Origin of the sequence: Paenibacillus sp. FSL H3-0286, assembly GCF_045040705.1 — a bacterium.
Taxonomy (GTDB): Bacteria; Bacillota; Bacilli; order Paenibacillales; family Paenibacillaceae; genus Paenibacillus_AQ; species Paenibacillus_AQ odorifer.
Genome location: NZ_CP150285.1, coordinates 2768232 through 2825902, shown reverse-complemented (window position 1 = coordinate 2825902; position 57671 = coordinate 2768232). Strand labels below are relative to the sequence as shown.

General features: G+C 33.1%; 66 protein-coding genes (2 of these 66 cut by a window edge). 32 read left to right on the top strand and 34 right to left on the bottom strand.

The features are described from left to right. The 9 genes from MHB37_RS12275 to MHB37_RS12235 form a co-directional block, all read right to left on the bottom strand. On the bottom strand, positions 1–25 hold the start of the coding sequence (locus MHB37_RS12275) for a hypothetical protein (protein ID WP_405169352.1). 578 nt of this gene lie to the left of the window's left edge; only the first 25 of its 603 coding nucleotides appear in the window; it begins with the start codon at positions 23–25; the stop codon falls past the left edge of the window. A 27-nt stretch (positions 26–52) separates the two neighbouring features. After that, complete coding sequence (locus tag MHB37_RS12270) at positions 53–592, bottom strand: hypothetical protein (protein WP_405169351.1); 540 nt, start codon at positions 590–592, stop codon at positions 53–55. Positions 593–683: 91 nt separating this feature from the next. Continuing rightward, positions 684–905, bottom strand: a complete 222-nt coding sequence (locus MHB37_RS12265) for a hypothetical protein (protein ID WP_405169350.1) — start codon at positions 903–905, stop codon at positions 684–686. 123 nt (positions 906–1028) lie between these two features. Continuing rightward, positions 1029–1154: a hypothetical protein gene (locus MHB37_RS12260; protein WP_405169349.1), complete on the bottom strand. Its 126-nt coding sequence runs from the start codon at positions 1152–1154 to the stop codon at positions 1029–1031. Then, a complete protein-coding gene (locus tag MHB37_RS12255; protein WP_405169348.1) occupies positions 1147–1323 on the bottom strand; it encodes a hypothetical protein in 177 nt (58 codons plus the stop codon). The genes MHB37_RS12260 and MHB37_RS12255 overlap by 8 nt, the downstream gene beginning before the upstream one ends. Positions 1324–1382: 59 nt before the next feature. Next, positions 1383–1547, bottom strand: a complete 165-nt coding sequence (locus MHB37_RS12250; RefSeq protein ID WP_405169347.1) for a hypothetical protein — start codon at positions 1545–1547, stop codon at positions 1383–1385. 192 nt (positions 1548–1739) lie between these two features. Then, positions 1740–2111, bottom strand: a complete 372-nt coding sequence (locus tag MHB37_RS12245; protein WP_405169346.1) for a hypothetical protein — start codon at positions 2109–2111, stop codon at positions 1740–1742. 39 nt (positions 2112–2150) lie between these two features. Beyond that, entirely contained in the window at positions 2151–3095 is a 945-nt protein-coding gene (locus MHB37_RS12240) for a hypothetical protein (protein ID WP_405169345.1), read from the bottom strand. Between the two features lie 9 nt (positions 3096–3104). Then, positions 3105–4142, bottom strand: a complete 1038-nt coding sequence (locus MHB37_RS12235) for a tyrosine-type recombinase/integrase (protein WP_405169344.1) — start codon at positions 4140–4142, stop codon at positions 3105–3107. Positions 4143–4288: 146 nt separating this feature from the next. Between MHB37_RS12235 and MHB37_RS12230 the strand changes: the two genes are divergently transcribed. Further along, positions 4289–4798, top strand: a complete 510-nt coding sequence (locus tag MHB37_RS12230) for a hypothetical protein (protein ID WP_405169343.1) — start codon at positions 4289–4291, stop codon at positions 4796–4798. Between the two features lie 90 nt (positions 4799–4888). On the opposite strand, the gene MHB37_RS12225 is transcribed toward MHB37_RS12230, so the two are convergent. The 5 genes from MHB37_RS12225 to MHB37_RS12205 all read right to left on the bottom strand — a co-directional run bounded on the left by MHB37_RS12225 (position 4889) and on the right by MHB37_RS12205 (position 7050). Then, the gene (locus tag MHB37_RS12225; RefSeq protein ID WP_405169342.1) at positions 4889–5038 is read right to left on the bottom strand and encodes a hypothetical protein; all 150 of its coding nucleotides are present in this window, start codon (positions 5036–5038) and stop codon (positions 4889–4891) included. Between the two features lie 25 nt (positions 5039–5063). Beyond that, positions 5064–5303 (bottom strand): hypothetical protein, encoded by a 240-nt coding sequence (locus MHB37_RS12220; RefSeq protein WP_405169341.1) that lies wholly within the window; start codon positions 5301–5303, stop codon positions 5064–5066. A gap of 114 nt (positions 5304–5417) precedes the next feature. After that, a complete protein-coding gene (locus MHB37_RS12215) occupies positions 5418–5615 on the bottom strand; it encodes a hypothetical protein (RefSeq protein ID WP_405169340.1) in 198 nt (65 codons plus the stop codon). A 239-nt stretch (positions 5616–5854) separates the two neighbouring features. Next, positions 5855–6010, bottom strand: coding sequence for a hypothetical protein (locus MHB37_RS12210; protein WP_405169339.1), 156 nt, complete (start codon positions 6008–6010; stop codon positions 5855–5857). A 155-nt stretch (positions 6011–6165) separates the two neighbouring features. Then, positions 6166–7050, bottom strand: coding sequence for a hypothetical protein (locus MHB37_RS12205; RefSeq protein WP_405169338.1), 885 nt, complete (start codon positions 7048–7050; stop codon positions 6166–6168). A gap of 180 nt (positions 7051–7230) precedes the next feature. On the opposite strand from MHB37_RS12205, the gene MHB37_RS12200 reads away from it, so the two are divergent. Further along, positions 7231–8064 carry a hypothetical protein gene (locus MHB37_RS12200; RefSeq protein ID WP_405169337.1) on the top strand — a complete coding sequence of 278 codons (834 nt, stop codon included), beginning with the start codon at positions 7231–7233 and terminating at the stop codon, positions 8062–8064. 102 nt (positions 8065–8166) lie between these two features. Here the strand turns inward: MHB37_RS12200 and MHB37_RS12195 are convergent, their stop codons facing one another. From MHB37_RS12195 to MHB37_RS12100, 20 genes are all read right to left on the bottom strand, one after another. After that, entirely contained in the window at positions 8167–8349 is a 183-nt protein-coding gene (locus MHB37_RS12195; RefSeq protein ID WP_405169336.1) for a DNA-directed RNA polymerase subunit alpha C-terminal domain-containing protein, read from the bottom strand. A gap of 91 nt (positions 8350–8440) precedes the next feature. Next, the gene (locus tag MHB37_RS12190; RefSeq protein WP_405169335.1) at positions 8441–8707 is read right to left on the bottom strand and encodes a hypothetical protein; all 267 of its coding nucleotides are present in this window, start codon (positions 8705–8707) and stop codon (positions 8441–8443) included. 34 nt (positions 8708–8741) lie between these two features. Then, positions 8742–8999, bottom strand: a complete 258-nt coding sequence (locus MHB37_RS12185) for a hypothetical protein (RefSeq protein ID WP_405169334.1) — start codon at positions 8997–8999, stop codon at positions 8742–8744. Between the two features lie 54 nt (positions 9000–9053). Further along, a complete protein-coding gene (locus MHB37_RS12180; protein WP_405169333.1) occupies positions 9054–9299 on the bottom strand; it encodes a hypothetical protein in 246 nt (81 codons plus the stop codon). A gap of 48 nt (positions 9300–9347) precedes the next feature. Beyond that, a complete protein-coding gene (locus MHB37_RS12175) occupies positions 9348–9530 on the bottom strand; it encodes a hypothetical protein (protein WP_405169332.1) in 183 nt (60 codons plus the stop codon). A 25-nt stretch (positions 9531–9555) separates the two neighbouring features. After that, complete coding sequence (locus MHB37_RS12170) at positions 9556–9780, bottom strand: hypothetical protein (RefSeq protein ID WP_405169331.1); 225 nt, start codon at positions 9778–9780, stop codon at positions 9556–9558. 255 nt (positions 9781–10035) lie between these two features. Then, complete coding sequence (locus tag MHB37_RS12165; RefSeq protein WP_405169330.1) at positions 10036–10194, bottom strand: hypothetical protein; 159 nt, start codon at positions 10192–10194, stop codon at positions 10036–10038. A gap of 36 nt (positions 10195–10230) precedes the next feature. Next, on the bottom strand, positions 10231–10506 hold the full coding sequence (locus MHB37_RS12160; protein WP_405169329.1) for a hypothetical protein: 276 nt from the start codon (positions 10504–10506) through the stop codon (positions 10231–10233). A 634-nt stretch (positions 10507–11140) separates the two neighbouring features. Then, positions 11141–11389 (bottom strand): hypothetical protein, encoded by a 249-nt coding sequence (locus MHB37_RS12155; protein ID WP_405169328.1) that lies wholly within the window; start codon positions 11387–11389, stop codon positions 11141–11143. A 169-nt stretch (positions 11390–11558) separates the two neighbouring features. Then, entirely contained in the window at positions 11559–14600 is a 3042-nt protein-coding gene (locus tag MHB37_RS12150; RefSeq protein WP_405169327.1) for a helicase-related protein, read from the bottom strand. A gap of 69 nt (positions 14601–14669) precedes the next feature. Further along, a complete protein-coding gene (locus MHB37_RS12145; RefSeq protein ID WP_405169326.1) occupies positions 14670–17030 on the bottom strand; it encodes a hypothetical protein in 2361 nt (786 codons plus the stop codon). A gap of 133 nt (positions 17031–17163) precedes the next feature. Then, a complete protein-coding gene (locus MHB37_RS12140) occupies positions 17164–17454 on the bottom strand; it encodes a 3-isopropylmalate dehydratase (RefSeq protein WP_405169325.1) in 291 nt (96 codons plus the stop codon). Positions 17455–17511: 57 nt separating this feature from the next. Beyond that, entirely contained in the window at positions 17512–17718 is a 207-nt protein-coding gene (locus tag MHB37_RS12135; protein WP_405169324.1) for a hypothetical protein, read from the bottom strand. A gap of 109 nt (positions 17719–17827) precedes the next feature. Next, positions 17828–18271, bottom strand: a complete 444-nt coding sequence (locus tag MHB37_RS12130; protein WP_405169323.1) for a hypothetical protein — start codon at positions 18269–18271, stop codon at positions 17828–17830. Between the two features lie 26 nt (positions 18272–18297). Beyond that, a complete protein-coding gene (locus MHB37_RS12125) occupies positions 18298–18582 on the bottom strand; it encodes a hypothetical protein (protein WP_405169322.1) in 285 nt (94 codons plus the stop codon). A gap of 128 nt (positions 18583–18710) precedes the next feature. Next, a complete protein-coding gene (locus MHB37_RS12120) occupies positions 18711–18908 on the bottom strand; it encodes a helix-turn-helix domain-containing protein (protein ID WP_405169321.1) in 198 nt (65 codons plus the stop codon). Between the two features lie 1121 nt (positions 18909–20029). After that, on the bottom strand, positions 20030–20227 hold the full coding sequence (locus MHB37_RS12115) for a hypothetical protein (protein WP_405169320.1): 198 nt from the start codon (positions 20225–20227) through the stop codon (positions 20030–20032). Between the two features lie 1054 nt (positions 20228–21281). Further along, positions 21282–23099 (bottom strand): ATP-dependent helicase, encoded by a 1818-nt coding sequence (locus MHB37_RS12110; protein ID WP_405169319.1) that lies wholly within the window; start codon positions 23097–23099, stop codon positions 21282–21284. A gap of 709 nt (positions 23100–23808) precedes the next feature. Beyond that, complete coding sequence (locus MHB37_RS12105) at positions 23809–24450, bottom strand: helix-turn-helix domain-containing protein (RefSeq protein WP_405169318.1); 642 nt, start codon at positions 24448–24450, stop codon at positions 23809–23811. 158 nt (positions 24451–24608) lie between these two features. Then, positions 24609–25700: a tyrosine-type recombinase/integrase gene (locus MHB37_RS12100; RefSeq protein ID WP_405169317.1), complete on the bottom strand. Its 1092-nt coding sequence runs from the start codon at positions 25698–25700 to the stop codon at positions 24609–24611. A gap of 334 nt (positions 25701–26034) precedes the next feature. Here MHB37_RS12100 and MHB37_RS12095 point away from each other — a divergent pair, with 334 nt between their 5' ends. From MHB37_RS12095 to MHB37_RS11950, 30 genes are all read left to right on the top strand, one after another. Beyond that, positions 26035–26295 (top strand): hypothetical protein, encoded by a 261-nt coding sequence (locus tag MHB37_RS12095; RefSeq protein ID WP_405169316.1) that lies wholly within the window; start codon positions 26035–26037, stop codon positions 26293–26295. Between the two features lie 110 nt (positions 26296–26405). Further along, on the top strand, positions 26406–28967 hold the full coding sequence (locus MHB37_RS12090) for an RNA dependent RNA polymerase (protein WP_405169315.1): 2562 nt from the start codon (positions 26406–26408) through the stop codon (positions 28965–28967). Between the two features lie 212 nt (positions 28968–29179). Beyond that, positions 29180–29455, top strand: coding sequence for an HU family DNA-binding protein (locus tag MHB37_RS12085; protein WP_405169314.1), 276 nt, complete (start codon positions 29180–29182; stop codon positions 29453–29455). Positions 29456–29909: 454 nt separating this feature from the next. Beyond that, complete coding sequence (locus tag MHB37_RS12080; protein ID WP_405169313.1) at positions 29910–30104, top strand: YonK family protein; 195 nt, start codon at positions 29910–29912, stop codon at positions 30102–30104. An 11-nt stretch (positions 30105–30115) separates the two neighbouring features. Then, the gene (locus MHB37_RS12075) at positions 30116–31297 is read left to right on the top strand and encodes a hypothetical protein (protein ID WP_405169312.1); all 1182 of its coding nucleotides are present in this window, start codon (positions 30116–30118) and stop codon (positions 31295–31297) included. Positions 31298–31472: 175 nt separating this feature from the next. Then, the gene (locus MHB37_RS12070) at positions 31473–32396 is read left to right on the top strand and encodes a hypothetical protein (protein WP_405169311.1); all 924 of its coding nucleotides are present in this window, start codon (positions 31473–31475) and stop codon (positions 32394–32396) included. Next, positions 32393–33331, top strand: coding sequence for a terminase large subunit domain-containing protein (locus MHB37_RS12065; RefSeq protein WP_405169310.1), 939 nt, complete (start codon positions 32393–32395; stop codon positions 33329–33331). Before MHB37_RS12070 ends, MHB37_RS12065 begins: the two co-directional genes overlap by 4 nt. A gap of 96 nt (positions 33332–33427) precedes the next feature. Continuing rightward, positions 33428–34240 (top strand): NUMOD3 domain-containing DNA-binding protein, encoded by an 813-nt coding sequence (locus MHB37_RS12060; protein WP_405169309.1) that lies wholly within the window; start codon positions 33428–33430, stop codon positions 34238–34240. 151 nt (positions 34241–34391) lie between these two features. After that, entirely contained in the window at positions 34392–35279 is an 888-nt protein-coding gene (locus tag MHB37_RS12055; RefSeq protein ID WP_405169308.1) for a hypothetical protein, read from the top strand. Between the two features lie 13 nt (positions 35280–35292). Beyond that, positions 35293–36822, top strand: coding sequence for a hypothetical protein (locus tag MHB37_RS12050; RefSeq protein ID WP_405169307.1), 1530 nt, complete (start codon positions 35293–35295; stop codon positions 36820–36822). Between the two features lie 24 nt (positions 36823–36846). Then, the gene (locus MHB37_RS12045; RefSeq protein WP_405169306.1) at positions 36847–38046 is read left to right on the top strand and encodes a hypothetical protein; all 1200 of its coding nucleotides are present in this window, start codon (positions 36847–36849) and stop codon (positions 38044–38046) included. A gap of 29 nt (positions 38047–38075) precedes the next feature. Continuing rightward, positions 38076–38558: a hypothetical protein gene (locus tag MHB37_RS12040; protein WP_405169305.1), complete on the top strand. Its 483-nt coding sequence runs from the start codon at positions 38076–38078 to the stop codon at positions 38556–38558. A gap of 25 nt (positions 38559–38583) precedes the next feature. Then, complete coding sequence (locus MHB37_RS12035) at positions 38584–39702, top strand: hypothetical protein (RefSeq protein ID WP_405169304.1); 1119 nt, start codon at positions 38584–38586, stop codon at positions 39700–39702. 68 nt (positions 39703–39770) lie between these two features. Then, positions 39771–40262 carry a hypothetical protein gene (locus tag MHB37_RS12030; RefSeq protein WP_405169303.1) on the top strand — a complete coding sequence of 164 codons (492 nt, stop codon included), beginning with the start codon at positions 39771–39773 and terminating at the stop codon, positions 40260–40262. 10 nt (positions 40263–40272) lie between these two features. Next, positions 40273–40668 (top strand): hypothetical protein, encoded by a 396-nt coding sequence (locus MHB37_RS12025; protein WP_405169302.1) that lies wholly within the window; start codon positions 40273–40275, stop codon positions 40666–40668. Positions 40669–40677: 9 nt separating this feature from the next. Further along, complete coding sequence (locus MHB37_RS12020; protein ID WP_405169301.1) at positions 40678–41880, top strand: Ig domain-containing protein; 1203 nt, start codon at positions 40678–40680, stop codon at positions 41878–41880. 12 nt (positions 41881–41892) lie between these two features. Further along, a complete protein-coding gene (locus MHB37_RS12015; RefSeq protein ID WP_405169300.1) occupies positions 41893–42405 on the top strand; it encodes a hypothetical protein in 513 nt (170 codons plus the stop codon). Positions 42406–42416: 11 nt separating this feature from the next. Next, positions 42417–42890, top strand: coding sequence for a hypothetical protein (locus MHB37_RS12010; protein WP_405169299.1), 474 nt, complete (start codon positions 42417–42419; stop codon positions 42888–42890). Then, complete coding sequence (locus tag MHB37_RS12005) at positions 42890–43603, top strand: hypothetical protein (RefSeq protein ID WP_405169298.1); 714 nt, start codon at positions 42890–42892, stop codon at positions 43601–43603. Before MHB37_RS12010 ends, MHB37_RS12005 begins: the two co-directional genes overlap by 1 nt. Before the next feature lie 16 nt (positions 43604–43619). Next, the gene (locus MHB37_RS12000) at positions 43620–44414 is read left to right on the top strand and encodes a hypothetical protein (protein ID WP_405169297.1); all 795 of its coding nucleotides are present in this window, start codon (positions 43620–43622) and stop codon (positions 44412–44414) included. A gap of 74 nt (positions 44415–44488) precedes the next feature. Further along, a complete protein-coding gene (locus MHB37_RS11995) occupies positions 44489–45220 on the top strand; it encodes a glycosyltransferase (RefSeq protein ID WP_405169296.1) in 732 nt (243 codons plus the stop codon). A 14-nt stretch (positions 45221–45234) separates the two neighbouring features. Continuing rightward, positions 45235–46236, top strand: a complete 1002-nt coding sequence (locus MHB37_RS11990; protein ID WP_405169295.1) for a glycosyltransferase — start codon at positions 45235–45237, stop codon at positions 46234–46236. Next, positions 46233–47210, top strand: a complete 978-nt coding sequence (locus tag MHB37_RS11985) for a glycosyltransferase (protein WP_405169294.1) — start codon at positions 46233–46235, stop codon at positions 47208–47210. The genes MHB37_RS11990 and MHB37_RS11985 overlap by 4 nt, the downstream gene beginning before the upstream one ends. Positions 47211–47231: 21 nt before the next feature. Beyond that, positions 47232–47732 carry a hypothetical protein gene (locus MHB37_RS11980; RefSeq protein WP_405169293.1) on the top strand — a complete coding sequence of 167 codons (501 nt, stop codon included), beginning with the start codon at positions 47232–47234 and terminating at the stop codon, positions 47730–47732. Continuing rightward, positions 47722–48156, top strand: coding sequence for a hypothetical protein (locus MHB37_RS11975; RefSeq protein WP_405169292.1), 435 nt, complete (start codon positions 47722–47724; stop codon positions 48154–48156). The genes MHB37_RS11980 and MHB37_RS11975 overlap by 11 nt, the downstream gene beginning before the upstream one ends. A 104-nt stretch (positions 48157–48260) precedes the next feature. Further along, complete coding sequence (locus tag MHB37_RS11970) at positions 48261–49304, top strand: tyrosine-type recombinase/integrase (RefSeq protein ID WP_405169291.1); 1044 nt, start codon at positions 48261–48263, stop codon at positions 49302–49304. Continuing rightward, positions 49294–49494: a hypothetical protein gene (locus tag MHB37_RS11965; RefSeq protein WP_405169290.1), complete on the top strand. Its 201-nt coding sequence runs from the start codon at positions 49294–49296 to the stop codon at positions 49492–49494. The genes MHB37_RS11970 and MHB37_RS11965 overlap by 11 nt, the downstream gene beginning before the upstream one ends. A 72-nt stretch (positions 49495–49566) precedes the next feature. Beyond that, the gene (locus tag MHB37_RS11960; protein ID WP_076130177.1) at positions 49567–49983 is read left to right on the top strand and encodes a hypothetical protein; all 417 of its coding nucleotides are present in this window, start codon (positions 49567–49569) and stop codon (positions 49981–49983) included. Positions 49984–50054: 71 nt separating this feature from the next. Further along, positions 50055–57197, top strand: a complete 7143-nt coding sequence (locus MHB37_RS11955) for a phage tail tape measure protein (protein ID WP_405169289.1) — start codon at positions 50055–50057, stop codon at positions 57195–57197. Positions 57198–57242: 45 nt separating this feature from the next. Beyond that, positions 57243–57671 carry the 5' portion of a phage tail spike protein gene (locus tag MHB37_RS11950; RefSeq protein WP_405169288.1) on the top strand. It continues 3996 nt past the right edge of the window, so 429 of the gene's 4425 nt are visible here — the first part of the coding sequence; the start codon lies at positions 57243–57245; its stop codon lies off the right edge, out of view.

Below are 57671 nucleotides of genomic sequence, written 5' to 3'. Positions count from 1 at the left end.
CAACAACAACTGACACAAAGCTCATCTGAAAGAACACTTCCTCATAAAATAGTTATTTCGTTACCCTTAGCAAGATTGAATTCATCCAAAAGAAATTGTTTATTTTACTTTCATGTTCTATTTCTATCGCTGCTTTCTTAAGAGTGAATTTAAAATCATCTCCTCTCAATAAACCTCTATAGTACATCCTCTCAAGTTTGAGTAAATTAATCCATCTCAATCTATGCTTTTTGTTCCGACAGCCTTGATACGCTTTGTTTGCATTTAGAGATATTTCGGGTGACATTGGTCTTTCGAACTCTATATGTAACAAGTGAGTATCTATATATTTTTTCATGGCTGAAAGTGTATCCGTGGTAGTTGAGTCTTTCAGTTTAAATATTGTCAGCAACACTAATTGATAAATAGAATAAGAAAATACAAAGTCTTTAAAGAAACTCAAAGCTGTATTGTCTTTAAATCCACCAATCAATAAATTAATCAGAATAGAACTAATAATAATTTCCATAAAAAATAGTAGATAGTGTTTTAAAATATAAACAAAGTTACTTTTATATTTTTTTGCTGAGACAAACACTAATAGTACAATCATAAAAATCAACACATATAATAGGTTCTTGTATGTAGAATTTATATTCTTGTCCTCCTAGGTATTATTTAATTGAAACAACCCTTTGATCATCTTAGCCGTGTCCATTTCTCCATAAGTCTTTATATTCCAACTTAAGTTCTTCTAAATTTATATCTAAAATTATCGATATCTTTAATAAATCATCAGCCGATATACTGTTCCGGTTGAGTTTACCTCGTAAGGTAATTTCATTAATATCTATTTTATCTGCCAACCATGCTGCTGCTCTGCCCTGACTTTCAAGGACTTCTTTAATTTTTTTCCCAATATTCATTTATTTACCTCCTTGAAAACATATTACCATATTACCGATTAGATTTCAACTGTTTTCGATTAGTTTTTAATCGAAACATTCAATCTTACGCTATTATGGTATCTTTCTTAGGAGGCATATAATTCATTTACGTTGGTTCGATATTCTAATAAAGTTATATGCATTCGCCGCATCTAATAATTCAATCTCATCGCCTTCTACATTAGTTACAACGAGCTTTCCAGCCTTACAGCGTCCATTCTTATACATAACTATACTCCGCACCAGAACGGCTATAAACGCCCACAGAAGCTCTATACTGTTGCGTCAATTCATACACCTTGTCCAAGATGATCCAGTAAAAAGCTTCTTTGGTGCGTCCTTGTTGATCAATAGTGTCCACTACTTCATCGTTAACAATAAAATTCCATTCTTTCATATGTATCATCCTTTATAATTTTATTTTTATTATTAAAATTAGCTCATCAAATTGCTCTTTCATACTCTCTTATTCATCTGACCCCACATATATTGTACATCTTTAATTCCCCTTGTCATTCCCGAAACAACAGCTTCGCGGATCTCTTCGCTTGAAAGTTTTCTTCGCCAGTTAGGATCTGGTTCAGTGCTTCCGACAATCCTTCTTCTTTTAGCTTCTCCCATTTATTTGATCACCTCTACTTGTCGCTATTTCTAACTCGCCAATATAATCTTTTTGTAATCTTACTTGCCTCTCCAGTAAATCAATCTTCTCTTTCATTATATTGTTTAATCTTAACTGATGATAGAAGCCAGCAGCCATACTTCGTTTCATCCATTTAAACAAATTCTTCACTCCATTTCTAAATCAAAGACTTATTTGATCAACTCATAAAAAAATATCCAATATGGAAATCCATTTGATACATTACAACCTTCCATAATTGCTGTCAGTTTTATTCTATTGGTTAAATATTGGCTAAGAAACTTTTCAATTTCTTCTGGTTTTCTATTATTAAAATATTGTCCTCTATCCCCCCATACTTCTGTACAACATTTATTATATTTATCATAATCCCACCGAAGAAGCCTATCCGAATAAACGCAAACACCATCATCTGAGTAATCCTTCTTCCAAACAACATAGGGATCATAACTATACGGATACTGTTCTCTGTTTCTCTTTACTGTTTCTCCTTTTAAATCAACGTACATTGAACAAACTCCTACTTCGTTATCGTAATTCAATTTTGGTCTCCTCTACTCAATATCAAATACTTCTTTCATTCAACTTTTTCGCTCCAATTCTTTCTGAAGAATTGACTCTGCTTTATTTATTTCCATACTTTTAATCCTTATCAACCTATAATTATTTTTAATGCAATATTCATTTTTAATTCTATCTGCTTCCTTTGTTTTTTCGAAGCCCATTTCACCTCCAAAATATTTAATTGGTATATCATGCTGCTTTCCATCAAACTCTATTAAAAATTTGATTTCATTAGATTTGTCAAAAATGGCAAAATCAAAGGGTAGAGTGTTTTTTCTTTTACAGTCAGTAAATCGTTTTTGTCTTACATATTTTAGATTGTATTTATTCAAAAGTTGCTCAATAATTCTTTCTCCTTTAGAAGAACTGCAAGTAGGACAACCTATATGCATGCGTAACTTATCATTAGTAGATTCAAAATTATGCTCTTTTACACATTTTAATATAAATTTAGAGTCTCCATTGCAATAATCATCTACCCACTTAATAAATTTAAATCCGGCTAATTTAACATTCGCATATACATCTTCTGGCCTGTCTCTTTTTATAATTCTTAATTTCTCGGATTTACAGTGATTGCACCTCGCACCTTTTTTAAAGTTACTTAAAGTGATAAATCCAATATGGTTACATTCAAACATTATTTCTAATTTTTCCCCAGCATTAAAATCCTTAGAGTCAGAAAGTAAAACACAATTTTGCTGTTCAACTAACTTCTCTATTTCGCCAAAGCTCTTTCTTATTTTACTTCTTCTTATAAGATCCCCGCATTTTAAGCATTGTTGCTTTTTTTTAAATCTAAAAGATGCATATGACGCATTGAACTCATCGGAACATTTACATTTTATTAGCAATTTGTGATGTCGCCCTTTGTATTCTTTCGACAATAATTCACACGAACTTTTACTATCTAATTCAACATATTTTTTTACGTATTCATAAGTTAGCATTTTGCTCCCCATGTGATCCCCTCAAACAATTCTGTTCAAAATTGCCATTCTACTGCGTTCTGAAAAATTGTCTATTTTCTTAATTTTTGATTTTCCCACTTTTATTAAGTCGATTCCATTTAGCAGCGAGTTTCTATTCAATATACTTGCTAATATCATCTTATTGTAATGTACATATCTCGCTGTCATATCTTGACTATTATGACCCAAAATTAATTGTAATGAGATTGTATCCCCACCATTTAGTAGATATTGAGTTGCAAAAGTATGTCTTATTGTATGTGGACTAACTCTAACATTTTTAATTCCTGAAAGTTCTCCATACTTTTTCACGTTTTTTGCAAAGGTATTAGAACTGTATTTCCCTCCGAATTGATTTAGAATTAAATAATCTTCTTCATTCAATCTACAATAATGTATTAACTCTTTAATGCAATTTGCTGCGATATCGCTGATTGGAAGATATCTTTTCTTATTACCTTTTGCGATGCCGCTTTGAACTATTATATGTTTGTTTTGTAAATCAACATCTTTAACTCTAACATTAAACAATTCGTTTGTCCTAATCCCATTATCACTCATAATTAGCATAATCGTGTAGTCACGGAAACCAGAGAATGTATGTTTGTTTGGCTCTGACAATAGAGCCATTAATTGATCTGTTGTAAAAACTTCAAATTCTTCTATATCTTCTGGTTGTGGTTTTATGTTTACTAAAGGAAATTTTTCTATACATTCCTCTGCTAGAAGATAGTTAAAAAAAACCCCCAAGTTCCTTCTAACATTATTTATTGTTTTTGCTTTTAATCCACATTCATTAGATATATTTGTTGGATGACCAGTCCATTTTTTCTTTTTAAATGTTAAATATTCAAAATAATGAAGAACAATATTTTTATCAAGATTCTTAATATCCGAAGTTTCAATATTATTTTCATTTAAATAATTCTGGAATCTTATCAAATCATCATAATATGTTTTTATTGTTTTAGGGCTACGTCTTTCTATCTTCTTATGGCGAACAAACATTTCAATTGCTTTACTCAAACTTAATGACATATGTATCATTCCCCTTTGCTTTTTTGACTCCTTATAAAAGAATCCTTTTACTTACTTTTAATGCTCTCACAAAATTCGTTCTAACTAAGCATATCCTCTTAATGGTATAATAAATATTATTTAACTTGTAAATACTGGAGGATGCTATGACACATAGGATTTGGTTAAAACACATAGAAGGACTGCCTCAAACTGAAATTAATACACAAATAGTTCTGAGTCTAAATAGTCAGGGAATTAAGTTTAGTTCTAAGCAACACATACCCTTTGAAAGAATCATTGGTTTCGAAATATTACATAGACGTGTTGTTTTAAAAGGAAGTCCAGTAGCTTCTGCTCTAGGTTATGGTGTAGTTTCAATGTTCTTAGGTGGACTTTTATTTGGTTTGATATTTGATAATGGAGAAATTCCTGCAATTATTCTTGGAATTTTAGGTTGTTTAGTTGGAGCAATTAAAGGATTACAATCAACTTATAAAAATAAAGTCTTCTTAAAAGTCTTTTATCGTTCAGTAGAAAACGTTGTTTCTGATATTACCTTATTGGCTGCACATAATCGCGATGCTATTTCTTTCGCCAAACACATTAATCAACGTGTAGGATATCATCCTATGAATGAAGTGTCTTCAAAATCTAAGAAGGTGTATGAAATTTAATGGTTATTTTAGAGAACCTGTTACTAGATGGGTTCTTTTATTTTATTAAATTACCTGTCTAAACTCCTCGTGAAATAATCTTTTTATTCTCTATTTTACTTCCGTAACTCGATATTTAGATGTCTCCCACACACCTTCTCCAATAACTCTAATTTTTAGTATTCCGTATTCATCTTCACTTATTACTGTCCCAATTATCGGACCTTCTTCAGTATTAAACTTTACATCTTTATCTACCATATGAAATTCTCTCCTTATAAAATATTCATTTCGTCTGTTCATTAACAATCTGACTAATCCTTCTCAACTGATCAAGAGTTAAATCAACTTTTCCATAAGAGCCAAATTTCTCTCCTAACTTCCTACTTAATCTTTCAGACTCTTCTTTGTCTAGTACTTCCTGCATTGAGAAATAGAGTTTAAAATCAGGTGAATAATCTGTATGTTGTCTATTACTCTCAATTCTGAATTTAATTGTATAAGATTCATAGCCTTCCTTATACACCTCAAAATATTTCCTACCGATCTTCCCTATTTTGTACTCTACAACATGTACCTCTTTGTGGCGTCTTCCTTCATTGCCAATGCCTTAAGATACACTGTGTCTCCAGTCTTCATTCTATCTCCCTCTTCCGACAGTTTTAAACTCATCTCTATCAAACACTGGCGTTACTTCACCAAACTCACTTGAGATTGATCCACCGTTTATATGATATTGATTTCCATCCCATTCCTTGATGAATCCCCAATGCCCTATGTATTGAGATTCTTTATTGGTGATAGTTACTTTTTTACCAATCAATTTTTCAGGTTTCATATTCAAACCCACCTTTTAAAGGATCATTTCATCTTAATTTATCCACCAGTCTTTTCCGTATTCTCTCTCTAATTCAGCACCGAATTTAATGTATAGATCTTCAATTTCCTGCTCTTGATTCTGGTTTGTTTTTCAATTCGTGATACCGAACACTAAGCAAATTATATATCAATACCTTTTCTCTAAAGATTAAATCCATTTTTATCGTCTCCTTATAAAAATATAGTTTTACCCACTATTTAGGCTGCCTTACCTTTATTCTTATGAATCATAATGACTCCTGTATCTTCCCTACACATTTCAATGAAACGATTCATTTCTCCTTCATTTTCGAATTCATAACGATTGACTGCTAATTTGCCACAAATCTTTTCAATGATATTGACTTCAAACACTGTTTCATTCACTCCTATATGTATCGTTCGTTTCTATAATTAATTATATCACTTAATATTTGTTTTGTATATATTTATTATTAAAAATATTTCAATTTAATCTCCTCTCTATAAAAGAAAAAGAAGCACACTATTTTAGTGCACTCCCATTGATATCATTTCTTCTTTAACACTGCCATCCTTGTATCTCCATCTCCTACAATGATGAGGGTAAAATTATCTTTATAAAAAGTATTCTTTTTTAATGGTCTTTCTATTTTTTGAAAGGTTGAATCCTCTAAATAACTTTTTCTGTTTTTGGGCTTCTTTAAAGTATTGAAGTAAATTTTAAAGTTATTGACTTCATATGCATCAATAATAATACCACCACTAGATTTTAAAACTGAGGAAAACGCCTTTAACATAATGTCTAATTTTTTTCCTTTGTAATTATGCCATAGCGCACCCTTAATGTCCCATATGTAATCTACTGTAGAAATATTTATTTCTTCAAGATATTCACGAATATTTAATGCATCATTTTCTTGAGGAAGATATTGCAAATTAACAGAACTCTCAATATGATCTTCTGGGATCTTAATATCTGTTACAACAATATGAGATTCAGGAAATTTTTTCGATATCTCATGTTCATACCAGCCTTTATTCCCTGAAGGACTGGCTAGCATCTTTTTAGAGAAATCAATATTTATTTCTGAAATGTTATATAAAACGATTTGAAGCCAATTAATCTTTTGATTATAAACATAAGTATCATTATACCATGAGAAAAGAGTTCCACCCTTGGTATAACTGATCCCAGAAAATTTGTTTGCCAAAGCTGCACGTAAACATGAGATTAAAAAAAACACAAAAAACAAACACATAGTAACTTTTAAAAGACAATAAGATATATAAGGAATTCTAGAATCATGCGTTATAAAAACACTAAGAATAAGTAAAGACTCGGTAATTAACAAGCTAAAAAACACTGCTGAAATTCGAACGAAGTTTTTAGAAATAAGTGCACCTATATAATAGGTTTTTTTCAATAGATTCATAAATCACCTCTTAATTTCCACTATATAAATCTAACCGATTTAAATCTATGAATTTATTAACATGATGAAATTAATCTTTGATAAGAAAAGTCTGCATGCTGAAAATTAGGTATGTCTCTATCAACTTCCTCGTTTTGAAAACATATATTGTGTTATCAAATAATAGGAGGATTGAGTATTATGACAATAAAGAAAAAACCAACTCTCACTAAGAAACTGATTAGTAAAAAAACAACCTCAAAATCTACCTGTACCTGCTCAAAAAAAACTAAAGATAAAAAAGGTAAAGTTTGTGATCCAAAAAGGATCATCGTTGAACAACCGATCCCTATTTCGGATAAAGATATAAAAAAAGATCTCAATAAACCAGTTAGCACAAAGAAAGTAAAAACAATAGATGGTAAACGTACAACAGCAACTTTTGAAGAAACGCCTCTTCCTATATCAGGAGGAGGGACTGCAATTGAAATAGACACTGATGGAATCATACGCCCAGATGTAACATTAGGACAGCTTCGAATTTCAGAAAACCTGTACTTTTCAAGAAGAGCAAGAATTAATAAAACCACTATTTGTGAACGTTATCGGGTATATTCATGTTTGAGAGGCTTTCCGGGTCGAAGAACCTGTAGGCTTACAGGTTTTCGAACTGTAAGGTGTAATTGGACTTCAACAGGCACAATTAGTATTACCGCTAATTTAACAATCCCAGCACTTTATACAAATCTTGTTAACAGCAATTCCAACATAATGTCATGTATAACTAACAACACAGGAACTATCAGAAATTATGTTTTAAATAACATTGGGTCTATATCTCAACTTAACAATACTTTTCTAAAAAATAACTTATCTAGAATACTAGTAGAGGCAGGTCTGGATTATCAATCTCAGCTAAGTTCATGCCTTGGTCCATACATGGACTCAAATTCAGCTTCGGCTTTAGCTAATGGCATACGAGTAAGAACACGCGTTAATTTTAGATCTTTTACTGATTGGGTGAAAACTTCTTAATTCAAAAACTAATATCATTCTATCGTGAAAATCTTGGTAGAATGATATTTATTCTCTTTTTATTCTAATTCACAATATCTTTCACAAGATAAAATCAGACTTTCATTTGTATTTAAAACCTAACAGTTCTTCAAGTTCATATATAATAATTTTACGAATATTACGAAGCTTAGAAATATCAGCAAGTGAAATCTTTCGAATTTCAGATTCATATTTGAGACCATTAGCTTTTAACACATTATAAGCCCGAACACTAAGATCTAGTTCGTCAATTGTTTTATCCATCAGAAACCCCCTTTTTTCTCTTATTCTACTCGACCCACTTGATTATGTATATTTTTATTTAAGCAAATTCATAAAATTCAACTTTTATAAACTAAATTACAACGCCGATTATAATTGGTTTCTTTAGATTCACATTATATAAGTCCTTATCCTCAATATCTATGCGCGCGTTTGATAACTCGTTTTTCATGTAATCTGCATCTACCCATTTTTGAGAATATATCTTTTGAGGTTTCGGAAGATAACTAACTTTGCTAATGGTTGCATAGTCATTATATTCAAACATACCTAAATCGCCATGTTCTTCTTTGATCTTTTGAAGAGTATCAATATATTCACTGATTTTAATTTGTGTCATATTTAATTACCTCCTATTTGATAAACTAACTGTTTCATCTAGAAACTAAAACATAGTTACGCTCTAAAAAATCAAGTTCATCATCATTAAAATAATTCCACCAATATTTATTATTCTCATCAAAGTTGGCCGTATAAATTGTATCTTTTTCTACATAAGGAATGTTAAGTTTTACTTTATAGTCGAATCGAATATGCTCTTCTTTGATATCATATCGTTCAATGACCACTCCTGTTACTTGAGCGTATGGATTTATTCTTACTGAGTCTCCGACTTTCCTTTTCAAATTCATCCTTTCCCCTCCTATTTCTTGATCAAATCCGGTTTTTATCAAAAAAGATACCCATCAACTTTGAAATAATAATTCAGAATATTCGTCAATTAGATTAGCTTCTACTAAACGGTCATTTTTGTCTTTATCATATTCTAGTTCAGACAAATAAACTTTAAGACCTTTTCTTTTGCTTTTCTTTATTGCGCTTATCAGATCATTGGATTCAGAAACAGCACTTTCTTCATCCGCAAACCTTCTCATGTTCTGTCCACCATCTTCAAAGACCAATACTAATGCATAAAGTATACCTATTCTCATTTTTTTCCTCCAATAATATTATTTTTTCCCCATGAAATTATCATTTGGTCAAGCTTGATACCTTGTAAATTTACCACACCACACAGACACCGATGAGTTCAGCGATTGTGTTTCTCTAATTTGTCCGCTACACTCCCAACCTTCAGCTTCCATTAGTTTAACGTGCATATCTCTTTCTTCTCTTGAATCATAGTGATATGTAACGTTGGTGTATTCAATGATTTTCTTCATTTTTCATTCATCTCCTAGTATTTGATTAAGCTTCTACTGCTAAAACTTCGCTAATCATATCCTCTATATCTATTACAGGAATCTCATTTACCGTAACCTGATCCTTGTAGATCTCAATAGTGCAATTATTAGTGTGAATTGTGGCTGTAGGTGCAAGAACAAATGTAAACTGGTCTCCAGATACTTCGTGGTGAATATTGTATTCTTTAAGTTTCGAGACAATAGATTTAACTGTTTTTTCAATTTTCATATGTATTACCCCGCTTCATTTAATAAATTCATTATATCACACAATAATATGTTTGTATATGTTTATTAATAATATAATTATAACTATGCACTCACTAATATCTCCACCGTATCCCCTTGGTAACTAACTAAGTCATGTCTTACACATGTGCAAAGTTCAATTAGTTTATAATTATCACCAGTAGTTTTAAGGATTACTTCTCCGTTACGTTTAATAAGTTTGATTATTTTCATATGTATTCATCTCCTTGTCTATTTAAATTACTTCTATATTTTGATTTGAATTAAATTTATGATAATGTGTTCCCCTTGCTTCTTCTGGTGTGAATAGTGTTGCCTCTTCTAAATCTTCAACCCACTTTCCAAAACCCTTGGAGTATTGATAGAATTGGCCATATTGATTCTTGAGATACATTTTTCACAACACCTTTCGTGAACGTTTTTTTTTGAGTTATTCATAATCCTGAATTAACTTTCTTGCAATCCAACGGTCTGACATTTCAGACACATGCATTTCTGAGTTGCCATCTTCAAATTTCCCATTTCCTTTATATGCTTCCCATGCTCCATCTTCAGCGAGTTCTAAGAATATTCTGCGGAGCTCTAAACCTGTGTTCTCTTTACATCTGATATCCCCGCCAGTCGCAAGAGATACGGCTATGGAAGCTCTTTTAATCAACGTTTCAATTGGAGTTAACTTTTCACGCGTTACTTGAGCTGCCTTCATTATCTCGCCTTTTTTTATATTTATGTTTATTAATAAAGTATTTGTTATTTAAGTAACAATGCTCCAAATACTAATCTATCTTTTAATGCTTGTTTGCGATCCCATTTACTTTTCATTACTGCTAAGTACGTTTGATTCATCTACTACATCTCCTTTTAGTAAGGCTGTTTTTTAACTTGATATAATCATAACACGAGTTTAATTTATTGTCAATATGTTTGCTAATAAAAAAGAGACTATTTCTAGTCTCATGGGATTAAATCATTATTATATACAATAATTATACATGTTATTGAATATTATTCATTGATATTACGGGTTTATACTTTTATCTATGTTTAAATACTCATGGATGAGCTTACGAAATAAGTGTTTCATCATGAATTAAAAATCATTATTTCTTGCTTCAGATTAATCTAAATTGGTTACGATCAAAGATTGGTGCAACTTCTCCAGCACTGGAAGATATGGATCCCCCTGAGATATGATAAGAATCATCATATGACACGATATAACCCCAATGATTATAGTATTGTGATTGCCTATCGGTGATTTTGACTTTACTTCCTATAAGCTTTGCTGACAAATAGTATTACCTCCTCAAATAAAAATAAGAGGGGATTTCTCCCCTCTGTTATCTTGTCATTTCCCAAAGGTTTAAATTTTCATTCATGATGACATTCATTTCAGTAACATATTGTTTTTGTTCGCTTTCCGTTAATCCAGCTTTATTGAATGTTTCCTTCAATTGATGTGCGTAGTTATTCTTTTGAATTCTACCTTCACTCGCATCCCATTTTGCCATTAGGACATTAGCTTTTCTAAGAAATCCCGTTGCCGCTTCTACGCCCATTTTCTTATCAAGTATTCCGCTAATTGTCATTCTAATTCGCCTCCCGTAATATGTATCTCTTATAAATACATCTTATCATAAATTTTTATATAATTCAATAAGTTTGTGTATATTTATTATTTAAAATATTAACATGAAACTACTCTTTTATGAAAATTAATTCTCATTTTTTATCTGCATATTATTGTTATGAATTTCATTAAACAATACTCTGCTGCCCCCAATTCAACCTAGTATAGCCGTCTTGATCCTTCTCCTTGGTCATTAACATACTAAAGATATCAAAATCGACTCCAAAGCGTTCCAGTAACTCGTCATCGTCGATTTCGTCATCCTTCATAAATAAATTGAGTTTTTCTTTGCTTAATATTAGTTTCAATAAATTACTTTCGATACTATTTTCATAGGTAATAAAGTGGATTTCTTTATTATCATCCTCAGAATCAAACCGGATAAATCTTGCTGTAAACTGATGTAAGCTTGCTCCATTCCAAGCTAATTCTGTAACGATGATTTTGTTTATGTAATTAATGCTGATACTACTTGATAAAGATTGTTGAGTACAGACCATAATAGGATTAGGCTCTTTCTTCATATCAGAAATCATTTCTTTTCGCTGCTTGAGGCTCATATCTTCACCTGTGACAACAAACAATTTACGATTCGGGAAAATCTCTCTAATATATCTTGCATAGCTGTACACCGTCTTTTTAAATCGGCAGCCGATTACTATTGGCTCATTATCCCATTCCTCAATCATTGAAAATACCTTTTTGAATTTAGATGAATAGCCTTTGCCATTGTATTCCTTAAATAGATGTGCAGCGCTGCAACTTCTGATAAGCATATTAAGTTGTTGAATGATTTCAAGCATTCTGTCTTTTCGACTGTTTCCTGTTTTGCGTATATTTCTAGCCATTTCATAAAATTCGTCAACGATTTTTTTATATAACACATTCTCATGATTATTAAATGAACATGTATCTTGAAATCTATTTGCAATGGATCTGCCTGTAATTTCTTCGAATGTCCTAGTGATAATAGTGGAATCAATAAGATTTTTTAATATATCGGAATTGTAGATATGTTGTGTTGCCTGAGATACTCCGAATACAGTTATCTTTTCCGGTATGTGGCTTTCCTGAAATAGTTTTTGCCCTTTATGATATTGAGGATATGGCTTTAAATAATGTTCATTTCGTTCTGTTTTTAACTCTTTAGTTTTTTTATCCTGAACATAAATTTCTTCACAGTGATTAATGAAATTTACTGATGAGTTAAACAGTAATTGAAATTGTGGGAAAGCTTCACCTATTGAATTTCTTACACTTGTGCCAGTGGTCAGAAGTTTATAATTTGCATTCTTGAATACATTTAAAGTCGCCTTTGTTCTTTTGCTCTTCATGGATGCGATGCTGTCACTCTCATCTAACACCAGACCAATTTTACGCCCATTCAAGCGAATGAATTGCTTGATGTGTCTTTGATACTTAGTTAGCATATTGAACGTTACTAACACGATGTCAGAAGGTTTAATACTTGTTATACTTTTTAGAGAATCTATCTTAACAAACGGAATTCCGTAACTTGTTAGGGCTGACTCGAAAGTTCCAGTTATTGCAATTGCAGGTGCTACAATAAACATATTTTTTATATGTTTGTGTTGTAAATGATATTGAGCATAAGCAATAGCTGCTAATGATTTACCACCTCCGCAATCCCACTGTAACAGACCGTAGCGCTTCTGTAGCATCTTCCCCATGTCTTCCCTCTGAATGTTATTCAACTTAATTACACGGTGATTCACACTATCGTTTAGTTGATAATTCTCCAACCACTCAGAAATATTTCTATCCTGTTGCATATCTTTAAATGGAATACTTTGTTGTTTATATGCTCGAATTTTCTTATTCAATAGTTTTCTAAAAGTCGCATCATCAAATAGATATTCATCTTTTAGAATCATTTCGTTGAAACTAATTTCTTTTAAACCTGTAAACTTTGATAAGTAAATTTTATTCTTCTGAGAATATCCTTTTAGTTTTAAACCACTGTTAAACTTGACTAATTTAATAAAGTCTTGTTCTTTTCTATGTTGATTTTTTAATACCCGCTTCAGATATGATAATACTTTATTAGGCGTTAATTTTACCTTCTCCCATTCCTCAAACTTCATGCCCTCTGGCCTAACTTGATTATGATATTTATTAACATGTTCAATACACCTTGTAAAATTTTTATTAATACTCTTTGTTCGCTTAATGTCGAATAGCAACTTTTTAACTTTCGATTCAAACTCTAAATTACCGTTATTGTCTTTTTTATTATTCTGCAATTGTTCAAAGAGTAATTTGTGCTTAATTTTTTCCTTTTGTTCGATTACTGGCGCTATGTATTTTATATAAATTGATTCGCTATTTATTTTTGATATTTGGGGTAACATTGAAAGGTTAGTGTTATAGGGTTTGTTGTATGTTACATGTTCACTCTTTTTAGAGAAGAACATAATTTTAGTTCTAAATTTATCGACTCCCGTAGACTTAAAGGAATCCGAAGGCAATTCTACTTGATAGATAAAATTATACATATCATTCATTTGGCTTATCATTCCACCATCCGAGAAATCATCAGATAAAAATGAAACTGGAACAATTAATGCAAGTATTCCGCATGGTTTGAGGAGTTCGTGAGCTTTGATACAGTAATATAACTGGCTTAAATATTCTGTTCTATTGATATATAGTTTTAAGTTGAAAGGTGGATTTCCTAGAACATAATCAAACTTTACACTTGAGTTATATTCTCGAATATCTCCTTGGATTGCGTTAATTTCTGGATATAGATATTTCATAACTTTATAGTTGTTTACATTCAATTCGTTAGCATAGACATTTTGATGATTAGGTAACCAATTTATGAAGTTTCCGCTTCCTGCCGTTAGATCTGCGACTAGTTGAAATTGATCAATTTTTAAGCAATCAACTAGAAATTTAGATAGTTGGTGCGACGTAAAGAACTCGCCAAGCTCAATTACTTTTTTGGCTTCCGTAAATGAATGGAATGAATCATAATCATTAAAATCTAACCCATGCAAACCACCCGAACCACTATACATCTCGTAAATATTTTGTTTAGTAATACCATACTTTGAGCAACTATCATTTTGTATCATAAATTGTATTTTTTCGTTTATTTCTTTGCGTTTGTTTTGTGGAACTACATTATTTGAAATTTGATACATTTGTTTATCCTCCAATAAAAAGAAATCAGCCACATTTTATAACTGATTCCTAATATGTATTATCTTTCCTTATGCTGACTTTTGATTATATCCACAATATTCATTTGCAAATTTTGTTGCAACTTGATTATTTAAAAACTCTATTTCCATTTTGCCATTCTTCAAGAATTTAATTGATTTAACTTTGTTAAATGATTGTGTTTCATACTTTTCAAAGTTTGATGTTTTTTTCTCATTATCATAACCACAATAATTTTCTGACAATTCTTTATTAATTTTCACAGAACCGCTATCAAAATGAGACAAAGCACTAAAAATGAATTCTTTGTTATTGGTAAGTCGATATTCTTTCCAAATTGAATCATGCCGAACAAAGTAACCATTTAAGATTAATTTATTGTTGCGAATAGATATTCTTTCATCGTTATATTTAAAAATATTGACTGCCTTTGCTTTTATTTCTTGCTCGGCCTTTTCTGTGAAATTATACCCGCCCATTTGTTCGTGGATCTCATCAACTATATTTTCACAAGTTACGATTTCTTTATATTTACTGATAATCATTTCTCTATCAATTGTAATGTTATATTTCCCTTCAAAATAACCGCACACACAGACAACAAAGGCGTTTTTAATTTTGTTAATCGCATCCTGAAAATCATATTTACTCATTGAGTAATAATAAGCTGTATTTTGAGTATGAAAGTATGTTCCAGATTGGTCTCCGTACTTTTTCCCGTGTTCTTTGTCTTTTTCACCTATGATCTGAAGACTTTCATAAAATTTATTATAATTAGAAATTAATTCTTTATAGATGTATTCTTGTTCTTTGCAGAATTCCAGATCCTCACCAGATACTTTTTGATCTGCCGTGATATTGATATTATCAAATTTATTAAAGATATCATCAAATGAATCAGAAACAGTGTTTTCATTTTCATTAACTGTGTTTGTATTTTCCATTGTATCACCTTCCTCCTTTTGTTCTTCTGTTACTCCTTCAGCTTGATTAAACTCATAACAGATTACATTATCGTTCTGACTGTTTGTCCGTCCTTCCGTGACTGCTTCATACACATTTTCTTTATTTGTTTTATATTTATCATTAATACTTTGAGAAGGTACTATAAATGACTGAGCAAATGCAAGGCGTTCCGGCGTCTGCTTTGCCCACCATTTACTAGAGAATGAAGACCAGCGAAACCCATTTTCTTTTAACGATTCAATAATAGTTGCTGAAGGTTTCTTATCAAATGATAGTTCGATTCCGTTTTTCTCTTTGTTGATTACCATTGTTACAACGTTTGAAGCTTCTACGGCTTCTGTGACTGCCTTTTCTTCATTAGCCGTTACAACTTCTTCAACCTCAACGGAAACGACTTCTTTCTTAGCTCTAGGTGCCTTACCAACCTTAACCCATTTTTCAACCTCTGTTACTTCGTCAAAAGTTGTCATTTGGTGGATGATTGTTTTCCCTTCTAAAACAGCTTTTAGCATTCTTTCTTCCAAATCATAAAATCGTTTAGCGTTTTTTAATTGTTGATACCCTCTTTTTTCACTACCAACATTTTCGTAAGAGATACGATTTTTTCCATTAACTTCATAAATTTTTGTTACTAACCAGAAGCCGCCACGATGAGCAAGCCTCAAATAGTCGCCTTCTTCAATTGAATTTTTTTCAACTTTAACAGGTCTTGTTACTGTTTTTGTTACTTGTTCAGTTATTAATTGCATTGTTTCAACATCAGCAGACCCAACTTCTGTACCATCAGTAACAGTAATTGTACTAACGTTCTTTTCTATTCTGGAAATAAATTTGTTAAAAGCGTTGATTACTCTTTGTTTTTCTTCGCTTACTTCTTTCTTATTCCCGTTTCCCAAAGTTCCGCTACCTTTGATCCATGTATTATTAGCACCGTCCCACATGTAAGGAAGTTCAGAGAATTTACCTATTCCAGTTCCTTTATCAACGAGTACACCATCTTTTTCGATGTGCCATTTCGCAGTTGAGGGATTAACATTTTTAAATTCTGGATAAGTTCCAACTACTTCCTCAATCCAACCTTCATTTTGTTTTTCAAGTAATTTTTCAATTGCTGCTTTTGCAGATTCTTCTTCTTGTTGGCTTGCTCCCTTATCGATTGTCATATTTTGAAGTTTTGTAATTTTATTTTGAATATCTTTAGTTGTGCTATTAAAAGTTCTATTAATTAATTTACGTCCACTATCATGTAAAGAAGAAACATCGACTAGAAGTACATAACCATTTTTAGAGGCAATACCGCTCCAGTGAGCTGGGCAATAGTAATCCGTCATACTATCAGATTTATCAGCAGAATATCCAAACACTTCCCACCCTTTAGCCATAAGCGTGTGAGCGATATTAACCTTTGCGTCTCTAAAATCGTAATAGTTGTATGTTCTAGCCATTTTTAAAACCTCCATATATTTATATGTATTTAACTTATAAATCATTATAGCATATATAAATATCTTTGTACATATGTTTATTATTAAAAAGGAACCCTTTATAGGCTCCTGATTCAACTTTATAATTGTATAATTAAACTTCCATAGGAAGCCACCAAACCGAGTTATCAAAGTCTAATAGTCCACCATCGTTTAAAATGGATTGTAAGGCTTTCTTTCCTCCTACTGGTGAATATGGTTTCTTGTCACTTTTGAAACCAAAGAATCCGAATGTAGGATGATACAAGGCATAACCTGAAGGCATAATGTAACTATTTTTAGTTAAACGAAATTTTTGATTGGAGAGTTTAATAATCTGGAGTTTAGAGTTTATAAGGATTGTTTCTGGTGAGCGTAGTTCAGTGGATAGAGTTAGAGTTGTCATTTGAAAGACTCCTTTCACCTCATCCTGTATATCAGGCTTGTTGGCTGGAACATTGATTTATTGAAAGCTCAGATATGTATCTCTTGCCATAACTTCCATTGCTTCAGGATTTCTTGTAATTAACATCATCATAAGTGTTTCACGAGATTTATCCATTTCTAATTGAGTTAACTTTTGATTCTCGCAAGCTTCATTGAATGAAGAGAGAATTTCTTTTGCTTTTTTATCTTTGTTTAGAATGTTGATTATTTGTTTTCCGATCATTTCGATTATCTCCTTTGCGAATTCCGTATTTAACTTATACCTTATTATAACACGAATAATATTTATTATACATATATTTATCTTTAAAATACTTATTGAGATACTTTGTTTAAGACCATAACAACTTATAGATTTTATCTCTAGTGAAATTACTTATAATAACTTTTTCAGAATATAAAACCTTTTCATTATTTGATTTTCCATCATGATTTTTACTAGCTTCAACTATCCACCCAAAACCGCAATCAATAGTTAAAACATTTTCGTCCTTCTGTCTCACCTCTGTTGCTCCTCTTTTCCATACCAGTGGGAGCTTTTTATTTTCAATTTGATAACTATATGTATCTTCAATAATTTCACCCGTTGTTTCATAAAAAGCACCCAGTCCATGCTCATATCTTTTTAATATATAAAAGACACCAAACAGCTTTATGCATAAATGTCCATCGTAATATCTGTAGTATTTTTGTTTTAAAAACTTATCTTTCTTTTCTCCTATATGTTCTCCATGAACAAGGATATCAGCATATTGGTTATTTTTAATTATTGGCATTATTTATTCACCTCATAATATTTTTATTAATATTCAGTCATCATCGAATCAATTGCATTCTGAGCTTTTCTCTTTGCAGTGTACGTTTCACCGATATGTTTCTTTTCTTGTCTATCCCAGATTCTGTATACTTTTCTCAAGTTCTTGTATCCTACTACAGTAACGATGTAGCGAGATCCTTCACTCTTTTCTCTATAGGTCTTTTTGGATGCTTGAATTTCAGCAGCGAACTCAGCTTCCCAGACAAGTACTTCTTCGTATTTAGCGTTCATTGCAGCAACCTCGTCACGTCCAGTTGTTTCTGTGATCATTGTTAACATCTCCTGTGTGAACCTGTATTCAACTTATACCTTATTATAACATACATATTCTTAGTTGTTCATATGTTTATCATTAAACCTACATGGAATTAATAAAGAATAGGCATTTCATCTATTCTTTATCTTTGCTTTGGATTATCTTGTTCTTTGAGTATTAACCAAGTTTTTCCTCTTTTAGACGCTACAAGTTGACCGGATAAACATAACCGCTTAACATGATCCTGTGAGAGACCCCAAACCGTTGCGGCTTCTTCTGTAGTCATAATCTGTGACATGATTGTGTTGAGTTGTTCATTTAATTTATTTTTTTCTAACATTGGCGAACCTCCTCAGTCTTTGCGTGTAAGTCTATATACACCTGTTACAAGAGAATATAAGGCAACGAATGATATAATAATAGTAGCCCATTTATTAGACTGTACGGCTATAGCTAAAGCTGTAAAGATGATAAATAATGATAACCGTAAAGAACCTTCACGTTTTGATTTAGACATATGGTCATCAACTCCTCTTATGGTTAGATTAGTCTTAATTTGATTATAATTGACTTGTCTAGTGTTGACTATAAGCAATGATTTGTTTACAATGTAAGGGAAAAGAGGAACGGTGTTAGCGTCCGTTCCATTCTATATCATCTGGCTATTGGAGCCTAGCGCTTGCGTCTACGACTTTTGTGAGAAGTCTTAGACGTTTTCTTTTTGCGTTCTTTCTTCTTAGCTTTTGAATAGTCGAGTATGTCTTTGATGATTAAGCGTATGAATGAAAGAGTTGCAATGATGACTGAAAACTTTTGCCATGTCTCCAAGGGAATCACCTCCTCCCTTACAAATATAATTATATCATACACGATATCGGATGTACAGAGTTATTTTATATTTTTATTATGTTTATTAATATATTAAAAAGAATCACACTAACTATGTGACTCTCCCCTATTTACTATTCCTCTGTGCTGATTGTATCCATCATGTTTTTTAAATACATCCTAAGATGTAGATATTGTAAGAGACGTATTCTTTGAGCATACTCAATTGATAGATATTAACTTTGATTTGGGGTACACACCGCACCACATAGTTATATAGTAATGTAATAGATGAAGAGAGATCATAACATAATTGGGTATGCTTTGATATTGGATTATGTGTGATGATTACTCGCTGTGCTTAGTATTATTGTGTTTATGACTACGTTTATAGGATAAATAGAGACCAACTATACAAATGATTAGTGATAACACAATAAAAGTTATGTTTAATGGAGTAGCGTTCATTGTGAAGCCAACGCTTAGGGCTGAGATGATTAACAAGATATAAACAATACGTGAAAACATAATAAGAACCTCCTTTTATTGTTGGATAGTTGCAAGTAAAGAGTAATTGTGTTATAAAATGTGTAAGGGACTAAAGGAGTCTTTCGACTCCCTTAGTTAAATTGCTTAACGCTTGTGGTGTTTGTCCTTTCGTGGAGGATAGACACCATTTTCTTTTTTTATGTATTCTATCTGCAAGCGTTCATTGCGTTCCTTTCTTCTCTCCCTTCGTTCTCTCATGATAGCTAAAGTGATGTTAGCAAGAGCAAAAGATGAGCTGATTAGTATTGAAAGCAATGGAAGGTGTTTTTCTATTAGATTCAATGTTTTCACCCCCTCCCCTACAAGAATATTATACCATATATAAGACAGAAAAAGTATATTTATTTTATTGTTTGTATATATTTACTTATAAAATGTGTATGGAATGTGAATAAAATGTGAATTGTTTAGAGTAGAATATGAGATGATAAGATGGAGATAGTTGTCATATGATAAGTAAATTGATGGATATGATAGTACATAGCATGAGTACAGTTGTATGTGAGGCGAGGACATCTTATGTGAGATAAGAATGAGATGAATAGAGTTAGATGAGAGGGAATATAGTTATCAATTGATAAGTAACTCAGCGATTTCAGGTTAATCGTTATAGTGTCGATTCAACACGGACACATGTATACTTGGTATGGACACACTGATTTTCAAAATTAAAAGTATAGAAATACAATTTTAAAAATGTTAATTCCATCCATATATCACCTATTCAATTTATGATCCTCTTCAGTGTCCTAACAACTCTATATGGCATAGAAGATACATTCTATACCATATAGAAAGGACTATGGGGGGTATTTTACATCCTAAAGAGTGTCAAATTTGGAAAATAATCCGTTATCTGTTCAACTTACACCGCTCACTTATTTTATCCTTCATCAAATTTTTCTCCTCTCATTATTGATACCTTATTTACGTCATTCCTCTAAAAATCTCAATCGAAATCTCAATCGGGAATCACATATTTTTCCCTTTGTTTATCTATCTTTTTCCTCAACACTTTTTTACGTCATCACCTCTTTTTTATCATTTTCACACTCAAAACCATCATAAATCCCTTTATTAATCTGCACTTTCTCGATTTAGCTAGTTCGATTTGCTTCTTTAAGCAGCTTATATATCCTTTGTTAACTTACAAATAACCTTTATTCTCCTACATATTTTGACTCTTATTCAACAAATAACTCAGAGGATTATCGGCATTTTCGATAAGCATAGTTTTACTTCCGATTGCGATTTTGTGATAAATGGATTTGACGTTGAATAATTAAAAAAGTAGTATCCTTTTTACAGGACACTACTTCGTTTTGAAATAGAACTTTTAAATATTATTTACGTACCTTAAATTTGTCTTACCAATATACTCTTTAACAAATCTATTCCATTCTCCACCTTCGCTAACTATCTGGCTTAGAATCAAGTTTCCCCTTGCTCTAGTTACTCCAACATAGAACAATCTAGCCTCATCAATTAATTCACTTCTTTCATGTGGAAATTTCTTATCTTCTATTCCAATAATAAATACATTATCGAATTCTAATCCTTTACTAGCATGTATGCTCATCAACTTCACGCAGTTTCCTTTATTTTTCCTTTTCGTGTTACTTACATAACTAATAAACTTCTCAGGACTATCTGCCTTAACGAATGACTTTAAAACATTCAAAGAATCTAGTCTTTCTTCTCTGTCTTCTCTATTCTTATAGTTATTGATTATGTATTCTTCAATTTGAAACACTCTAATAATATTCTCGACCAAATGAGTTGTACTGATATGCTTATCTTTTTGTAGTCTCAATCTATTTATGTATCCATCAAATAATTCGGCACTTTTCGTCTGTCTATTATCTGCATATTTCATACTAATCAAGCTCTCATACATAGATAAGTTATTAGTCCCAGAGTATTTTTTTATCTCATTCAATAACTTCTCAGAAAAATATGTTAATGGTTGGTTTCTTAGTTTAAACATCTCTAAGAATGCTCCGTCATCATGTGGATTAATAATCAATTTCATATATGCCAATATTCCAGCAATCTCTTTTCGTTTAAAGAAACTACCATCAGAAATGATATCATATTCGATATCTCTCTTTTTCAATTCATTTTCAACATAACTGGAATGAGCATTCATTCTGTATAGCACTGATATTTCATTTGGTTTTTTATTTTTATTAATTAAATCTGCTATTTGATTGGCTATCCTTACCCCTTCGGCTTCTCTGTCTGAATTTGAGTAGACATTAATGATTCCTTCATTAGTATTATACCCAATAGCATCCGAATAGTGTTCATATTCTCCGTAATATCTTTTTATAAATCCATTTGCTTTGTTAACTATGCTTCGTGCAGACCTGTAGTTTATATCCAAGTTGATGATAGTCGCATTTTCCCAATCACTAGTAAAATTCATACAATACTCCGGATTTCCTCCACGAAATGTATAAATCGCCTGACGGTAATCAAAAACACAAAATATATTCTCCGACTTGCATATTTCCTTCAGTAAAAGATTCTGTACTAAATTTGAATCTTGATGCTCATCAACTAACACAAAATCATATGTATATTTATTAGGATTCTTTCTTAACATCTCTAGGCACATTATCATGTAATCATCAAAGTCGTGTAACCCATTAATCAGTTTATACTCTTCGTATATCTTGAAGTATCGTCTTAATTCAATCTCGCTATAGCTACTCTCCTTAACCATGAATACATCCTTGTATGACTTAAGATAATTCTTTTGGTAACTTATAAAACTCATGATATCTTTAATATCGATTTTCTCATTACCATTCCCAACAAACAACTTTTCAATTTGCCATTCCTTTATCATATTCTCATGGACAAGAAATGTGTTTTCCTTTGCTAACAAGCCAGCACATACAGCATGAAATGTCCCAATGTTAATGTCTATGTATCCCATCTTCTTCAGCTTCTTCTTTAGTTCCTCAGCAGTGTTCTTGGTGAAGCTTATTGCTAGTATATCCTTTTCTTGTACGCTATAAGTTTCAATCAGATTTTCAATTCTATTAATTAATACAGTAGACTTTCCAGATCCTGCACCTGCAATTACAGCGCAAGGACTCTTAAAGTGGTCGATCGCTTTCTGCTGTGCTTCATTAAACTTCAACATGTATAATTCATCTTCTCCTCTACTTTCAATTCTAAAGGCTAATTACTTATTCAATTAATACTATTTCAAACTTCAAACATAGATCTGGAACTAATACATACCTAGACAGTTCATAATCGATTTCCTTATCTTAAATATATGATTTCAAACATAAATGCACGTTTTGTACTTTATCGTCTATATATTTATTGATATTAACTCATCAACTCTTCTTAGACTTTACTTATCGAATCTTCATCCTTAAAAGTGACATCCATTTTACTCCCCAGTTCATACATAAATTAATAATGAATTTTACATACATTAAAACTACCCTCCAACTGCTCCCATTCATCAGGTGAATATCAATTTATAATCAATGCTATAAGGATTTAGAGTATTAAATCGATGTCCAAGTCTTAGTTAAGATTCATAACCTAATAATAAAAAAGTAATCAAAAGTATATATAAAAAATTTAAATTTCAAACGCAGTATAGAGACCATTTCTAAAGAGGCTGGGAGCTGTGCGACCACCACTCTAAATACTGAGTCTACTAGTATATAATAGTCTAATAGTATATAGGTTTAATCTTTCTCTTTATACGGTTCAAATCATGCAGACACGTTTTGAACTTTTGGTTGGTAATTTTTGAACCAGTGCATGGTAATTTTTGAACCTCTGCCTAGTAATTTTTGGACTTAGGTTTTAAATCGAGTATTAACGGTGAATTAGGACTCTATTATTTTATCCCAATTCACCGTGTAGTGATTATTGTATTTACTGAAAACAATCTTATCTTTACCATCATATTTATAATCTGTTCCGAGCTTGTGTTTATCTACACTAATAAATCCTTTGTCGCACAATATCTTATTGTATTTGATGATTGTATTTTTCGCCAAACCTGTTTCCTTTGTAATCGTCTCTATACTAGCATAGCAGAATTGATTTATCGCACTAGATCTATTTATGTAACTTTCATAATAACTTACAAGTCGAACTCCAGTACAATCAATAGTCGGAATATGCCTCAACAATGAGCCATAGATACAAGCGTAATTTTTATTCATAGTGAGAAGTTTACGATTCAAATGAACCTCCCCAATAGAATGACTATCTATAATTACTTCGTTGCATATGTATTCAAGTTTTAACAAACTTTCTAAAGATTTTTTTATTGTTCTGTTATCAGCGACTCCAAACGGCTCTTTAATGTGTTCCTTTCTATTTATCAAAAACTTATCGGAGCGATAAATGAATTGCAATAGTTTGAATTTAACTAATAGTGCATACTCCAGAGAAGACAAATTAGGGTCACGGATTAACCCATTAGGGATTTTCACAAACTGAGATTTTGGTTTTGTAGTCATTAATCAGGTTGTTTTAAGAAATCTCTTAAGTTAGTTTTTTTTCGTGTATAATTAATTATCCGTATAGGGGTAGCTTTACTGCTAGACTTCTTACATAGAAAATAAATCTTATTCCTCTCATCTACCTCTGGTAAGCAGCTTAATTCATTAGATTCCAATTATCCTTCAGTCTCCTTCTGAGCAATTATTTTCTTTGCTGAGAGCTTTAATTGTGACATTACAGCTCCACGTTGCCCCATTATTAATTCACGTAAATCTTCTTCTCCTAGGCACTCAAAGATATCATCTTCAATTTCTTCTTCAAACCTAACGCTTGGACTATTGGTAAAATCCTTCTTACTGTGTCTGTAGTGCTCATCATAAGTCTTTGAATTAGCTGCATGATTAAGATGCTCTTTTATTTCCTCTAGTGGTGCACCATTATCTTCTAGCCATCCCCCCATTACATTACGGAAGCTATGGAAGACAACTCCCTTTTTATCATGAAATTGCAAATTCTCATTCAAATCATTCATCATATTTTGAATTGTCGTGGGACTTAAGTGAAACACTTTATTGTCAGTGTATCTTTGATAATATTTTTGATCTTTTATTATCAGCAGTTCATCGTACATATCATCTGAAATAGCAATTTCATTCTCAACTCCCCCCTTACCTATGACTGTTGCCACATAAACATCTTGACTTGTATGTCTTTTTATATCAGACCATTCTAAGTTTAGCAATTCACTCTTCCGAAAACTTGTAGTATATGCCATTCTTAGTAAAGCAGCTTTCTCAATTCCCTTTCTCTGGCTGCGAACATACTCCCTTGCTTTCTTAGCCTCAAAATCGTTCATTTCTCCGTGTTTATTCTTTTTCTTATTTAGTAAAAGCATCTTAACTTTCACATGAGAAGATTTCACATCATAATTGTTTTTTTCTAGAAAGACATATAGTGAAAATATTGCCGATAGATATTTATTAATTGTATTATTCGCATATCTCTCATTGTTTCCATGTCTTCCGTTCTCAATGAGATGATTTTTGTATCTAATTACTGTAGAGTTTTTGATCTTTAAGTCATCCGGTGATAGCTGCGCTATATTTTTCTTACCTTGGGTTACCCAATCAAAGAATAATGTTAACCCTCTCTCATAGGCAATGGCCGTAGATTTGCTGCTCTCACCACATTCAGATAAGAATGCTTGAATGTCCTCATAAACAGTTCCTTGATGAAAACCAATTAGATTATTTGGCGATGTGTTCATATTAATTCCTCCTCTTTTTTAGTTTAGTATGTACTCTCTATAAGTACCCCAATATTACCATATGAATTCTATTTTGTATATGTTTATTGTTGTAATCTCAAGATTATTCTTTTTCTAGCCTATATAATGAAGTTGAAAGATAAATAAATCGTAAATACCCTCCCTTATTATTTCATTTAACAACTTTTTATTAGTAAATATATACATACTATTGACTGATTGTTTTTATCGTGTTATATTTTAACCACAGAAAGTTATTGGTAGGCATTAGTAAACCAACTACTTCTGAATAAAACATACGAGGGTAAGAAAGAAAGGAATATGAATACATAATATGGAGAAAACGAATCAAACGAAGGAATTATTTAAAACATTTCAGGAACAATACTATGATGGCGAGGTGGATTATTCAGACGAAAGATGTGTTTCATCAGAGATGAAGCAAGGACAATATGATTGTGTGAAGTATCTAGATAGCCAGAAAATTGATGATGAAGTGTTATGGAGAAAGTATCATGCTAATAGTGGCAAGTTTTATCGTGAGCCACATAAGAGTGAGTTTGGGTTAGAAGTGTTAAATACATATAGTAAGTAATTATTAATAAATATATTAATAGTAAATTTAAGGAGGAATAAGAAATTAGTCTAGATAAACAAGTTCACGTTTATAGTATTGATACAAGCTTTTTCTATAATGAGAATGAAATGACTATACATAGAAGATTAAATAAGAATTACAGATATAGATACTTATTAAAAGGAAAGTTAAATACTAAAGAACTTACTGAAGAATATAAAGAATTATTAGAAGAACGTATATCAAGAACATCTGCCCGTATAAAAAAACTAAAAGAATCACTCTACACAAAGTTTTCATTAAATAAAGAAATAAGACATATTCGTTCAGAGGCCATCAAAGACAACAATATTATATCGGTATTTGATTCAGTTCTTACAAGGACTTTAAAAGTGAAACAAAACAGCCTAACAAAAGATATTATTGTTGTTCAAACATACTTTTTCGATATATTGAAAGACCTTATACATAACGGTTTTATGTTTGAAAATGAAAAATACATATGTTTTACCGCAAGCGCAGGACAGATCCGCACAAAAAAGACAGTCTTCATTAAAGAAAAGACCTTCAATAAGTATCAACAATCATTAATGTGTGGACTGACAGTTAAAAGGATAAATCAACATGGCGGGGTTAATATTAACAAGTATTTAGCCTACCTCGCTCTCTGTAATAGTGCTACGGAGCAATGGTCAGAGTTCGATATTGATAAATCAATTGTAGTTGACGATATGGAAACGCTAGTTCATTCAGTTGTAGACTTTATCGATGATAAAACTTATGAAATCGAAACTAAAGAGATGGATATATCAATCGAGCATACTGATGGTTGTGGAATGATGCTTCCGAGAATTAACAAGGCAAGTATGATGGTTCGTTTGCCTTGGGTAAAAGGTTTGTTAGTCCCCTTCCCTTTTGATAAGTTTATCAGAGAAGAAAATAAGAAGTTGGGAACTACAAAATATGGAGTTGTAAAAGACATCTACGGTAAGGAACACGATCTCATAAATAATAGAATTGAAGTCATTTTCACTAAAAGCCAGTTTAAGATGTGGAAATACTATTCCTCATGGGATGAATATAAGAACTATTATAAAAAGTTCAAATGCCATGCTGGCAAATGTAATGAAGAAGAGTCCTTTATTCGAAATGCCAAGTTAAACTATCAGATGCTTCAGACACTGACAGATATTACTGACAAAGAACTTGAAACCATCAGTAATGATACTATCAACAACATCATTAATGTCGGATCAGATAGGCGCACTATGCTTAAGATACTTGGGGCAAACCAATCGAACATTAATAAAAACTATATTCAACAAGCTTTAGAAATTTATCCAGAGCTATTAAACGATACATATAGCAGAGAAATACTTAAACAAACAAAAAAGAGCATGGTTTCAGCAGCTAAATCAGGAAAGATATCAATTAGTGGCAAATATACTTTTATTTCTCCTGATCTTTATGCTTTTTGTGAATATTTGATTAAAGGCGATAAAAACCCAAAGGGATTAATAGGTGATGGCGAAGTATCGTGCTTTCTCTATTCTGACGATGAAAAACTAGACTGCTTAAGAAGCCCTCATTTGTATCGTGAACACGCAGTCAGAAACAATAAAATCACTAAGGAAATAAAGCGATGGTTTGTAACAAAGAATCTCTACACTAGCTGTCATGATCCTATTAGCAAGATACTTATGTTTGATGTGGATGGCGATAAGAGCTTGGTCTGTAATGACAAAACAATTGTCGAAGTGGCAGAAAGAAACATGAAAGGCATTAACCCACTCTTCTACAATATGGCTAAGGCAGAAGCTCTGCCAATTAATAACGAAAATGTGTACGATGGGTTAAAGTCTGCTTATACTGGTGGGAACATCGGCATGATCAGTAACGATATAACTAAGATTTGGAATAGCGAAAATGTTGATTTAGATGTAATTAAAATACTATGTATGGAAAATAACTTTACAATCGACTATGCCAAAACGCTTTATAAACCAACAAGACCAAAGAATAAAAAGAAATTTATAACCGGATTCACTAAAAGTAAAACTCCCAACTTCTTTATACATGCAAAAGATAAAGATGGAGCAAATGTCGAGCCAGTCAACGATAGTGTAGTTAATAGATTAGGAAAACTAATTCCCAATCCTAGAATTAAGTTTAACGCTTTGAATACTGGGGATTTTGATTATCATCGGTTGATATGTGGCGACTATTGCTATAAATCTTCTGACGAATTAGTGATAGACAAATATAAAGAACTCGACCTAAAAAAGCGTTTCATGGACATGAGACCATCAGATGGTCATTACACTGGCGATACTTTATTTGTATATACTGATATTCGAAACAAGATACTAGAGGTTAATAGCGACGTAACTCATGTTGTAAATGTTTTGGTGGAGTATTTATATAATAAAAAGAAAAGCAGCTATAAAACAACGTTATGGTCTAGCTTTGGTGATGTTATTGTTGATAATCTAAAGAAAAATGTATCTGAAGTTCATGAATCAGAACATCTATTGTGTGAAAAATGCGGCAAAAGAATTGAAGTTAATTCTAATAGAAAAAAATATTGTGAATCATGTTGGAAGATAAAAGAAAAAGAAGATAACAGAAGATACGCACGTGAAAGTATGAGAAAAAAGAGAAATGTTAAGGGTTTAAATATTTCTCGTTAAACATTGATTTTTCAACGTTTAATCACATACAATTTGTATAGATAATGAATTTTTTGTGATTTCTCGTCATAAAAAACGTTGATTTTTCAACGTTTCATAAATAAACATACTTAAAACGTAATGGTGTTTTAGGGAGCATGATGATCTAATTTCCAAAAACCAAGGGATCATCACACTCTCACAAAAAATTAAACTTAGGGAGATATTATAAAATGAATAAAGTAGAACTAACAAAAGCAGTATCAGCAAAAACAGGATTGCAAAATAAAGAAGCTGAAGCAGCGGTAGAGGCTGTATTTGAAACAATTACAGGAGCAATGGCTTCTGGCGATTTCGTAAATGTGCCGGGGTTCGGTAAATTCGATACAAAACCAACAGCAGAACGCAAAGGTCGTAATCCACAAACAGGAGAAGAATTGATTATCGCTGCGGGTAAAAAAGCATCACTGAAATTTGCCAAAGCATTGAAAGATACTCTAAAAAAATAATTTAACCATTAATACATACATAGTGAAAAATGTTAAACGTTTCTTAAGTCGATAAGGTAGAAAAGGTTCTCTACGCGCTTATTGGTGCCGATAAGTAATCAGAGATGCAGGATACGCCGCCCTGCTATCGACTCATATGTATTAACTAAGCCCTGAACAAGGGAAGCGCAAGATGAATCACGTAAGACTAAGAGTGGTAACGATATCCCGGTAAGGGGCGAATGTAGCTGTTGAGAGGGTATATATACCTTGCTTAAATTCGATTGATATTATCCAGAGTAATACCGTTAATCCTTCTCCGTTTAGGAGAACCCCGTAACAATTTAATAGAACATGTCGTCACATTACCGTACACTGTCGTTTCATATAAACGACCTGAGACCAGTAATACGAGGGGATTCATTTCCCCTTTTTACCTAGAAAACATTGAAAATATACTATTAAGGGAGTAACTATGGCTAAAAATAAGGATAGCAAAACAGTCAATCGAACTGGACTATTTAATTTGGATACAATGACTATTACCAGTGAAGACAAAAATGGAACTTATACATTTAACGTTAAATCTCTCCTTCAAGATTTTGATGGCGGGAATATTTCACTTACTGTGGCCTCTGATTTCGAACCGAGCCATCTAATTGAAGAATAGGGAGTGATTAAATGACTCCTACAAGCACTAAAAGGTTATCGTCAGAGTCAATTGACGATTATTTAATTCGTCTTGGTGACAATTTAAATACATACGATTTAAACTGGACTCAAGCTTCAAGATTGCTAAATGATGAATGTGATGAAGAATACTCCGAGAGTCGTTGGAGAAAACGGTATAATAGCTATATTGAATTCAAACCAATTATTCTTGCGAAATATGCAAACAATGAGGTAGTTCAAGAAGTCCGTGATGCTACCATTGAAATGCAAAAAGAAACAGTTAGATTACGCGATCAAAAAAGAGAATATAACCAACTTATTTATAAAGAAGCGAGATTTGAAAACTTAAAAAATCAAATTCGAGAATCAGTATTAGAGTTAAACATTCTAAAACCCCTCTCTCCTCTTTTTCACACATATCAAAACGACTCAAATAGAAAAGCTATCGCCCTGTGGTCAGACTGGCATATCGGAAGTGAATTTAAAAACAGTCTTAACTCATATAATATTGAGGTTTTCAGAGATCGACTTTCTAGGCTATTATACAAAACAATTGAATATAGTAAGAAAAATGAGATCTCAGAACTAATTGTTGCAAATCTCGGAGACATGTTGCATGGTGCTATTCATGTATCGGCTAGAGTGCAATCTGGTGAAGATGTGATCAAACAAATACAGATAGCGGCAGAAAGTATTGCTGAATCATTAGTAGAACTTTCTAAACATCACAAAAAAGTCAAATTCATAAATATCATTGGGAATCATAGCCGTTTGATTGCAAATAAACATGAATCTGTCTTCAGAGAAAATCTTGAATATCTTGTGCCTTGGTTTCTTGAGACAAGACTTAAGGATTTCCCAAATATCGAAATTGTTAAGGATGATGACGGAATCTATGTGGAAGAAATCGAAGGGGAAAAGCATGTATTTGTTCATGGAGATTTAGACCCCGTTTCCACATCCGCAAAGAACCTTCCTCAGTTACTTGGATTTGTTCCAGCGTATATTTACTCAGGACATATTCATCATAATTTTGAAAAGGAATTTGGTAAAACAGAATCAATCGTTAATGGCAGTTTGATGGGAGTAGATGACTACGCCATATCAAAAAGGTATTACGCTTCCCCTATGCAAAAATACATAGTGCTAGATGGATCAAATATTGAATGCACATATAAAATTAAAGTATAAAATCCAAAAATAAAAAGAATTCCTAAGACGACTGCTTCCATAGAATCGCCTTTTTTCTTGTTTTTATTTTTAATATGGGGAGATCCTGCTTAAAGGATTTTTAAACGGGGCTACTCCCTCCCTACCCCATATTATTTATTTAAAAGTGGAGCTTGATTAGAAAAAGGTGATAAAAATGGCAATAAAAAAGGTTGAATCAGAATCTAAAAGCGCAGTAACAAAAATAAAATGTTTAAATTGTCGCAAACTTAAAGCTTCGAGTGCATTTTATATCAATTCAACGCCTTTGTTTTCATCTGATAAATTCGAAGTGTGCAAAGACTGCCTTCAAATCCACATCGGAAACAAAGATTCAGATGGATATATCGATAGAGTCATTCAAGTCTTGGCGACAATGGATAAACCATTTTTTCAGGAAACATGGGAATTGAGTAATGAGGAATGGTCAAAATATATACCTCAAGTTTCCTCTCTCTCTCAATTTAAGGGCAAAAAATTCTCAGATAGTATTATGAAGAAACCAATAGTCTCTGAAGTCGAATTTATAGAATCATTAGATGGTGCATTCGCAATTCCACCAGAGGAATTGCTACAGTTACAGCTTAAATGGGGCAAAAAGGGTTTTGAGGCTGAGGATTACATTTTTCTTGAAAACGAATATCATACTTGGATTAATTCTTATGAATGCGACTCTTATGCAATGGAGATGTTGTTTCAGGAAATATCTCATAAAAGGCTTGAAATAAAAAAGCTTAGAGAATCTGGTAAATCCACTGATAAAGAAATGAAAACTCTACAAGATCTTCTTGGATCATCTAACATAAAACCTGTGCAAGAAACCGGAGCAAACTCTACGGAACAATCTACTTTTGGGACACTCATCAAAAAGTATGAGAATGAGCGACCAATTCCTGAACCTGACGAGGCATGGAAAGATGTTGACGGAATAAAAAAATACATACAGGTATGGTTCCTTGGACACCTCTGTAAGATGCTAGGGATTAACAATGATTATGCGAAACTATACGAAGAAGAGGTCAACAAATATACAGTTGATACTCCTGATTATGATACAGAAACTGATGATGGTTCATTATGAGTGGATATAAGAATTATCAGGTAACTCGAAACAAAGCTCATAAAGGCAACAATATTTTTAACAATGGAAGAAACTTCAATAAAAATCCAGATAAAAGTGAAAGATTAATGACTGGAATAGGTATTTGGACTAGTTATTATCGCTCTAATCCGCACAGATTTGCAAAAGAATATCTTGGGATCTCCTTAAAACTATTTCAGGTTATTCTGATTTTCATGATGAACTTCTCCAATTACTTTATGTATTTAGCGAGTCGTGGTCAAGGCAAGACCTTTCTTACATCTATTTATTGTGTAATACGGTGTATACTTTGGCCTGAAACTAAAATTGTTGTAGCATCCGGTAACATGAAACAGGCAAGAGAAGTTATAGAAAAGATATCTGATCTGCGCACCAACTCCCCTAATCTTGCCAGAGAAATAAGTGATTTATCCACATCTGCCAATGACCCTAAAGTCGAATTTCACAATGGTAGCTGGATAAAAGTTGTCGCCTCCAATGAAGGAGCAAGAAGTAAACGTGCCAACTGTATAATTGTAGATGAGTTTCGAATGGTAGACTTAGATATTATTAATAAAGTTCTCCGCAAATTTCTAACTGCCCCTCGCCAACCCAAATATTTAAACAACCCTGAATATTCACATTTACAAGAAAGAAATAAAGAAATATACCTATCTTCGGCATGGTATCAGTTTCATTGGTCATGGACTAAGCTCAAAGCATTTGTTAAATCTATGACTAATGGTAAGAACTACTTTATCTGTGGTCTACCTTATCAGTTAGCAATTAAAGAAAGTTTGCTGATGAAAGAACAGGTTCTTGACGAAATGTCTGAAGATGATTTTGATCCAACTGCGTTAAACTTAGCGCCATATAGCAGCAATGTTATATGCAAACTCGGTGAACTCTATTACCCAGAGGTGTGTTACTTATAGTAATGCTAACGAGGAAACCCTAACGTAAAGCCGAGGGCAATCTCGTGCCAAGCTTTATTTATAATCCATTATCCCCTCCCCACCCTTTAAGAAGAGGTGAAACAAATTACTTCAAATATATACATAATTAAAAATATTATTAACGATATGTTATATGTTGGTCAAACTATTAACCCTGATTTGCGATTTAAGCAACATATAATAGATTCTTCTAAAAAAGAGCACTCATCCATTTTTCTTTATAACGCCTTTAATAAACATGGAATTGAAAATTTTCAATATACGATCATTGAAAAAAATGTTCCATTAAAAAACGTGTCGGAAAGAGAAAAGTATTGGATTAAATACTTAAATACAAAACGTCCATTTGGATACAACTTGACCGATGGCGGCGAAGGTACTTTTGGTTACATTCACACAGAAGAAAGTAAAAGAAAAATGAGTGACAAAAAAAGGGGGAAACTCACTCACTTCCAGTCTACAGAAACGAGACAAAAGATATCTAATGCGAATACTGGTAGAAAAATTTCTAGAGATATAGTTGACAGATTGAGACATCAAAAGATCGGAAAACCTGTCTCTCCTGAACATAGAGAAAAAATCAAAAACTCCTTAAAAGGTAAACCTAAAAGTCCTCAACATAGTTACAAACTAAAAGAGTACTGGAATTCTTTAGACAGTAACCAGTTTAAAAACAGAATTAATCCTATGATTGAGGCACGGAGTAAAGAAGTAAATATGATTGACATGAATACAAAAAATATATTAATTACTTTTAACAGTATGAGAAAAGCTGCGGCGTGGATTAGAGAAAACACTAATCATATTAAAGCTTCTCATACTCGAATATCTTTTGTTTGTGGGGATACAAACAAAAGTGCATATGATTATCATTGGGATTATAAATAATGAAGGTGTAACGACTATCCAGCAATGGAGTAGGACAAATATTTATGGGTTACTGTCCGAAGTTCCGAGTATCCCGCGTAAAACTGGGATAATGAAATAGTCTACGCACATGGAAACATGTGATAAACGTGTCAGTATGGAAATGGGTTGTATGTTCTTTGGTGAATCAGAAAAGGCATTTTATAAACTGAATGATATTCAAAAGTGCAGAACTATGGTTAAACCATTTTATCCTCTTACAACTATTGAATACGCTAAATCCAAAGATAAAAAAAAGAAGTCCACAAAACAAGATGGCGAAATAAGACTTATTGGTGTAGACGTAGCCATGATGGGTGGCGAAGAAAACGACAATACAATCTTTACTTGTATGCGACTACTTCCAAATGGAGAGTTTTACTCAAGACAAGTCCCTTATCTTGAAAGTATGTTGGGCGCACATTCTGAAAAGCAAGCTATACGTTTAAAGCAAATCTTTTATGATTTTGAAGCAGATTATGTTGCTATGGATACCTCTGGTAATGGAATATCACTATTTGATGATTGCAGTCGAATACTATATGACGAGGAAAGAGATATTGAGTATCCTGCATGGACTGCAATGAATAACGAGGAAATGAAAAATAGGGCTTTGGACAAAAATGCTCTCCCTATCATCTTTTCTATTAAAGTTACAAAAGCTGAATTAAATCATGAGATTGCAATGAATCTTAAAACATCATTTGAGAAGAAATCTTTAAAACTTTTAGTTGGTGATGTACAGGGGAGAGAACATCTAATTGAGAAGTTTTCATACCATTCTAAGTCGGTAGAAGAACAAATACAACTTATGAAGCCCTATATTCAGACAACAATACTTGTTAATGAGATGGTAAATCTTGAATATGAAATAAAAAATGGATATGTAAAATTATTTGAGGTTGGTAGAAGCCGAAAAGACAGATATTCAAGTTTGGCATATTGTAATTATTTCGCAAAAACTCTTGAAGCCAAACTTAAGAAACAAGATGAATACGAATTTCAGTTTTTCTTTAACTAGGAGGTGAGTAATTTTGATTGAAACGAATGAAGATGCTCCCTCATATGAATGGAATTCAAATTTACGTTCTTTTGAGTTATTTGTTAATGAGCATAATGAAATATCAAATCAAAGAATTAAGCGTTGGTTAGAACAACCTATGTTGTACCATCAAGAGATAAGAAATTTATCAAGAAGGATGTATAATGCGAATGGTGTCTACACCAATGTTATCGATTATATGTCCGCCCTACCTACTCTAGATAGTATTGTCTTTAGTTCAAATAGAATAAATCATGAAACAGTCAAGTCAAATACAAATAAATATAAACAAACTCTTAAGAAAATAAGAGACAAAGAAACTATAAGAGATGCAATCAGAAAAGCAGCTATTGATGGTCTTGCATTTTACTACTTCAATAGCGAGTCTAGTTCTACACTTCCAAGTACTTTAAGTGATTATGATATCAATCAAATAAGTGAAATCAATGATTTTGATTTTAACTGTGCCTTAACGCCACTTCCGGCTGATTATTGCAAAATAATTGGTACAGTTAACTCTTCATATGTTGCTGCATTCGATCTTTCATACTTCGATCAATATATGGGAAATGGTCGTTCACTAAAATTAAGAAGATTTCCAAAGGAAATCCGTACTAAATATAACGAGTATAGAAAAGATACGAATAAGCGATGGGCTGTTTTGGATAATAAAAGGACAGTCACTATAAAAGTAAGAGCAAGCATAGAAGAGCAATACGGTAGACCTCTAGGTTTGGCAGCTTTCATAGACATGCTTTATGATGACTATTTTACTGATTCAAAACGTGGTGTTTTAGACGACAATAATAATCTCATCATATATCAAACTTTTCCTGAAGGAGCTACCAAAGGAACTTCCTCTTTGACTAACACACAACAAAAAGAACAGCACGATAACGTTAAAGGTGCATTATTTGCACGAGGAAATCGAAAGAAGGTTTCTTTTTTTAGTGTTGCCTCTGGCACAAAACTTGAGAAAGTAACTGCGAATGTGGATTTATTGAAAACTAATTCAGAAGACGCTTTAGTAAAAAAGATAGCAACTGATCTTGGATTTGCTGGCTCTGCCCTCAATGGTGAAGACTCAAACTTCACTAGTCAAAAAATGAATCTTGACTTAGTAGCTGCTGAGATATTTTCATGGATTGAACAACTTCAAAATGAATTTAACAAAGTAATTAATGAAAATATAATCCAAGATAGAAAAGACTTTGTTGAAGTTTACTACCTCCCCATTACCTATATCAATAGAAAAGAAACTATTGATAACATGAAGGAACTTTATACGCTTGGCAGAGGCTCATTAATAGCATGGATAAGCGCCACAGGATTTAAATCTGAGGCTTATTTAGCCTTAATGGATTATGAATTAGCAGAGGGATTTGAAGAAAAATATAAGCCTCATCTTACATCATTCACTGCAACAGACCAAGAATCTGGTAGACCAAGCATCGATAATCCTACAAATGAAAATACCATAAAATCCAAAACAAATAACTCGAATAGTCGTCCAAAGTCCTGATATGGAAGGAGGTGAATTAATAATTTGAAGAGTTCTATTTTAGAATTGTCTCAAAAACAGAATGCCAGTGGCAGGCGATATATTCGATGGGTCGTACATGAAATCCAAAACGATGACTCTCAATGGAATAAAAATGGGATAAGTTGGAGCGAGAAATATGTACTCAGTAACATAGAAACCGCCAAGAACATGCCAATAGTTGTTCAATTCCTCGATTACAATAAATCGGAACCATGGGGTCACGGTTATTTAAGTGAAGTCAAAGGTAAAGAGCCTATCTTTGAAGATAGTGTTGTCGTAGGCGTTACTACTGATGCATCCATTGAAACTGTCGAGGTTAATGGAAAGTCCATACGAGCATTAGTAGCTGAAGGATATATTTTTGAACAACGCTACTCTGCTTTTGTTGATTGGCTAAAAACTGAGATGTTTGATGGAAAGTTCCCAGAAACATCTGTTGAGATTTGTGTTAAAAAGGATAGTGATAATGAAGTCATTATTTATGACGGTGGTTGGAAAGAAAAAGGTAGAGTCCCGATGATTTATGACTATTCGGGATCTGCTATTTTAGGTATTGAACCATCAGATGATAATGCGATCCTTTTAGAACTTAATAGTAAATATAATAAGGAGGACAAAATGTATAAAACAGAAAATGCTCTGATTGTAGAGTTGAATAATAAAATTGAAACAAAAACGAACGAAATCAACACGCTTAGTAATAAAATCGTTGAGCTTGAAGGTGTAATTTCAAAGAAGGATGAAAAAGTCACTGAACTTAATGCTTCGATGACGAATATTCAAAATAAATCTGATGAAGATTTGAATTTAGTAACCAGCGAACTCAACACAGCGAAAGAAACTCTTCTAGAAAAAGACAATGAAATTTCCACTTTAACTTCCGAGATTAATGAATTGAAGAAGTTTAAAAAAGAGGCAGAAAACAAAGAATTGATTGCTGAACTGAACGATGCACTCAAGGATTTTACTGAAAAAGAAAAGGAAACTGTCAAATCTAAAATTGAAACTTTTAGTGCCGAACCAACAAAAGAGAAAATTAATGAAATTGTTTCCGAAGTGAATTCTTATATCACAAGAACAATTCTTGAAAGTCGTAAAAACAAAGATATCAAAAATGAATCAAATTCGGTTGCTGATGTTTATGGTGATGTTATGGAACTAAATAACGATAAAACACCTATTTCATATGAAGAACTTTACTAAGAAAAAATACATATTGGAGGAATTAAAAAATGTTTAAGTTTGGTACAATCGGCGCATTCAAACAGGTGCGTAATAACCCACGTACAAAAGCTGTAATTCAATTGAAAAATGGTTCTGTGGTAATTCCTGACGACTCTACGGGTCTTGCACCAACTCCAGCAACACCAACAATCGCAAAAGGCAAAGATGTTCATGTTGTTTGGAATATTATCGATAAACCTGAAATCCGCAGTTTTAGTGATTTCGTAATTGAAGCCGGAGAATATGTCAGAGCATTCAAACTGGCTGATCTTGCAGATCTCCCAGTTGAACTTTCTTACGATATTGTAAAAGATGATTTTGGTACTGTGCCAGTTGGTGCTTACTTGGTTCCTTGTGACGCTGAAGATGATCCTTCTCAAGATGGTAAATGGAAAATGTCTGCTGCAACGGATTACGCAGTCAAAATTAAGGTTCTTGAGAAAACCACCTTTGGAGACAAGGGATTTTATGGAAAAGTAGTAGTACAATAATACATACTAAGGAGAAATATATATAATGGCTAATATCTTCGAACTAAATCTAAATAATGCGCGTAAAGATTCTGAATACGCAGTTAACAGTAAATTGGGACACAATTCTCCCATTGTTGAAATCTTCTCTGCTTTGGCTACAGGTAAAGATGTATCCAAGTATGGAAACAAAGTCGATACAACTATGAATCGTATCAAGGAGCTTTGTGCAAAGGCACACAATGGTGATTTTGGTGCTAAAGCTGAATTTAACAGTATTGTTAGATATGCTCTTGAACCACATCTTCAGACACAAATTCAGCTCTTTAATTTCATGGGTACGTTCAAGGAAATCGGATACGATGAACAAGCAATGGTTAAGACTTATAAACACGAATCTATTCGTAGCAATTTCCAAGCATCTCAGGGTGATCCTACATTCGGTACTCACGTATGGGAAGAGTATCCAATTCTAACCAAAACAATATCTAGCGGTTACGCTGTTAATTACCGCGAAGTAGCAAGTGGTAATCTTGATAAAATTTCTGAGGGTATGCAACAAGTTCAGGTTGATATGATGAATAAAGCAATGCTCTATGTTATTCACACTCTATATAATGGTATCAAGAATGCCCATGGTGTTAAATACTTCGCTGAAAACTCAGGCATTATTAAAGCATCTGTAGACGATATTGTTAAAAAGGTTCGTCGGTTTGGTCGTCCATCTTTGACAGGTGATTACTCGGTTGTTTCTCAACTCAACTCTTTTGCAGGTTTTAAAGCAGACCCAACAGAAGCCAAAAATACATTCCTTTCAGAAGCAGTTATGAATGAAATTCGTCAAACTGGTCTGCTCTCAACTTATAACGGTAGTGCAATCGTAGAAACTCCAAATCAATATAACCTCACTAAATTGAATGCGGCTGGAGATAACTTTGATACTTATTTGCCTGAAGGTTTATTGTTTGTGATCCCACAAGCAGCAATTGCCCCATTGCAAATCTTTAAACGCGGTGGTCTCACATCTATGTCTGGCAACGATGTTATCACTGGTACTGAAATGACTAGATTTGATATGGAAATTGGTGCTGATTTGGCTAAAGGTCGTGAATATGAAATCGGTTTGATTTCTGATACCAATTTTGAGGTTGAACAAGTCGGTTAATTAATAAACATAAAATAGTGCGAGTGTTTTTCGCTTGCACTATTAATTTTATAAAAGGGAGAATTTTAATGTCTGAAGAATTAACTCAAGAAAATATCAATCTCGATGAGAAGGTTTCTGTAAAGAACCTGTGTGGTTGGGATGTATACTTTTCGCGAATCAATAGTCAAGGTGATGTAAAGGTTGCCTCCAAAGGAATCGTAAGGCTATCTCGTGAAGAAATTCAGTCCCAAGTATATAACGGCAACAAACTTTTTACAGGTAAAGATGGGAACGGATCTCATGCTCGATTGTTTATCGATGATAAAACGACTCGGTTGCTGATTGGCTTTGACAATGAGGATTCAAATCAAAAAGTATTAGATAAGGCTGCTCTTGTTGATATTTTCAAAATCAAGGGTAAGAAAGAATTTGAATCTACTATTCAAACGAATGTTGAAACCCAAGCTGAAAAATTCGCAGCAATCCAATATGCCAAAGAGATTAACTTTAATGATTTGGCAAAAGTCAAATTTCTTGAAGATTACACAGGTTATAAATTTGATGACAACACCAAGTAGGTGAACTATTATGCCAACACAAATTGATTCTGTGCTTAATAACTTTTATTCCAGACCACAATCAAAAGTCATTTTAGATGACGGTCTCGTTAGACAGTTTCTAGATAGCGCACTCTCTGATTATGAATTGGAACTACATTCACTTGATTATGATGCTGATAAAGAAGAATTCAATTCTGTTCTGAGCAGAAGCTCAATTAATCAGCTAGGAGGTCTTATGTATAGATGTTATCTAAGCAGAGAGTTGGATAGAGTTTTGAAGTTGACTAATATTATTGGTAAGGATATTGGGCTGACTGGAATGGGCGATGCAAAAAGAACTATGCAGTTAAGGCTAACCAATCTAGAAAATGAGATTTCAAATAGATTTAATAAGATGAAAACTAACTCTTATTATGATGAGTAGGAGGATTAAGTGTCAAAATCATGGTATTTAATGAACTCATCAAATGACAGGGTAAGCGGATTTGAATTAGATGATTTCGCCTTATATGCGACAAGTGGGTTTGATGAATTGCTAGAATATTCCCCTGAGTCTTATGAAGTGCTAGTAAATAATGTCGCAAAAAAACTAATTATTCAGACAAACTCAAAAGAGAATACTTATCAGATTTTAGGGAAGTTGAATGATTTTTATGAAGGTAATCTAGTACTATGGAATAATAAAAACTACTTAACAATGACTCGACCTCAATACAATAAAATGTATCAGATAAGTAAAATTGAAGAATGTAACTTAATTCTAAAATGGATTGACGAATTTGGAGAGGTACAATCACATCCGTCTGTTCTTTCCTCTAAAGATACCAGCATCAATGTTAAAGATGGAAATATAATGTCCGTTCCTGATGGATTCAGAAAAATTTCATTACAAAACAATAAGTACAGCATTAATATAAAAAGAGATATGAGATTTATTATTGGTAAAGAATCATATAAAGTTACAGATGTTGATTATATCAGTACGGCTGGAATTGTGAAGTTAGCACTTAATTCATCTGGCGATCTAAATATTGCAAAAGACAATCTAGACCTAGAGATAGCTGATTATTATGAGCGCATTGCAAATTTCAAGATAGAAATTGTTAATGGTACTTTTGCAACAATAAGAGAAGATCAAAGCTTGCAACTAAATATAATTGTTACTAATAAAGATACTCCTCTGCCCTCTCCTGCCCTTTCTTATTCGGTAAGTGACGATACAGTTTTAAGTATATCTTCTGAAGGATTAATCACCCCTCTAAAATTAGGATCTTCCATTATTACCATTACCTATAAAGATACATCTGCTCAAATTGAAGTAAGAGTAACGGATTCCACTGCGTACTCGTATACTTGTGAAATTATTGGTAGCAACGAAATTAAAGTTGGCAGAACTCAAACATATACAGCAAAGTTCTATCGAAATGGTGTTGAGTATCCTGATGAAAGTAGATTTTCATTGGCTTCTGAGGATGGAAATCAAACTACATTAGCAACAATTTCAACACAGAATTCTTCCGAACATGCTTGCTCTGTAGTTGCTGGAAATTCAGTTGGATATGTCTGGTTACATGTAGTGAATCAAAATGGGCTTTCAATGTCTAAAGTAAAAATTAAAATAAAACCGTTATATTAAGGAGCGTGAAACATGAGTCAAGCAATTGTTCGCTTTGGTGAACTTAAAGTAGATTCTTTTGTGCAAGGTGTTGTTAATAATTGGCTCATTTATAGTCCTCTTCCCTACGCTAAACAACATTCTAGTGGATTAGATGGAGATGTAGTTATCAGTGCGACACCAACAACAGAGATTATCGATGCCGATTTGGATGTAGCTATTGATTCTCAGTATGCGTATGCATACAGTATTGCAACTGACAACAAATTGAAAGTCGCTTTCGATAAAACAAAACATCCAGACAAAGGTAGTGCCTTAGAGGCATTGAAATGTATTAGTATTACATATGAACTTGGCCATCTCACACCAAATGGTGGACTATATATCGCCATCTTCAGAAATTCACTTGGTGAAGAAATTCATCGAACAACTCCGATGCCATTAAGTCAATGTACTACTGTAATTTCAACATTCAATGATACTCGACAAATTGACACAGGTGGTTACTTGAAGTGCGAGGTAGTTCCAGACTTCGTTGTTAACTGAGGTGAAGATGATTGTCATTTCTCAAAGAGATAACAGATTATAAAAACACTGTAATAAACAGATTATTAAGCAATCAGGATTTATGTAAAGCTCTCTTCTATAAAGACGATAATTTTCTTGAAAAAGAAAGCATTGCATATACTGATGAATTAATCTATGAGAATATCTATCCCCATCGATTTATCCCCGAGACAACAGCAGAAACCAAAACTTATATAACCATCTCTTGTACAGATTATAGACCTGTTGGCAGAAGCTTTAAAAATGGACAACTAGGAATCTATATGTTCACCCATAGAGATCTGTTTAAAACTGATTATGGCTATACCCGTATGGATTATATCATGACTAAAGTTGAGGAATTGATGGATGGCATAAGAGGAATTGGATTAGGAGAACTAGTCTTTGCTGGGTTAAATGAGTATGTAGTCAATGAGAAATTCCAAGGATATGTGCTCACATATAGACCTGTGGATTTTAAGTAATGATAAATATAGATGAATCCATAGAGTTAAAATTTCTTCATGGTCTTCCTGTAGAACTTTATGGTTTAAATATATCCTCTCCTATCATAAAAGAAATTATTAAGGTCGGATATTCTTCCTATAACAAAGCCCTTTCTTCCTTACTTTTAGATAAAAACAATATTGCAGAATTAAAGAATCTAGACCAATCTAATTTAGAATTAATTATCTACTTTTTTGAAAGAGATCCCTCTTTTAAAGAAGCCTTTTCGCTTGGAATAAAGTTGATGTTTGACGAATCTGTATCTGCATCTCTTAATGAATATTCCATTTCCTTGCAAATCGGAGAAGTGAATATTACAGAAGAAATGCTTTTTTCAATTCAACAGGTAGTTAAATTTGCCAATAAGGTTTCTGACAAAACCGAAGAAGAGGAGTTTAATCCTGCAAACTCTAAAGCCGAGGAGTTTATTCGGAAGATAATGGGGGATCGAGCAAAGAAACCCCAAAAGAAACCTGTGAGCAACTTTCATAGTCTAGTATCTAGCTTAGCTTGGAAACATGATTTAAGAATACTCGAAGGTAATTTGTCAATTTATCAGTTTTATGATGGTTATTATAGATTAGAAAATATTAATCATTACAACAACATAATGACAGGTATATATTCGGGAAATATTGACTCAACAAAAATAAAAATCCAAGAAAATAATTGGGTTAAAATTATTACATAACGGAGGAGTTATATAAATGTCAGTAACAAACCGGTGGGCAATACGAGACGTTGCCACTGCATCATTTTTTGATCAAATCACAAAAAAACTCAGAGCGCGACTTGATAGTTTAAAACAATCTGGTCTAGAAAACTCTGCTGATACGGTATATAGTCAGGGTGGCAGCGGTAATCCGAAACTAGTTGGTTTTTCTGGTAATAAAGCCGCAAAGTTTACACTTCAAGATGCTTTATTCACAAATGATCTTATCGCAATGCTATTAGGTACGGAAGTTTTAACGGCAGCTACACCAGTAACAGTAAATAATATTCTTACCGTTAAAAGCAACTCTGTAACGCTGGACTACACCCCAAGTAAGACAGGAACACTAATCAGTGTTAGCAAGTATCTCCCAGATGGGACAATTGGAGAGAGCTATGAATTTAAGTCCACAGCTCCCTCCACTGGAGAATATAGCGTATCAGATAAAGTTGTAACATTTGCAGCAAACGATTTAATTGATGATGAGAAAGTCATTGTTTATTACAAGACTATGGCTGGTGCGGACACAAAACAAATCAAAGCCCAAACTGACAAGTTCGCAGGAAGTTTTGAGTTAATTTTAGATGTTCTTGTTCGTGATGTACTTACTAAAAAGGATTATGCAGCTCAAATCACCATTCCATCAGTTAAACTTGAAGATAACTGGAATATGGAAATGGCTCCTGATGGAGATCCTGCTGTACAAGATATTGTTATGGAAGCTCTTGCAGTACCGGGTTCTAAAGATTTATATACAATGTACATCTTTGATGAATCTGATCTGATTTAATTTAAGAACAGCATATATGCGGTTGGGTAAATATGCCTAACCGCTTTTTTTTTACTTTTTAAAGGGAGAAAATCATGAATGAATTACCTGTTGTTACAATAGCGGCTCCAATCAGAAATAGAGAATTTATTCTAAATCAATACCTTGATCATATTTTCAAAATCAAATACCCAAAGAAAAAAATCGAACTAATCTTTCTTTTAAATGATAGCACTGATCACAGTGAAGAAATATTAAGAACATTCAAAGATAACCATCGAAACAAGTACAGCCGTGTCACAATTGAGACATATAATAGATACGTACCAATTGATACTCGCTCAACTAATATAAGAGATAAACACATTTATAATCATTTGAGTGTATTAAAAAATTACATTATGTTCAAAGTTAAGACCGAGAAACTACTGTTTATCGATTCCGATATTTTAGTCCCTGATAGTGTAATTAAAAATCTACTCAACGCCGAAAAAGATATAGTTTCGGGACTAATATATAATGGCTACATAGTTGATCCAGAGCGACCGTATAAATATCCAAATATCATGAAATTAATTGACAAAAATAGTTATGAGCATATAACAAACCGTTCAATAAAAGAAGCTCCATATAAAGAACAACAATGCTTAATAAACATTGATTTAACAGGCGCAATTTGGATGATTGATAAAAAAGTCTATAAAAAAGTTAAGTTTGGGTATCATCCTCAAGGGGAAGATGCCTATTTTTGTGCAGAGGCGCAATCTTTGGGCTTTGAAATATGGTGTGATTTGGGAACATTCTGCACGCATGTAATGGAAAAATAAAAAGGGAGACTTTTATGAAACAAAGAACAATACTTTATCCATGCACATTAGATTGGGATTTTTTAACACAAAGACCACAGCAAATTGTTAAACAGTTCGCCAAAAACGGCTACAAAGTAATTTTTTGTAATAACACTCAATCAAACAAACCGCCAGAAGAAGTGGAGCCGAATTTATTTGTCTATTACAACTGGCAAGACGTATTAAATAAAATTAAATACAAGCAATTAAAGATAGACATTTATTATTACACGTGGGCAAAATCTGCTCAATACATAGAAGATATTAAAGCAAAATTAAATATTTATGATTCTGTCGATAGTTTTAGTGCGTGGTATGAATATGAAGATCAGGCAATCGAAAGTGCAGATATAGTACTCACTTCTAGTCAATTTCTTTATGAAATGAGAAGTAAAAAACATAAATATGTTTATTTGATACGGAATGCTTGTCCAGAAGATTATATTAATAGACCTTCGATTATCCCAGATGAATTTAAAGATATAGATGAACCCATTGTTCTATTTAGTGGAGCAATCGGATCTTGGGTAGATACTGGACTGATTAAAAAAGTAGCAAGCAAATACAAAACCTTTCTAGTTGGTAAAGAATTCGGAAAGGCTTGCCCATCCAACGTAATTAATCTAGGAACTAGAACGCATGATGAACTGTACAATTATTATGCAAATTCAGACGTTTGTCTTTTGCCATTCGATACATCACAAGAAGTTACTCAGGCAGCTTGTGCAATCAAAATGATTGAACATATGGCTGCGGGAAAAATAACTGTGGCTACAGAGTGGAATGAAACGAATATTTATCCCGACTCTGTATTCACTGGAAAAACAGACGAAGAGTTTCTTGAACAAGTTGATAGAGCGGTGATTCTGAGTAAGTCAGAGTATCATAGATCGAAATCCTTAGAGTATGCAAAACAGAACACTTGGGAGAACAGATTTAATGATATAGCCGAAATCATTGAGAATTACTATTCCAAGGATGGTGTTTCTGTTTGAGTAAAAAGCTTAAAATCCTTTTCACAAACAATGTGCCTTTAATAAGAATGGGGATATCATCAGGATTTAAAAATAACGGTCATGAAGTATTTATTATGGAAGATAAGTTTCAATTATGGGATAAATCCAAAGAAGAACAAGTTGAATTATTCAAAGAGGCAATTGAATATTTTAAACCGGATATTTGTTTTAGTGAGTGTTTTGCTAATTTTGCGGAAGGCATATTCGAGTACACCAAAGAAAAAGGTATATTCCATGCCTTTTTCTCAATTGAAGATACTCCTTTTGATCATTGGATAGGAGATTATTGGTCTGATTACTCAGACTACACCTTTACAACCACTGCGGAGTGCTTACCCAATTACTGGAACAAAGGGAAAAAAGCTGAACTGATGACGTTTGGATGTAATCCCTCCTTTCACAAATCAATAAAGGGAAATATAAATAAAGATATTGTTCTTGTAGCAAATAATTATGAACGAAGATTTAAACAAACAAAAGAGTATATCCTCCCTCTGGTTCAAAAAGGTTATGACATTGATATCTATGGAAATGAGTGGTGGGTTGATCCATTTAAGGAAGTAAATCTATGTGGCTCTAACAGCTACAATGCCTATAAGGGCTATATGGCTTATGATAACCTTCCCCTCCTCTACTCGTCATCAAAAATCGCATTAGGACAAAACCTCGATGGGAATTCCATTACTCAATCGTCAATGCGAATGGTTGAGGTCTTGGGCATTGGTGGGGCTTTACTTGTCTCACCTTATACAAAAGCACAAGAATACCTATTCAATGATCATATTTATCTACCGAAGTCAGGACAAGAAATGACAGATATGGTTGATGAGATATTAACTATGACAGATAAGCAAAGAAACATTAAAGCTAAAAAAGCGCAGAGATATGTTTATAAATATCATAATTACGACCTGAAGGCAGCTAGGGTGATTGAGGTGTTTAATGGTCAGTAAATAATGGGAGTGAATTGATTAATGGCAAAACTTACAGCAGCGAAAATTAATAAATTAAATAAAGCACTAGATAAGAAGCGAAAGATTTATATTCTTGAAGATAATGACGAAGTGAATATTTCTGTTGAGTTCAAAGAGTCGTTAGTTGAAAAGGTGATAATGGATTATATTTCGATCCTCGAAAAAATAAATTCAGCACCTGTTATTACAGATGAACTTCTTCGTGGAACTGCTGGTATTCTTCATCTCTTCATTTTGAGAGAGTTTTCCGATGTTCCAATGATCCCGAAAACTAACGATGACATCCAAAAGCTTGTAGATGTAACTCATGCCCTATACGACACAGGAATAATGGAAGCTGTGATTGAAGGATTTGATCATGAACAAGTGCAGAAAGTTTACTCCAAATTGGATGCATCAAGTAAACGTGCTGGTGAGTTAATGGGAGAATTAGCATTTAAACAAACCATTGAAAATACTCAAGAAGAAGAAAAAGAAGAGACATTATCTGATGGAATTTAAAAGCCTAAAAGATTTAGAAAGATATCTTAATAAGCAAATTGCTCAGTCTCTTAAGAATGATGTTGGCAAAGGTGTAGCAAGGGAAAAACTTAAAGAAAACATCGAATCCGAAGTTTACGATAAGTATGATCCGGTTATGTATGAGCGTCAACGTGAAAATGGTGGTCTACATGATGATAAAAATATTATCGTTGAGATGATTGATAACAATACTGTATCAGTAGAGAGTCACCGTATGGACGGAAATAGAAATGTTGGAGTCATTGTTGAAACTGGCGTAGGTTATAACGAAGATTGGTCTTTCCCCTATACCCATAAAGGTAGACCATTTACTGAAGTCACAAGAGAAGAACTGATGAATGACGGTTCGGTTGAACATGCATTGATGAAAGGTTTGAAGAAGCAAGGTTTAGATGTTCAATAATAAATATAAAAATAGTTAATTAAAAAAAGTAAATCTAATTGTGGGAGTGATTAATCATGGGGTTTGATTCTACTTAAACCAAAATATAAATGAGGATTGATTAAATGACCAAAAAATTAAATAAACAAAATACTTTACGTGATCCAGCTAAAAAACAAGCAGAAGTAACTGAGGAAATGTGGCAACAAGTAAATCAAGATTATAGAGAAAAGGTTGAAGAATTCGTTTCGGTACAAGACCTCTCCCCTGCAAGTCGTAAACAATACATTAGTGTTCTTCGACAATTTGGTTGGTATATGCATACTTCAATGAACAATAAAGCATTCTTCAAAATTACAAAACGAGATTTTCTTAGATACTTGAGTTACATCAGAGATAACAGAAAAATGTCCTCATCAGCAATAGGTGTCAGAAAATCAGTAGTTTCAAGTTTCTGCAATCATATTGAGAACATCATTGCCGAGGAAGAACCGGAATACAAAACTTTTAGGAATTTTACTCGCGGTCTCCCTGCTATCGCTAAAAACCGTACATATGAGAAAGTAAAAGTAACAAAAGATGAGTTTGATCTTATGATGAATGTCCTAGAAGAGGATGAAAACTGGCTGGGAATGGCTTGGCTTGCCACTGCATTTCTTGTTGGTGCAAGACGTTCAGAGATCATTCAATTTAAAACTGAGATTTTAAATTATGAAATTCCTGATGATATGGACTTTGTTATGTCTCATACAGTTCGTGGTAAAGGCAAGAGTTTAGACGGGAAGCCATTGCAATATATGGTTCCTCTCGTTGTCCTTCCTTTCTGGAAGAAGTGGGTTGATTCAAGAGGATACGAGAGTGACTACATTTTCACCACTAAATATTCCAATGAGATCAAGGTAATGTCTACTGCTTGGGCAGATGAGTTTTGCTCAAATACTCTTTCTGATATTTTGGAACGAAGAATTAACGTACATATTTTCAAAAATTCTTGTATTACTAATCTACTCGAATCTGGTGTTGATATTAAGTTGGTCTCTAAGTTTGTCGCCCATCACAACGATATTTCTACCACTCAAATTTATGATCTTCGAGATTTTGAAGATGAGAAAAAAAAGATTTTCAGTACTAAGAAAAAAGACAACTCGGAGGAAAATAGTGAAAGCTAAATTTCATGATATTGAAGTAGAAGGAACGCCAGAAGAAGTATTAGAATTCAAGTTGCGATTGGAACAAAAATATCAAAATGCGAATTATATTAACACCCATTATTATACAATTACAAAGCCTGTTTCTGTAAAGGCAGAAGCTATCATACAAGCTATGGAGAAACTTACTTCAAAAAAGGTGTCATTCTAATAAAACTATCATTTGATCATAAAAATACATAATTAAGCCCTTTATAATAAGGGCTTTTTAGGGAGTTTAATTATGAAAATTAAAAAATTCGAACTCGAACCATTCATCGCCTACCTCCATGCTCTTAAGTTAGATCGAGTAGATAGTCGAATGCGCTCACGATTCAAAAAAATACTGATTGAGAAGTATCAATTATTTGCTGATGAACTAAATGAAATTAATGAAAATTATGCTGTCAAAGATGAACAAGGTGGAATCGTCGTCGATGATAACAAGTGGACATTTAGTAATAATGATGAGCGACTTAAAGAAATTCAAGATTTAAGTATTGAGGAAATACATATCGAACAGAACGAAGAAAACAAAAAAATGCTTCTATCAATCAAGGAGTCTGTTTTGAATCGTGGCCCTTCTGAATTAGAAGGAAAAGAAGCCGATGTTTATGATTGCTTATCTGAAATTGTTGAACAAATCAAATATGAAGAATAGTAAGAAGAGATTTTGAATCTCTTCTTTTTTATATTTCTCTTTAAATATTAAAAGGAAGTGACTCAAATATTATGGCAAACCCATTGGCTATACTAATCTCAGCAAAACTAAATTCGGGTCTCGCAATTAAGGATCTGAACACATCAATCAAAGCTTTAGGTAAGCATCCCTCCCTTCAAAAACTCGATTTAAAACTAAACATAGATAAATCATTTATCTCTAGTGTTTCATCTTTATCAAAAAATTTAAACACTATCACTTCTCAGCTTCAACAACAAAGTGCTGCTAATAACAATGTTAATAGTAGCTTAAAGAGTACTACTCAGAGTATTCAAGAGCAAACAAAAGCAACAAATGAAGCCATAAAAGCCGAAAAGAAATGGCAAGTTGAACGAGAAAAGACCAATAGTAAAGACATAAAGACCGTAACATTGGGTAACAACGTTGATAATTCCAAACAGAAAGTTACCTATTTTCCTCCAGACCCTAATACCGGAACTAGAGCGATTAAGAATATTGATAATGTCACCAATCAATTAAAAGATTATAAAGCGGTAGAAGCTTTAGATAGAGACCATTATAATGCTTTAAAGTCTAATCAGGCAAAAATTGAAGCAATGGATAAGGTTCATTATCTTGCACTTCAAAAAAATCGTGAAATGGATTGGAAAAACCTTCAGGCTGCGAACAAGCAATTTGAAGCTCTAGATAAAGCACATTATCAAGCCATTATTGCCAATAATGATATGATTGCTAAGAATCAAAAACAGACCCAGTCATTGATCAATTCTGCCTTTTCGGGCAAACAACAAGTTAATAGTCCTTCCAATGGGGTTACTGAAGCTAAGGCTCTAGAAGTCTTAAACAGGCAATACGACAAGGTTTTGAGCAATCTTAACAATGCTAAAAATAGTGGGAATCAGTTAACTGTTAGTGAATTATCTGGGATCAATCGCAGAATCGAAGCACTGAACAATCTTGCCTCAAGACAAAAATCTATTGAAAAAGATCGTGCAACCCTCTCCTCCGCTCAACTTCGTGCAGAAACACAAGTTAATAATTTGTTGTCTGGTAGATACAAAGACAAAGTTGATGCACCACAGTTAACAACGTTATTAAATCAGTTAAAAGCGTTAGATACACAAACTGCTAATTTCAAAGGAAAAACAAAAGAAATTACAGATCAAATTAATAGAATTAGTGCTGAGGCAAAAAATGCATCTCCTAGTGTTCAAGGACTGGGAGATACTTTAAAGAAAACATTCTCAAGCATTCTTATGTATGCTGGAGTAGGTAGCATTTTCTATGCATCAATTAACGCCCTAAAACAAATGACTCAAACTATTGTTGAAGTTGACTCTCAATTAACACAACTGAAACGTGTAATGGACGAAGATACTGATTTTAATAGTATGATGGCGAAAAGCATCGATTTAGCAAATGAACTTGGCAGAAGCATAAAAGAGGTAAACGAAAATGCTATCGGTTTTGCTAGAATGGGCTTCGATGAGAGTCAAACAATTGAACTTGCAAAAACAGCAACACTATTTCAAAACATTTCTGATTTAACACCTACAGAAGCAGTTGATACTTTAACCGCTGCAATGACAGTATTTAATATAGAGGCAAGTAAAAGCATAGAAGTAGCGAATAAAATTAATGAGGTAGATAATAATTTCGCCGTCTCTAGCCAAGGGTTGGCACTAAGTATAAATAAATCTGCGTCTGCCGCAAAAACATTTGGAGTTTCTCTAGAAAAATTAATCGGAGATACTACAGCAATAACAACAGCCACTAGAGAATCGGGAGCAGTTGTCGGCAACGCACTGAAAACAATTTACTCTCGCCTTACTACAATGGAAAAATCAGAAGGTACACTTGCTGACGTTGGAATTAAAATGCGTGATTTAAACAATGAAGTTAAAGATGCTCCCGTTATTCTTGATGAGTTGGCTTCTAAATGGGGAAGTTTATCAAAAGAGCAACAACAAAATACTGCTGTAAATCTTGCTGGCCGCTTTCAATTATCTAGATTTTTGGCACTTATGCAAAATTACCAGATTTCTATCAATGCAACTGAAACAGCTCTCCATTCACAAGGCTCTGCCGTTTCCGAGAATGAAAAGTACATGCAATCACTTGAAGCTAGAATTCAAAAAATGAAAACAGCGTGGGACACTCTCGCCCTAGCAATGGGTAATGCAATTATTTCAGATTCTGTAGTTGTTATAACATCATTATTAACAAGTCTAGGAAATGTTTTAACTTCAACAATTGAACATTTTGGTGCATTGCCTGTTATATTCGGAGTAATTTCTTCGGGGATCTATCTCCTTAACGCTTCAATAAGAGCTTTCGTAACTAACTTACTCGGCATCACAACTTCAGCTACTGTTGCAACTGGAGCCTTGGGAAGAATGACCGCTGCGCTCTCAATGGTAAAGGTTGGTATGAGATCTCTGATGGTAAGTAGTTTAGTTGGTGTTGCATTTGCAGGACTTGGGTTCATTTTAGAAAAGGTAATTGGTCATTTTTCAAAGGCATCAGAAGTTATTGGAGAAACTGAATCAAGCCTTGATAGTTTAAAAGACAAGACTGGAAATTTAAAAGAACTTCAAGATCTTTCAAACGAGTACAATTCCTTAGCTAATAACACCAACAAAACAACTGAAGAAAAAATAAGACTTGCAAGTGTTGAATCTGATTTAGCTTCAAAGCATGGCGTTACCATGAAAACAGTTGAAGATCAGACAGATGCTGTACAAGCAAATACCGCTGCTATCACGGAAAGAATTGATAAGTTAAAAGAAGAAGCGGCAATTGAACAACAAAAGGCTTTAGATGAGTATAAAGCCAATAAAACCAAAATTAACTCAGATATACAAAAACAAAAATCTGCGCGCGATACTGCTCAAGCAGAAGTGGACTCTTTAACTACTATACAAAAAAATCTTGAGAAATCTATTGCAAACAAAGAAACAATCAAAAATGATAAAGGGCAACTTGGTAATTTTACTAGTTATCAGACAGTAATCAAACCTGAGCATTATGATATTTCTGGACTTGACGGAATTAGCGAATCTATAGCTCAAGCAATTATTGATGCTAAGAAAAAAGTGGACAGTTCAGGTCTAGAACTTGATAAAGCTCTTAGTAAACGAGAACAGAGATTTAAAGCAGAGTTTAGTGCCATTGCAGACACAATTGAAGCTAGCGGAACAGAAGTTAAAGCGTCAACGAGGGTTCTTGCTGATGGTTTTGCTTCAATAATCGCAACATCAGATGTTGATGATCTAAAAATTCTTGAACAATATAAGAATGAAGTATTTGCTATTTTTCAGAACACTGATATTACCAGTTTGGATGATGCGATAGCTGCGTTAGAAAGATTTGCTGGAAGTGAAGGTTTAAAAAAAGAGCAATTTGATATTCTTCAAACATCTATTAGCGCACTAAACTTTCAAGGTATAAATGATGGTGTTGAAGGATTAGGCGATGAATCCGAAAGCACAGAAAAAAAAGTTCTTTCATTAGCAGATGCCATGAAAGCATTGGACAATGGATTGAATGGCTCTGAATCACAAATCAATGATTTTATTGGTTCGATATCAGCAGCTAAAGACGATATTGATCTTTTAGATAAAGCTCAATCTGAGTTATCGGAGAACAATATCTTATCCTCCCAAACAATCAAAGCTGTGAGTGAGAAGTATTCCGATTTCATAAAAGTAACTGGTTTAAGTAAAGATGCAATTTATAAATTTATAAAAGCAAAAAAAGAAGAAAAAAATGTAGTCATCCAGTCTGAGATGAATAAGACTAAGAAGACTATAGAAGAAACGTCAAAACGAATTGCAGCGATGAAAGATGAGTACACAGTGATGGTCGCGTTAATAAATGCTCATGCTGACGATTTAACCTCCGATAATTTAGCCCTTGAAGTAAGAGCTATACATAAGAAAAATCAATTTAGCGAAGAAGAAAAAATGCTAGAAGCATTAAACACTAAATACAGTATACTCACCAATACTTTAAGCGATTTTAAAACGGGTTCTAGTGATACAAAGAAAGAGACAGATAAGCTAACTGATTCATACTCTGATACGGTTGAAATCCTTACAGAACTACAAAAACAACTCAAAAATATAAAGAAGTTGCAAGATGAAGAGGAAAGTAAGCGCAGAAGAATGCGCCAGAGTTCAAAAGAATACCAAGACTCTCTTAAGAAAACCATCGATCTTAAAAAACAGGAGTTAGCTCTGCTAGAAAAAGGTGCTAAAGATCCCTCACAACTTGTTTCAGCTAAAGTACAAACTACAGTTAAAACCTCATCGGATAATGCAAATACCACCTCTACAAGTGTAAACTCTGGCTCTTCTTCGATTGATAACATGCTTTCGAATGCTCTAGGACTACAAGGTAAATTCACTTACAAACAAGTATCAGGAAAATTCCAAGGAACATACGAAGAGTTTGTTAAAGGAGCAACATCAGACTGCTCTCAGTTTGTTCAAGAGATGTTTGATGAGTTTTTAAATATTAACCTCCCTCGTACTGCTGCGGAACAAGCGAAACAAGGTGTATCAGTATCCAAGGCAGACTTGCAAGCTGGAGATTTAGTATTTTTCAATACAACTGGGAAAGATAATTCTCATGTTGGTATTTATACTGGTAATGGTAAGTTTGTTCAAATGGGCAATAGTGGATTAAAAGAGCAGGATTTAAACAGTAAGACATGGACAGAAAAATACACATATAACGGTGCTAAACGTGTTGCTAGCTCACCAACTCAGTCTGCTTCATCGTCGGGTGTTACAACTAACAAAAGTGGTAATACAACCACAAAGACCACTGGCGCTACAACCAGTGAGATTGAAAAAGCTGCTGAACAAAATGAACAAGATAAAATCAATCTAAAAAATGAAATTACTGATGCGGAAGTTCAATTTCTTGAGTGGATAAAATACGTTGCAGACAACGCCGTTGAGGAACAGGAGCATCTCATTGCTGCCTCACAGAAGAGACAAGAAAAACTTGATCCAACTAGTGATGCGTTTAAAAAAGAGAATCAAGTTCAGGTTAACATTCAATCAAAAATTCAGGGTATCAAAAACCAAGAATCTTTGGATTTGCAAAAGTCTATTAAGGAATTCGGAATAGAGTCTGACGAGTACGACAAGTTAATCAAACAATTGCAAACAGAACGCGCGGATCTTCAGTCTGAGAAATATAAGAAGCTTGTTGAAAATATCACTCTTAGTATAGATGCTACTAAAGAACACATAGCTGAAATCGACAACCTCATTGAGCAGTCCCAAAATAGAATGGCTGAATCGAGCCAAGGTACTCCTGAGTATAACAAAGAATTGAATCTCCAAATCGAACTCAAAAAGAAACAAAAGAAAGAGAATGAAGAACTAGTCTCTTCTCTTGAAAATTTAATTAAGAGTGAAAATCTTGATGCCGCAACCAAGAAAAATCTTAAATCTATTCTCGATGATTTAAAATTAAAAGATTATATTGCTGATATTAAAGAGTTAAACAACGAACTTATATCTTCTAAGTCTTTTCCTCTTGAAGAAAAATTAGCCACATATAATTATCAGTTGGATCTGTCTGAATCCAAAATGAAATCATATGTTGAGGGTTCAAAGGAATTCAATGATGAGGTGCAAAACCAGTTAAGCATACTGAAGAATAAGATTTCTGTGACTGAAGAACTTATCGCGTATGAAGAAATACAGTCACGAAATGAAGAACTCACTTCAGCAGCAAGGGAAGATCATAATAATAAACTTAGACAATATACTCTGAGTTTATATGATTACAAAGATGCTGTTAAATCGTTATTAGAGACTTATGCAGATAGGGTTATTGAAGATTATAAGAATCTCCTTCAGGAGCAACAAAAGCTTCAGAAGGCTGCTTATCAGAAAGAAAAAGAACTAGAGAATGAACGTCATGAAACCAGAATGGATAATCTGGAAAAAGAGCTCTCGGCTTTTGAAGACAATATCAATGCACAGTCAAAAAGCTTAGATCGTGATGTTGCTGAGGAAGATTATACTGACCAACTAGCAAAATTACAGAAAGAAAAATCAGAATTAGATGGGAAATTTAGCAACCTTCTTCTCGACAACTCTCTTGATGCAAAGTTAAAGCGCTCTGATCTACAGAAAGAGATTGATGCTAAGACTGAAGAAATAACGAAACTTCAACGTGATAGAGAAATAACTATTCGTAAGGATGGATTATCTGATCAGTTAGAAGACCGTAAAAATGCCGTTGATAAAGAAAAGAAGCTTGAAGATGATAAAAATAAGGCGTTCATAAAGAATCTTGAGAATCTCGAGAAGATAAATGACGATTATTATGATGGTTTACTGAATGATGAACAATATTTCTACAACATGAAGCAAGCTCTTATGAGCGGAGATACTGTTAGAATTCAAAATGAACTGGGTATTGTTCAGGCTGCCTATACTACTTTTTATCAAGAACTGGAGAAGAATTCGAGTATATATGCAGAGAAAATCGCTTCCAATCTAAAATACGCGATTTCTTTAGATGAAGAATATGCGAAAAACTATCCCCAATCAAGTACCGACAGCGGAAGCACAAGTAATGGCTCTACATCCTCTTCTAGTAGCTCAGGTACAGGAATAAACACAAATGAAAGAGATTCTGTTTGGAAAGAATATCTATCTAATAAACAGAAAGCAGAACAACTAAAAGTTGACATGAGGACACTCATAAAAGAATCTGACACTTATAAAAACAAACAATCTCAATTCGAGAAATTAAATAATACTAATCTTGGCTATCGCTCCAAGTATGGATTTCCAGATGGATCATACGATGAATTAAAAAATATCACTAAATATCACAACGGTGGTGAAGTTGGTGTAGAGGGAACCACAACAAAAAAATGGTGGGATAATTTTGAAGTTCCAGCTTTACTCAAAAAAAGCGAAGTTGTTTTGGATCGCCCAAGAGATTTCTTTAGTGAGATTGTTGGGAATATCAAAAACAATCTGAGTAATGCTTTGGCAAACGTTATTCCTTCTTTATCTACATCTGGTAAGGGGGCTCAAGCTATTGATAACAGTCTCAGCATACATATTGGTAATATTACAGGTGATAAAAAGGGAGCTAAAATAGTCACTGATAGCATAGAAGAATTATGGAAAAAGAAAACAAAACAAGGTTGGTAAAATGTGAGGCTGTCTTTTAGACAGTCTCTTTATTTTGGAGGTAATATGCTAGGAGATATCGATTATTTCAAAAAACCGTATAAGCCCAATTACTTTCTAGCAAAGCCAAACAAAGAAATTATAAGTAAATTAAGCGAAGCGTATGGTGACAATTTAAAAACACCTGTAAATGAAACAAATGAACTTTCATTAAATATCCCTTATTTTATTGACGACAATCATGTTCTTCTTAAAAATAAAAACATTGATTTAATTAAAGAAAATTATTTGATTAAACTAGTTTTCGGGAAAAGTATAGGCTGGTATGTAATCACCACTATTAATGAAATTATGGATGAAGATTCTAATTATAAAAAAATAACTGCACTAAGTTTAGAATTCGAACTAGCACAAAGAGTTTTAAAAGGTTATAAGGCTGAATCAAAAGGTGCAAGGACTGTAGTTAATGAAATCCTAGATAAACCAACTTGGAAA

Excerpts from the sequence above, each read along its gene's own strand:
- MHB37_RS12100 (WP_405169317.1), bottom strand. The coding sequence starts at position 25,700 with ATGAACACATCGCCAAATAATCTAATTGGTTTTCATCAAGGAACTGTT.
- MHB37_RS12140 (WP_405169325.1), bottom strand. The coding sequence starts at position 17,454 with ATGACAACTCTAACTCTATCCACTGAACTACGCTCACCAGAAACAATC.
- MHB37_RS12270 (WP_405169351.1), bottom strand. The coding sequence starts at position 592 with ATGATTGTACTATTAGTGTTTGTCTCAGCAAAAAAATATAAAAGTAAC.
- MHB37_RS12135 (WP_405169324.1), bottom strand. The coding sequence starts at position 17,718 with ATGATCGGAAAACAAATAATCAACATTCTAAACAAAGATAAAAAAGCA.
- MHB37_RS12215 (WP_405169340.1), bottom strand. The coding sequence starts at position 5,615 with ATGAAACCTGAAAAATTGATTGGTAAAAAAGTAACTATCACCAATAAA.
- MHB37_RS12090 (WP_405169315.1), top strand. The coding sequence starts at position 26,406 with ATGACTATACATAGAAGATTAAATAAGAATTACAGATATAGATACTTA.
- MHB37_RS12085 (WP_405169314.1), top strand. The coding sequence starts at position 29,180 with ATGAATAAAGTAGAACTAACAAAAGCAGTATCAGCAAAAACAGGATTG.
- MHB37_RS12120 (WP_405169321.1), bottom strand. The coding sequence starts at position 18,908 with ATGTTAGAAAAAAATAAATTAAATGAACAACTCAACACAATCATGTCA.
- MHB37_RS12190 (WP_405169335.1), bottom strand. The coding sequence starts at position 8,707 with ATGACACAAATTAAAATCAGTGAATATATTGATACTCTTCAAAAGATC.
- MHB37_RS12065 (WP_405169310.1), top strand. The coding sequence starts at position 32,393 with ATGAGTGGATATAAGAATTATCAGGTAACTCGAAACAAAGCTCATAAA.
- MHB37_RS12080 (WP_405169313.1), top strand. The coding sequence starts at position 29,910 with ATGGCTAAAAATAAGGATAGCAAAACAGTCAATCGAACTGGACTATTT.
- MHB37_RS12035 (WP_405169304.1), top strand. The coding sequence starts at position 38,584 with ATGGCTAATATCTTCGAACTAAATCTAAATAATGCGCGTAAAGATTCT.
- MHB37_RS12180 (WP_405169333.1), bottom strand. The coding sequence starts at position 9,299 with ATGAGAATAGGTATACTTTATGCATTAGTATTGGTCTTTGAAGATGGT.
- MHB37_RS12250 (WP_405169347.1), bottom strand. The coding sequence starts at position 1,547 with ATGGGAGAAGCTAAAAGAAGAAGGATTGTCGGAAGCACTGAACCAGAT.
- MHB37_RS12075 (WP_405169312.1), top strand. The coding sequence starts at position 30,116 with ATGACTCCTACAAGCACTAAAAGGTTATCGTCAGAGTCAATTGACGAT.
- MHB37_RS12170 (WP_405169331.1), bottom strand. The coding sequence starts at position 9,780 with ATGAAAATTGAAAAAACAGTTAAATCTATTGTCTCGAAACTTAAAGAA.
- MHB37_RS11955 (WP_405169289.1), top strand. The coding sequence starts at position 50,055 with ATGGCAAACCCATTGGCTATACTAATCTCAGCAAAACTAAATTCGGGT.
- MHB37_RS11970 (WP_405169291.1), top strand. The coding sequence starts at position 48,261 with ATGACCAAAAAATTAAATAAACAAAATACTTTACGTGATCCAGCTAAA.
- MHB37_RS11975 (WP_405169292.1), top strand. The coding sequence starts at position 47,722 with ATGGAATTTAAAAGCCTAAAAGATTTAGAAAGATATCTTAATAAGCAA.
- MHB37_RS11990 (WP_405169295.1), top strand. The coding sequence starts at position 45,235 with ATGAAACAAAGAACAATACTTTATCCATGCACATTAGATTGGGATTTT.
- MHB37_RS12160 (WP_405169329.1), bottom strand. The coding sequence starts at position 10,506 with ATGAAGGCAGCTCAAGTAACGCGTGAAAAGTTAACTCCAATTGAAACG.
- MHB37_RS12225 (WP_405169342.1), bottom strand. The coding sequence starts at position 5,038 with ATGGTAGATAAAGATGTAAAGTTTAATACTGAAGAAGGTCCGATAATT.
- MHB37_RS12145 (WP_405169326.1), bottom strand. The coding sequence starts at position 17,030 with ATGGCTAGAACATACAACTATTACGATTTTAGAGACGCAAAGGTTAAT.
- MHB37_RS12235 (WP_405169344.1), bottom strand. The coding sequence starts at position 4,142 with ATGTCATTAAGTTTGAGTAAAGCAATTGAAATGTTTGTTCGCCATAAG.
- MHB37_RS11960 (WP_076130177.1), top strand. The coding sequence starts at position 49,567 with ATGAAAATTAAAAAATTCGAACTCGAACCATTCATCGCCTACCTCCAT.
- MHB37_RS12000 (WP_405169297.1), top strand. The coding sequence starts at position 43,620 with ATGTCAGTAACAAACCGGTGGGCAATACGAGACGTTGCCACTGCATCA.
- MHB37_RS12005 (WP_405169298.1), top strand. The coding sequence starts at position 42,890 with ATGATAAATATAGATGAATCCATAGAGTTAAAATTTCTTCATGGTCTT.
- MHB37_RS12240 (WP_405169345.1), bottom strand. The coding sequence starts at position 3,095 with ATGGGGAGCAAAATGCTAACTTATGAATACGTAAAAAAATATGTTGAA.
- MHB37_RS12200 (WP_405169337.1), top strand. The coding sequence starts at position 7,231 with ATGACAATAAAGAAAAAACCAACTCTCACTAAGAAACTGATTAGTAAA.
- MHB37_RS12105 (WP_405169318.1), bottom strand. The coding sequence starts at position 24,450 with ATGACTACAAAACCAAAATCTCAGTTTGTGAAAATCCCTAATGGGTTA.
- MHB37_RS12015 (WP_405169300.1), top strand. The coding sequence starts at position 41,893 with ATGAGTCAAGCAATTGTTCGCTTTGGTGAACTTAAAGTAGATTCTTTT.
- MHB37_RS12055 (WP_405169308.1), top strand. The coding sequence starts at position 34,392 with ATGTTCTTTGGTGAATCAGAAAAGGCATTTTATAAACTGAATGATATT.
- MHB37_RS12040 (WP_405169305.1), top strand. The coding sequence starts at position 38,076 with ATGTTTAAGTTTGGTACAATCGGCGCATTCAAACAGGTGCGTAATAAC.
- MHB37_RS12155 (WP_405169328.1), bottom strand. The coding sequence starts at position 11,389 with ATGACAATTAGCGGAATACTTGATAAGAAAATGGGCGTAGAAGCGGCA.
- MHB37_RS12175 (WP_405169332.1), bottom strand. The coding sequence starts at position 9,530 with ATGAAGAAAATCATTGAATACACCAACGTTACATATCACTATGATTCA.
- MHB37_RS12030 (WP_405169303.1), top strand. The coding sequence starts at position 39,771 with ATGTCTGAAGAATTAACTCAAGAAAATATCAATCTCGATGAGAAGGTT.
- MHB37_RS12025 (WP_405169302.1), top strand. The coding sequence starts at position 40,273 with ATGCCAACACAAATTGATTCTGTGCTTAATAACTTTTATTCCAGACCA.
- MHB37_RS12195 (WP_405169336.1), bottom strand. The coding sequence starts at position 8,349 with ATGGATAAAACAATTGACGAACTAGATCTTAGTGTTCGGGCTTATAAT.
- MHB37_RS12130 (WP_405169323.1), bottom strand. The coding sequence starts at position 18,271 with ATGCCAATAATTAAAAATAACCAATATGCTGATATCCTTGTTCATGGA.
- MHB37_RS11995 (WP_405169296.1), top strand. The coding sequence starts at position 44,489 with ATGAATGAATTACCTGTTGTTACAATAGCGGCTCCAATCAGAAATAGA.
- MHB37_RS12205 (WP_405169338.1), bottom strand. The coding sequence starts at position 7,050 with ATGAATCTATTGAAAAAAACCTATTATATAGGTGCACTTATTTCTAAA.
- MHB37_RS12165 (WP_405169330.1), bottom strand. The coding sequence starts at position 10,194 with ATGTATCTCAAGAATCAATATGGCCAATTCTATCAATACTCCAAGGGT.
- MHB37_RS12255 (WP_405169348.1), bottom strand. The coding sequence starts at position 1,323 with ATGAAAGAATGGAATTTTATTGTTAACGATGAAGTAGTGGACACTATT.
- MHB37_RS11980 (WP_405169293.1), top strand. The coding sequence starts at position 47,232 with ATGGCAAAACTTACAGCAGCGAAAATTAATAAATTAAATAAAGCACTA.
- MHB37_RS12095 (WP_405169316.1), top strand. The coding sequence starts at position 26,035 with ATGGAGAAAACGAATCAAACGAAGGAATTATTTAAAACATTTCAGGAA.
- MHB37_RS12110 (WP_405169319.1), bottom strand. The coding sequence starts at position 23,099 with ATGTTGAAGTTTAATGAAGCACAGCAGAAAGCGATCGACCACTTTAAG.
- MHB37_RS12070 (WP_405169311.1), top strand. The coding sequence starts at position 31,473 with ATGGCAATAAAAAAGGTTGAATCAGAATCTAAAAGCGCAGTAACAAAA.
- MHB37_RS12230 (WP_405169343.1), top strand. The coding sequence starts at position 4,289 with ATGACACATAGGATTTGGTTAAAACACATAGAAGGACTGCCTCAAACT.
- MHB37_RS12265 (WP_405169350.1), bottom strand. The coding sequence starts at position 905 with ATGAATATTGGGAAAAAAATTAAAGAAGTCCTTGAAAGTCAGGGCAGA.
- MHB37_RS12125 (WP_405169322.1), bottom strand. The coding sequence starts at position 18,582 with ATGATCACAGAAACAACTGGACGTGACGAGGTTGCTGCAATGAACGCT.
- MHB37_RS12150 (WP_405169327.1), bottom strand. The coding sequence starts at position 14,600 with ATGTATCAAATTTCAAATAATGTAGTTCCACAAAACAAACGCAAAGAA.
- MHB37_RS12185 (WP_405169334.1), bottom strand. The coding sequence starts at position 8,999 with ATGAATTTGAAAAGGAAAGTCGGAGACTCAGTAAGAATAAATCCATAC.
- MHB37_RS12260 (WP_405169349.1), bottom strand. The coding sequence starts at position 1,154 with ATGTATAAGAATGGACGCTGTAAGGCTGGAAAGCTCGTTGTAACTAAT.